This is a genomic window from Polaribacter sp. SA4-10 (assembly GCF_002163835.1).
Lineage (GTDB): Bacteria > Bacteroidota > Bacteroidia > Flavobacteriales > Flavobacteriaceae > Polaribacter.
Genome location: NZ_CP019331.1, coordinates 922,747 through 980,417, shown reverse-complemented (window position 1 = coordinate 980,417; position 57,671 = coordinate 922,747). Strand labels below are relative to the sequence as shown.

47 protein-coding genes and 1 pseudogene (1 of these 48 running past the window's edge) are annotated in these 57,671 nt (G+C 29.8%); 19 read left to right on the top strand and 29 right to left on the bottom strand.

Annotated features, from left to right (window positions below; genetic code table 11):
- Positions 1 to 27 precede the first annotated feature (27 nt).
- The 4 genes from BTO04_RS04485 to BTO04_RS04470 all read right to left on the bottom strand — a co-directional run bounded on the left by BTO04_RS04485 (position 28) and on the right by BTO04_RS04470 (position 4,451).
- Complete coding sequence (locus BTO04_RS04485; protein WP_087563357.1) at positions 28 to 1,266, bottom strand: DUF1015 domain-containing protein; 1,239 nt, start codon at positions 1,264 to 1,266, stop codon at positions 28 to 30.
- A 3-nt stretch (positions 1,267 to 1,269) separates the two neighbouring features.
- The gene (locus tag BTO04_RS04480) at positions 1,270 to 2,220 is read right to left on the bottom strand and encodes a D-2-hydroxyacid dehydrogenase (protein ID WP_087563356.1); all 951 of its coding nucleotides are present in this window, start codon (positions 2,218 to 2,220) and stop codon (positions 1,270 to 1,272) included.
- A gap of 79 nt (positions 2,221 to 2,299) precedes the next feature.
- On the bottom strand, positions 2,300 to 3,367 hold the full coding sequence (gene serC / locus BTO04_RS04475) for a 3-phosphoserine/phosphohydroxythreonine transaminase (RefSeq protein WP_087563355.1): 1,068 nt from the start codon (positions 3,365 to 3,367) through the stop codon (positions 2,300 to 2,302).
- A 22-nt stretch (positions 3,368 to 3,389) separates the two neighbouring features.
- On the bottom strand, positions 3,390 to 4,451 hold the full coding sequence (locus BTO04_RS04470) for an acyl-CoA reductase (RefSeq protein WP_087563354.1): 1,062 nt from the start codon (positions 4,449 to 4,451) through the stop codon (positions 3,390 to 3,392).
- A 71-nt stretch (positions 4,452 to 4,522) separates the two neighbouring features.
- Between BTO04_RS04470 and BTO04_RS04465 the strand changes: the two genes are divergently transcribed.
- Both BTO04_RS04465 and ychF read left to right on the top strand, forming a co-directional pair.
- Complete coding sequence (locus BTO04_RS04465; protein WP_087565333.1) at positions 4,523 to 4,873, top strand: 4Fe-4S dicluster domain-containing protein; 351 nt, start codon at positions 4,523 to 4,525, stop codon at positions 4,871 to 4,873.
- A 112-nt stretch (positions 4,874 to 4,985) separates the two neighbouring features.
- Complete coding sequence (gene ychF, locus BTO04_RS04460; RefSeq protein ID WP_087563353.1) at positions 4,986 to 6,077, top strand: redox-regulated ATPase YchF; 1,092 nt, start codon at positions 4,986 to 4,988, stop codon at positions 6,075 to 6,077.
- A 168-nt stretch (positions 6,078 to 6,245) separates the two neighbouring features.
- Here the strand turns inward: ychF and BTO04_RS04455 are convergent, their stop codons facing one another.
- The 3 genes from BTO04_RS04455 to BTO04_RS04445 all read right to left on the bottom strand — a co-directional run bounded on the left by BTO04_RS04455 (position 6,246) and on the right by BTO04_RS04445 (position 8,813).
- Complete coding sequence (locus BTO04_RS04455) at positions 6,246 to 6,935, bottom strand: T9SS type A sorting domain-containing protein (RefSeq protein ID WP_087563352.1); 690 nt, start codon at positions 6,933 to 6,935, stop codon at positions 6,246 to 6,248.
- A gap of 283 nt (positions 6,936 to 7,218) precedes the next feature.
- A complete protein-coding gene (locus BTO04_RS04450) occupies positions 7,219 to 7,953 on the bottom strand; it encodes a T9SS type A sorting domain-containing protein (protein WP_087563351.1) in 735 nt (244 codons plus the stop codon).
- A 152-nt stretch (positions 7,954 to 8,105) separates the two neighbouring features.
- The gene (locus tag BTO04_RS04445; protein WP_157662430.1) at positions 8,106 to 8,813 is read right to left on the bottom strand and encodes a porin family protein; all 708 of its coding nucleotides are present in this window, start codon (positions 8,811 to 8,813) and stop codon (positions 8,106 to 8,108) included.
- A gap of 1,078 nt (positions 8,814 to 9,891) precedes the next feature.
- Between BTO04_RS04445 and BTO04_RS04435 the strand changes: the two are divergent.
- Together BTO04_RS04435 and BTO04_RS04430 are read left to right on the top strand one after the other, a co-directional pair.
- Positions 9,892 to 10,131 (top strand): annotated as a pseudogene (locus BTO04_RS04435) (DUF933 domain-containing protein); the annotation flags it as partial.
- Between the two features lie 145 nt (positions 10,132 to 10,276).
- Positions 10,277 to 11,464, top strand: a complete 1,188-nt coding sequence (locus BTO04_RS04430) for a hypothetical protein (protein WP_087563348.1) — start codon at positions 10,277 to 10,279, stop codon at positions 11,462 to 11,464.
- A gap of 210 nt (positions 11,465 to 11,674) precedes the next feature.
- Here BTO04_RS04430 and BTO04_RS04425 read toward each other — a convergent pair whose 3' ends face one another.
- The 11 genes from BTO04_RS04425 to BTO04_RS04375 all read right to left on the bottom strand — a co-directional run bounded on the left by BTO04_RS04425 (position 11,675) and on the right by BTO04_RS04375 (position 23,421).
- Positions 11,675 to 12,259 carry a Fic family protein gene (locus tag BTO04_RS04425; RefSeq protein WP_157662429.1) on the bottom strand — a complete coding sequence of 195 codons (585 nt, stop codon included), beginning with the start codon at positions 12,257 to 12,259 and terminating at the stop codon, positions 11,675 to 11,677.
- 502 nt (positions 12,260 to 12,761) lie between these two features.
- Positions 12,762 to 13,676, bottom strand: a complete 915-nt coding sequence (locus BTO04_RS04420; protein ID WP_087563346.1) for a spondin domain-containing protein — start codon at positions 13,674 to 13,676, stop codon at positions 12,762 to 12,764.
- A 672-nt stretch (positions 13,677 to 14,348) separates the two neighbouring features.
- On the bottom strand, positions 14,349 to 15,047 hold the full coding sequence (locus BTO04_RS04415; RefSeq protein ID WP_087563345.1) for a hypothetical protein: 699 nt from the start codon (positions 15,045 to 15,047) through the stop codon (positions 14,349 to 14,351).
- Between the two features lie 64 nt (positions 15,048 to 15,111).
- The gene (locus tag BTO04_RS04410; RefSeq protein ID WP_087563344.1) at positions 15,112 to 16,659 is read right to left on the bottom strand and encodes a DUF6798 domain-containing protein; all 1,548 of its coding nucleotides are present in this window, start codon (positions 16,657 to 16,659) and stop codon (positions 15,112 to 15,114) included.
- Positions 16,660 to 16,779: 120 nt separating this feature from the next.
- Entirely contained in the window at positions 16,780 to 17,733 is a 954-nt protein-coding gene (locus tag BTO04_RS04405; protein WP_087563343.1) for a hypothetical protein, read from the bottom strand.
- A gap of 9 nt (positions 17,734 to 17,742) precedes the next feature.
- Entirely contained in the window at positions 17,743 to 19,194 is a 1,452-nt protein-coding gene (locus BTO04_RS04400; protein WP_087563342.1) for an MBOAT family protein, read from the bottom strand.
- A 299-nt stretch (positions 19,195 to 19,493) separates the two neighbouring features.
- Positions 19,494 to 20,546 carry a M28 family metallopeptidase gene (locus BTO04_RS04395; RefSeq protein WP_087563341.1) on the bottom strand — a complete coding sequence of 351 codons (1,053 nt, stop codon included), beginning with the start codon at positions 20,544 to 20,546 and terminating at the stop codon, positions 19,494 to 19,496.
- A gap of 50 nt (positions 20,547 to 20,596) precedes the next feature.
- Positions 20,597 to 21,397, bottom strand: a complete 801-nt coding sequence (locus BTO04_RS04390) for an ABC transporter ATP-binding protein (protein ID WP_087563340.1) — start codon at positions 21,395 to 21,397, stop codon at positions 20,597 to 20,599.
- A complete protein-coding gene (locus BTO04_RS04385; RefSeq protein ID WP_087563339.1) occupies positions 21,397 to 22,425 on the bottom strand; it encodes an iron ABC transporter permease in 1,029 nt (342 codons plus the stop codon). The genes BTO04_RS04390 and BTO04_RS04385 overlap by 1 nt, the downstream gene beginning before the upstream one ends.
- Positions 22,426 to 22,458: 33 nt before the next feature.
- Entirely contained in the window at positions 22,459 to 22,842 is a 384-nt protein-coding gene (locus tag BTO04_RS04380) for a Dabb family protein (RefSeq protein WP_087563338.1), read from the bottom strand.
- Positions 22,843 to 22,845: 3 nt separating this feature from the next.
- Positions 22,846 to 23,421: a non-canonical purine NTP diphosphatase gene (locus tag BTO04_RS04375; RefSeq protein ID WP_087563337.1), complete on the bottom strand. Its 576-nt coding sequence runs from the start codon at positions 23,419 to 23,421 to the stop codon at positions 22,846 to 22,848.
- 644 nt (positions 23,422 to 24,065) lie between these two features.
- Here BTO04_RS04375 and BTO04_RS04370 point away from each other — a divergent pair.
- Positions 24,066 to 25,199 (top strand): AraC family transcriptional regulator, encoded by a 1,134-nt coding sequence (locus BTO04_RS04370; RefSeq protein WP_232455949.1) that lies wholly within the window; start codon positions 24,066 to 24,068, stop codon positions 25,197 to 25,199.
- 11 nt (positions 25,200 to 25,210) lie between these two features.
- On the opposite strand, the gene rlmH is transcribed toward BTO04_RS04370, so the two are convergent.
- Positions 25,211 to 25,684: a 23S rRNA (pseudouridine(1915)-N(3))-methyltransferase RlmH gene (gene rlmH, locus BTO04_RS04365; protein ID WP_087563335.1), complete on the bottom strand. Its 474-nt coding sequence runs from the start codon at positions 25,682 to 25,684 to the stop codon at positions 25,211 to 25,213.
- Between the two features lie 62 nt (positions 25,685 to 25,746).
- Between rlmH and nadC the strand changes: the two genes are divergently transcribed.
- The 7 genes from nadC (at position 25,747) to BTO04_RS04330 (ending at position 36,291) form a co-directional block, all read left to right on the top strand.
- Positions 25,747 to 26,604, top strand: coding sequence for a carboxylating nicotinate-nucleotide diphosphorylase (nadC, locus tag BTO04_RS04360; protein ID WP_087563334.1), 858 nt, complete (start codon positions 25,747 to 25,749; stop codon positions 26,602 to 26,604).
- Positions 26,605 to 26,738: 134 nt separating this feature from the next.
- Entirely contained in the window at positions 26,739 to 28,760 is a 2,022-nt protein-coding gene (locus BTO04_RS04355) for a M3 family metallopeptidase (RefSeq protein WP_232455975.1), read from the top strand.
- Positions 28,761 to 29,330, top strand: a complete 570-nt coding sequence (locus tag BTO04_RS04350) for a pentapeptide repeat-containing protein (RefSeq protein WP_087563332.1) — start codon at positions 28,761 to 28,763, stop codon at positions 29,328 to 29,330.
- A 3-nt stretch (positions 29,331 to 29,333) separates the two neighbouring features.
- Positions 29,334 to 30,281 carry a YihY/virulence factor BrkB family protein gene (locus BTO04_RS04345; RefSeq protein ID WP_087563331.1) on the top strand — a complete coding sequence of 316 codons (948 nt, stop codon included), beginning with the start codon at positions 29,334 to 29,336 and terminating at the stop codon, positions 30,279 to 30,281.
- A gap of 112 nt (positions 30,282 to 30,393) precedes the next feature.
- Positions 30,394 to 32,055, top strand: a complete 1,662-nt coding sequence (gene hisS, locus BTO04_RS04340) for a histidine--tRNA ligase (protein ID WP_087563330.1) — start codon at positions 30,394 to 30,396, stop codon at positions 32,053 to 32,055.
- 88 nt (positions 32,056 to 32,143) lie between these two features.
- Positions 32,144 to 32,833 carry a GTP cyclohydrolase I FolE gene (gene folE / locus BTO04_RS04335; RefSeq protein WP_087563329.1) on the top strand — a complete coding sequence of 230 codons (690 nt, stop codon included), beginning with the start codon at positions 32,144 to 32,146 and terminating at the stop codon, positions 32,831 to 32,833.
- Positions 32,834 to 33,189: 356 nt separating this feature from the next.
- Positions 33,190 to 36,291 (top strand): T9SS type A sorting domain-containing protein, encoded by a 3,102-nt coding sequence (locus BTO04_RS04330; protein WP_087563328.1) that lies wholly within the window; start codon positions 33,190 to 33,192, stop codon positions 36,289 to 36,291.
- Positions 36,292 to 36,711: 420 nt separating this feature from the next.
- Here the strand turns inward: BTO04_RS04330 and secA are convergent, their stop codons facing one another.
- From secA to BTO04_RS04310, 4 genes are all read right to left on the bottom strand, one after another.
- A complete protein-coding gene (gene secA / locus BTO04_RS04325; RefSeq protein ID WP_087565332.1) occupies positions 36,712 to 40,053 on the bottom strand; it encodes a preprotein translocase subunit SecA in 3,342 nt (1,113 codons plus the stop codon).
- Positions 40,054 to 40,204: 151 nt separating this feature from the next.
- Positions 40,205 to 40,426: a DUF2795 domain-containing protein gene (locus tag BTO04_RS04320; RefSeq protein WP_077809574.1), complete on the bottom strand. Its 222-nt coding sequence runs from the start codon at positions 40,424 to 40,426 to the stop codon at positions 40,205 to 40,207.
- 171 nt (positions 40,427 to 40,597) lie between these two features.
- Positions 40,598 to 41,170 (bottom strand): cob(I)yrinic acid a,c-diamide adenosyltransferase, encoded by a 573-nt coding sequence (locus BTO04_RS04315; protein WP_087563327.1) that lies wholly within the window; start codon positions 41,168 to 41,170, stop codon positions 40,598 to 40,600.
- A gap of 101 nt (positions 41,171 to 41,271) precedes the next feature.
- Complete coding sequence (locus BTO04_RS04310; RefSeq protein ID WP_087563326.1) at positions 41,272 to 42,048, bottom strand: O-methyltransferase; 777 nt, start codon at positions 42,046 to 42,048, stop codon at positions 41,272 to 41,274.
- A gap of 88 nt (positions 42,049 to 42,136) precedes the next feature.
- Between BTO04_RS04310 and BTO04_RS04305 the strand changes: the two genes are divergently transcribed.
- Genes BTO04_RS04305 through BTO04_RS04295 form a run of 3 tightly spaced genes read left to right on the top strand, consistent with a single transcriptional unit; the run spans position 42,137 to position 46,011 of the window.
- Positions 42,137 to 42,949 carry a polysaccharide biosynthesis/export family protein gene (locus BTO04_RS04305; RefSeq protein ID WP_087563325.1) on the top strand — a complete coding sequence of 271 codons (813 nt, stop codon included), beginning with the start codon at positions 42,137 to 42,139 and terminating at the stop codon, positions 42,947 to 42,949.
- A 3-nt stretch (positions 42,950 to 42,952) separates the two neighbouring features.
- A complete protein-coding gene (locus BTO04_RS04300) occupies positions 42,953 to 45,421 on the top strand; it encodes a tyrosine-protein kinase family protein (protein WP_087563324.1) in 2,469 nt (822 codons plus the stop codon).
- Entirely contained in the window at positions 45,421 to 46,011 is a 591-nt protein-coding gene (locus BTO04_RS04295; protein WP_087563323.1) for a sugar transferase, read from the top strand. Before BTO04_RS04300 ends, BTO04_RS04295 begins: the two co-directional genes overlap by 1 nt.
- Before the next feature lie 35 nt (positions 46,012 to 46,046).
- Here BTO04_RS04295 and hutI read toward each other — a convergent pair whose 3' ends face one another.
- Complete coding sequence (gene hutI, locus BTO04_RS04290; protein ID WP_087563322.1) at positions 46,047 to 47,285, bottom strand: imidazolonepropionase; 1,239 nt, start codon at positions 47,283 to 47,285, stop codon at positions 46,047 to 46,049.
- Positions 47,286 to 47,331: 46 nt separating this feature from the next.
- Here hutI and BTO04_RS04285 point away from each other — a divergent pair, with 46 nt between their 5' ends.
- Positions 47,332 to 47,841: a DinB family protein gene (locus BTO04_RS04285; protein ID WP_087563321.1), complete on the top strand. Its 510-nt coding sequence runs from the start codon at positions 47,332 to 47,334 to the stop codon at positions 47,839 to 47,841.
- Between the two features lie 36 nt (positions 47,842 to 47,877).
- Here BTO04_RS04285 and BTO04_RS04280 read toward each other — a convergent pair whose 3' ends face one another.
- Together BTO04_RS04280 and fumC are read right to left on the bottom strand one after the other, a co-directional pair.
- The gene (locus BTO04_RS04280) at positions 47,878 to 48,351 is read right to left on the bottom strand and encodes a nucleoside deaminase (RefSeq protein ID WP_087563320.1); all 474 of its coding nucleotides are present in this window, start codon (positions 48,349 to 48,351) and stop codon (positions 47,878 to 47,880) included.
- Positions 48,352 to 48,422: 71 nt separating this feature from the next.
- A complete protein-coding gene (gene fumC, locus BTO04_RS04275; protein ID WP_087563319.1) occupies positions 48,423 to 49,820 on the bottom strand; it encodes a class II fumarate hydratase in 1,398 nt (465 codons plus the stop codon).
- Positions 49,821 to 49,980: 160 nt separating this feature from the next.
- Between fumC and BTO04_RS15310 the strand changes: the two genes are divergently transcribed.
- A complete protein-coding gene (locus BTO04_RS15310) occupies positions 49,981 to 50,154 on the top strand; it encodes a hypothetical protein (protein WP_198342112.1) in 174 nt (57 codons plus the stop codon).
- A 245-nt stretch (positions 50,155 to 50,399) separates the two neighbouring features.
- Here the strand turns inward: BTO04_RS15310 and BTO04_RS04270 are convergent, their stop codons facing one another.
- The 3 genes from BTO04_RS04270 to prfB form a co-directional block, all read right to left on the bottom strand.
- Positions 50,400 to 52,859 carry an outer membrane beta-barrel family protein gene (locus tag BTO04_RS04270; RefSeq protein ID WP_087563318.1) on the bottom strand — a complete coding sequence of 820 codons (2,460 nt, stop codon included), beginning with the start codon at positions 52,857 to 52,859 and terminating at the stop codon, positions 50,400 to 50,402.
- Between the two features lie 83 nt (positions 52,860 to 52,942).
- Entirely contained in the window at positions 52,943 to 53,284 is a 342-nt protein-coding gene (arsC, locus tag BTO04_RS04265) for an arsenate reductase (glutaredoxin) (protein WP_087563317.1), read from the bottom strand.
- 115 nt (positions 53,285 to 53,399) lie between these two features.
- On the bottom strand, positions 53,400 to 54,497 hold the full coding sequence (gene prfB, locus BTO04_RS04260) for a peptide chain release factor 2 (RefSeq protein WP_087563316.1): 1,098 nt from the start codon (positions 54,495 to 54,497) through the stop codon (positions 53,400 to 53,402).
- A gap of 87 nt (positions 54,498 to 54,584) precedes the next feature.
- On the opposite strand from prfB, the gene BTO04_RS04255 reads away from it, so the two are divergent.
- Complete coding sequence (locus BTO04_RS04255) at positions 54,585 to 57,005, top strand: zinc-dependent metalloprotease (RefSeq protein WP_087563315.1); 2,421 nt, start codon at positions 54,585 to 54,587, stop codon at positions 57,003 to 57,005.
- A gap of 47 nt (positions 57,006 to 57,052) precedes the next feature.
- A protein-coding gene (locus BTO04_RS04250) for a low specificity L-threonine aldolase (RefSeq protein ID WP_087563314.1) crosses the window boundary here: on the top strand, positions 57,053 to 57,671 show its 5' portion. It continues 401 nt past the right edge of the window; only the first 619 of its 1,020 coding nucleotides appear in the window; the start codon lies at positions 57,053 to 57,055; its stop codon lies off the right edge, out of view.

Sequence of the window (57,671 nt, the reverse complement as noted above, 5' to 3'; positions counted from 1 at the left end):
CGAATAAGTTCTGAATTAAACGCTGCGTTAAAATTCATAAATAGTCAAAGCACTTCTTAGTTTTGGTTCGATATACGTTGTTTTTGGAGGCATTAATAGACCTGCGTCTACAATTTCTTTTAGCTCTTTTATGCTTGCTGGTAACATTCCGAAAGAGACTTTAAAGGCGCCAGAATCTACTTTTGTTTTCAGTTCTAAACTATCAGATTTATTTTGAGAATACACAATTTTAGAATCATTTCTTATATCATTGATACCTAATATGGGTTTCAATACGGTTGTATAAAGAATCTGAGCATCTAGTTTACTCAAAGCATCGGTAAAATTATAGAGAGATTTACGCAAGTACAACCCGTAAAATGCCCCGTCTAAATACATACTAAAATGATGCTTTTCTTGAGGCTTGTACAATTCTTGGTTCCAACGTTCGATTCTAAAAAAAGTATCTAATTCTATTAAAAACTCATCCGGAGTAAATCCATTTAAATCTTTTATAAAGCGATTAAATTCATGGATACTCAATTGGCTTTCCGGTAATAAATAACTCATGAAAAAGTTATAATCTTCGGTTCCTGTATGCTTGGGGTTTTCTTTAGCCAATCTTTCTGCCAATAAGCAAGAAGAGGTAGATCTGTGGTGCCCATCTGCAATATATAAGGTGTTTATTTCTTTAAATTCAGTAGTTATTTGCTCAATATCGCTGGGATCGTTTACAAGCCAGAGGGCATGTGAAATTTTATCTGTCGTAGAAAACTCATATTCTGCCCTTTCTTGTGTATATTTTTCAACAATAGCAGTAACCACATCATTGTCAGGATAGGTTAATAGCACAGGTTCTGCGTTAAAACCAGTATTTTTTAAATAGTTTTCAAATAATAACTCTCTTTTTCTAAGAGTCCCTTCGTGTTTTTTAATAATATTATTATGATAATCAGCAACAGAAGTTGCAGCAATTATTCCACAGAAAGATTTTGTTGGCGTTATTTTCTGATAAATATAAAAAGCGGGTGTCTCGTCTTGCGCAAATATTTCGTTTTCTTTAAACTCTAAATAGCGGTTATGCACCAATTTAAACCGCAATTCACCACTTAAATCTTGTTTATGGTATTTATAACCTGGATTAATTACATGTAAAAAGGTATACGGATTAAAAGCCAATTTAGAGTCCAGCATTTCAGGAGTATAAACCTCATATGATTTAGACGAAACCATAGCCACTTTATCTCTTGTTGCTCTAACTGCTTTAAAAGGTTTTATACTTGCCATAAACTATCTTAAAAGCTGAATGATTTGTTGTGCTAACTCTACTCCAATTCGTTCCTGTGCTTCTATTGTACTTGCTCCGATGTGCGGTGTTAAAGAGATTTCTGGATTCATTAAAAGTTGAACAGCAGGTGTAGGTTCTGTTTCAAAAACATCTAAACCAGCAAATTGCACTTTACCACTTTGTATTGCTTTTACTAAATCTACTTCATGTAAAATACCACCTCTAGCTGTATTTACAAGTCCAACACCATCTTTCATTTTTTCGATTTCCTTTGCTGTTATAAGGTAGTCGTCTTGTTCTGAGACATGTAAAGTAATAAAATCTGCTTCTTTTAACAATTCTTCTTTTGGAATAGTATCAATATGTATTGTTACTTTCTGTCCGTTAAAAAAATCTATAGAAATAGGAGCACTTTTAATAACTGCGTCTGTTGCAATTACATTCATTCCTATTCCTAAACCAATTTTTGCAACTTCTTGGCCAACTCTTCCAAAACCAATAATTCCTAAAGTTTTACCACGTAATTCAATTCCAGATGAATAGGCTTTTTTCAATTCTTTAAAACGAGAATCTCCTTCTAAAGGCATTTCTCTGTTAGAAGAATGTAAAAAACGAGCCATTCCAAAAAGATGTGCAAAAACTAATTCTGCAACAGAATTAGAAGAAGCTGCAGGCGTATTTATTACATGTAAACCATTGTCTATTGCGTAATCTACATCAATATTATCCATGTCAACTCCGCCACAACCAATTAATTTTATACTTGGGCAAGCTTCAATTAATTCTTGTCTAACTTGTGTATTACTTCTTACTAAAAGGGCATCTATAGAATTTGTATTAATATAATTTTCTAATTGATTTTGTGCAACCATTGTAGTTATTACTTCAAATCCTCCTTTTTCTAAAGCATCAATTCCGCTTTGAGAAATTCCATCGTTTGCTAATATTTTCATTCTTATTTTTATTCAAAAATTTAATAATTGAAAGTTTAAATTTTAAACTTTCATATTTTTTCTTCACTTTACTAAAGAATTAAGCTTGCGCTCTTTCTAATGCTTTCATTACATCAACTAATGTTTGAACGCTATATAAAGGCAAAGCATTGTACATACTAGCTCTATAACCACCAACACTTCTGTGGCCGTTTATACCGCTAATTCCAGCTTCAGTCCACATTTTATCAAACGTATCTTTTAAACTTTTATCTGTTAAAACAAAAGTAGCATTCATTGTACTTCTGTCTTCTCTTGCAACAATTCCTTTAAAAAGCGGATTTCTATCAATTTCAGTATATAAAAGTGCCGCTTTTTTGTTGTTTACTTCTTCAATAAACGGAATTCCACCTAAATCTTTTAACCATTGCAATGTTAACATAGAAACATAAACAGCAAAAACAGAAGGTGTATTATACATACTGTCTTTATCTATATGAATTTGATAATCTAACATAGAAGGGATGTGTCTTTCAACTTTTCCTAAAATATCTTCTTTTATAATTACTAAAGTTGCGCCTGCAGGACCCATATTTTTTTGAGCACCAGCATAAATTAAATCGAATTTAGAAAAATCTAATTGACGAGAAAAAATATCTGAACTCATATCACAAACTAAAGAAACATTCGTTTCCGGAAATTCTTTCATTTGTGTTCCTGCAACGGTATTATTACTTGTACAGTGAAAATAATCTGCGTCTGTAGGAATTTCATATCCTTTAGGAATATAATTGTATTTTTTGTCTTTAGAAGAAGCAACTTCTACTAATTTACCAAAATGTTTTGCTTCTATAATGGCTTTATCAGCCCAAGTTCCTGTATTTAAATACGCTGCTTTTTTATTTAATAAATTATAAGCAACCATTAAGAACTCTAAACTTGCACCCCCTTGTAAAAACAGTGCTTTGTACCCTTTATTCTCTAGACCAAGTAATTCTAAAGCTAAATTCCTCGCTTTTTCCATAACAGCTACAAAAGAGTTACTTCTGTGAGAAATTTCTATTAAAGATAAATCATCATTATTAAAATTGATGATTGCGGCTGAAGCTTGTTGCAATACTTCTTGTGGTAAAATACAAGGACCTGCGCTAAAGTTGTGCTTTTTCATTATAAATGTTGTTACCTGTTGTTTAAATTTTTGATAAAAAATCTAATGTGTTAATTCCGTCTGCATAATCTGCCAATTCAGGGTTTTGTGTTTCTCCAAAAGCGATTTCATTTTCTATAAATCCTTTAGAAACGATACATTGAATTTTTTCTTTTTCTAGATGTAATTTTATTTTTAAATCTATTTCATTCTCATAATATTCATAAAAAACGGTAGCAATAGGAGAGGAGTAACTTGCATCTTCTTTTATCATTAAAAATCCGTTTTCTAATAAATCAAATTCGCTCATTAAATATACCGCCTTGTTATAATCGTAGTTATTTGCATATTTGGCATTGTTAATGATTTCTTTTTTGATGTACATTCCTGTAAAGAAAGCATCAAAATTATACCCTTTTGGTACGTATAATTTAGAAACACTTCTACAACCTAAACCAAAATATTGAAAAACATCATCAGCTAATTTTTCTAAATCCGCTTCAGACTCTTTTCCTGTTAAAACAGCAACAGAATTTCTGCTTTTTCTAATAATATTTGGCTTATTTTTAAAATAATATTCAAAATAACGCGCTGTATTATTACTTCCGGTAGCAATAACGGCATCAAAGTCTTCTAACTTTTCTTCCGTAAAAGTGATTTTTTCTTTAAAACTAGGATAAACGTATTCTAAATACTTACCTAAAAAAGGTAAAATATGTTTGTCATTAGAAGATTGTTTCACTACTACAGAATGACCAGAAATAAGTACCGATAAAAAATCATGAAAACCAACTAAAGGAATATTTCCTGCCATAACAATAGCCACCTTTTTAGGTTTTATTGATGTGAGATCTTCATTTTTAATCAAGTTATCTAAATTGTTAGTTGTTAGTGATTTAGACCAGCTTTCTAGCGAGAAAAAAATGTTCTCTTTTGTAAACCAAGAGTTGTTTTCTTGGGCAACTTTTAATTGATGTTTAAATCCATCAAAAAATAAATCATTGAATTCTGCAGTCTCTTTTTTTTCAATTTTATCTGCTGAAAACTGACTTAAAAAATGGCCTAATTTTACAAAAGCAGCAATTCTATTTTGAATACTATTCATTTATTTTGGTTGTCTATAATTTTGGCTTTATTTTTGCAATTGCAAATGTACAAAAAACAGTAAAGAAAATTATGGCAATTATAATAACAGATGAATGTATAAATTGTGGAGCTTGTGAACCTGAGTGTCCAAATACAGCAATTTATGAAGGCGCAGATGATTGGAAATATTCACAAGGTACAGATTTAAAAGGAAATGTAGTTTTACCAAATGGTAAAGCTGTAGATTCTAATGAGGATCAAGAACCCGTTTCAGATGAAATTTATTTCATTGTTGCAGATAAGTGTACAGAATGTAAAGGTTTTCATGACGAGCCTCAATGTGCAGCAGTTTGTCCTGTAGATTGTTGTGTGCCAGATGATGATAATGTAGAAACAGAAGAAGAGTTGTTAGAAAAACAACGTTTTATGCATAACGAATAATAAAAAATAGTATCCTATTTAAAAATCCTGCTTTTAGCGGGATTTTTTGTTTTTATAACAGATTGATTTTTGAAGTAAATCAGTTATATTTGCACTCGCAAAATTTATTTACATGAAAGCTGGAATTGTAGGATTACCAAACGTAGGAAAATCAACTTTATTTAACTGTTTATCAAATGCAAAAGCGCAAAGTGCAAACTTTCCTTTTTGTACAATAGAACCTAATTTAGGCGTTGTAAATGTGCCGGATAAGAGAATTGAGAAATTAGAAGAATTGGTAAACCCAGAAAGAGTTTTACCTGCAACTGTAGAGATTGTAGATATTGCTGGTCTTGTTAAAGGAGCAAGTAAAGGAGAAGGTTTAGGAAATCAGTTTTTAGCAAATATTAGAGAAACAGATGCACTTTTACATGTAATTCGTTGTTTTGATAATGATAACATTATTCATGTAGATGAGTCTGTAGATCCTGTTAGAGATAAAGAAACGATTGATATTGAATTGCAATTAAAAGATTTAGAAACTGTTGAAAAACGTTTAGAGCGCGTAAAAAGAACTGCAAAAACAGGGAATAAAGAAGCGCAAGCAGAATTGGTTGTTTTATTAAGAATTGAAGAAACGTTACTTAAAGGAGTTTCTGTAAGAACACTCGACTTTTCTGAAAAAGAAATGGAGTTTGTACAAGTATTACAATTTATCACATTAAAACCTGTATTATATGTTTGTAATGTTGATGAAGATGCTGCCGTTTCTGGAAATGATTATGTAGAAAGAATAAGAGAAGCTGTAAAAGATGAAAACGCAGAAGTTATTGTGTTAGCAGTGGGTACAGAAGCAGATATTACAGAATTAGAAGATTATGAAGAAAGACAAATGTTTTTGGCAGATATTGGCTTAGAAGAAGCTGGTGTTGCTAGATTAGTACGTTCTGCATATAAATTATTAAACTTACAAACGTATTTTACAGCAGGTGTAAAAGAAGTGAGAGCTTGGACAATTCCTGTTGGATCTACTGCGCCACAGGCTGCTGGTGTAATTCATACCGATTTTGAAAAAGGTTTTATTAGAGCAGAAACGATTGCTTACGAAGATTACGTTGCTTTTGGTTCTGAAGCGAAAGTAAAAGAAGCTGGTAAAATGAGAGTAGAGGGTAAGGAATATATTGTTAAAGATGGTGATGTAATGCACTTTCGTTTTAACGTGTAAAAGCAATTATAAAAAGTTAAATGCTGACATAAGCTCAGAATAAAAAAATCTCAATGTAAATTCATTGAGATTTTTTGTTTAATATCGTTTTATATTTAAAAATTAATTTTTTCGCTAACGTTTTAGCTAAGCTCCGTTTCAATGCAGTTTAGGTGGTGTTAGCAAACATTATTTTTTTAATATCGTTGTGTTTACTACGTCATTATTTTGGTTAAAAACCCTCACTAGATATACGCCAGATTGATATTCACTAATATTTAATGCATATGTTTTAGAATTTAAATCCTTTTTAAATAGTAGCCTACCTGTCATACTAAATAGTTCTATTTTTAAAAGTTGACCTTTCTCTAAGCTTATATTTACTAAATCATTTGATGGATTTGGATATACACTTGCAATGGTAGGTTCTATATCATCGGTACCTAGGGTATTTGTTACATCTACACCTGTATTACCATGAACAAACTCCCATCTTCCTGTAAAAACATCTGGAATAACTTCTGTTATTTTCCAATACAATTGGTCTTCTATCAAACATGAAATTTCAGCAGCGTCATTTGATAAAAGTGCAGTAACATTCATGATGTCTGTAATTGGAATGTTGTGAGAAAATTGATAAAAGTTTTCATCTACTAAAGTGTTTTCAGCAACAATGTTACCTTGTGAATCTTTAATCTCCCAAGCAATAACATTGTATTCACTAGGTGAAGTCAAGTAACCTCCAGGATGATATATATTGACCATATTCGTGTCAGAACCTACATTAACTATTAAGTTCATCGTGTCGCAACTAACTTGTGCCTGTGTTGTTTGAGTTAGCCCTAAAAGAATAACTAGTGCAAATAGAATTTTTTTCATAAGGGGTAAATTTAGTTTATATTAAGTATAAAATTATATTAATTTAATTTTAATTGCATTGTAGCAACAATAAAATCTTCCGCTTTCAAATCGCTTACATGTTTTTGGGGAAACTCAAATGCCTTTTTTTATGTTTACTAATGAGTTTTTATAAGATTAGTTTTGTGATTTAAATACTAAATTTAGTAAATAAATTACAGATAAAAAGTCCACAAGGACTTTTGTAAGTAGGCTAGAAACTAGCAGTTAATTTTATACGGTATTCGTAAATGTTTTAGTTAGTTTAACTCTTTATAAATTTTAATGCATTAGCATTTTCTAATTTTAAGAAATAGACCCCACTAGTTAAGTTTTCAATATTAATATTTTCATTATCAGTTATAATTCCACTACTTACTTCTTTTCCTAACATATTATAAATTTTATAGTATTGAGGTTTAATTAAGTTGTAAATTTTAATAAAACTTTCTGCAGGATTAGGGAATATAAATGTTGTTGCGTCTTCATTATATTCATTAATACTTAAAGAAGTTTCTGAAATTGCGACAGTAAAAGAAAAATCGTGATCTGGATATTCAGTATTAGTGTTTTGCCAAATTGAACCACCAGAATACTCATCGTTTATGCCCCCATAAACAGAGACATTATCAACAGGAAATTCAAATGTATACTGTGAATTTTTGGATAGGGCTAAATTTCCAGTCAAAGTAATTCTAATAGGATCACCTATTTGAGAAATCGTTATTTCTTCGTATTGTTGCGTATGTATAGGTGTACCACTTACGCCATTACCTGAATATATGTTAAGTGTTCCAGCAGAAACAACTCCTGCTTCAGCAGAAAATAATTCTACGTATTCCAGATATCCATCGCATTCAGCAGTAAATCCCTGGCCCCAAAGAAAGACATTACCAAACTCTATGGTAAAAATTAGAGGGGAACTTGGAACATGATTTATACTGCATTGTGAATAGGATATTGATGATATTAATATAAATAGGATGTAAATTTTTTTCATACTTGTAATTTTTTTATTTTATTTCTATTTTGATTGATAATCTTTGCTAACGTATTAGTGCATGGTTAGTGTCGAATTTCGAAGTACTAACTTTCGGTTTAGCACTTGGTTTGTTAATTGAAAAAATTTTGGTATTTAGCATATAACCGCCATTAACTATACACCTTGTTATGTGCTGGTTTTCTGTTTTTTCCAAATCTATAACCAAGAGAAATACCTAAAACTCGATTTTTAATCTTAGTACCGCCATCTGTATGCGGTGAAATATTTGCTAAACCTAAAGTATAGGTTAAGCCAATCTGAATTGGATTTAGCTCTACCCCTGCTCCCATAGTTAAACCAAAATCCATTCTTTTTAAATCAGACTCATCTTCATTAGATCCCCATTCAATATCTTCTTCTGACGATTCAGTCTCATCGTCATAGCTACTTTCATACTTTGATTTACCGCTTAGTCCAACACCTAAATATGGCCCAAAAAGACCATAGATTTTTCCACTACCCATATCAAACGAAGCTTTAGCTGTTAGAGGAATATCTGGATATAGAAGGTTTAATTGTGATTCCTCCTTATAGGTTTCACCCGCAAATGTTTCTTCATAACTAGACTTAAGTCCTTTGGTTGATAATAACAAACCTGTTTCAAACGAAAACATTTCTGTTAATGGAAATTCTACAGTTGCACCTATATGAAAACCAGGTTTCATTTTAAAATCATCACTATAGGTTTCTTCGTTGTCTTTTGCGAGCATGTTTGATAAATTAAAACCTGCCTTTATTCCAAATTTTTGAGCATAAAGCGCATCTGTGGTCATCGTAATTGCAATAACTACTAAAAAAAGTTTAACTAAATTTCTCATATTTTTTTTATTTAAATTGTTCCTACTCATAAGGTTTTTCAGAATACACCCAGTTTTTTGAGTGGTTTCTAGATTCCACTTTCTCATTTCAATAACACTTTTTTTACTTTGGGATGTCAGTCCTTTGACTTTCACAGAAAGTCTTTGTTTGTAAACTTGCCCATAACCTGTTTATATGCAGATTTTCTGTCTGCTTACCTTTGTTTTTTACAGTATAAGCGGAAGTTTTATCCGTTTATGCACTGCCGTTTTTTCTATCAATTTTAAAAAATAAAGCATCAAAAGATGCTTTATTTTTTAAAACCTGTTGCTATAAATTTTGCTATAGCATTCCTTTTTTTTGTGGGGTACAATTTATTTTCAACAAACTCTTTCTTAAAAAGGTAGTTAAAATGAATAGCGCTACTTTTTTAAAAGCAGCACATTTTGTGGGGGGGAGGTTACTTTGTTTGCATGTGTTACCCGGTAACTTTCTGGCTAAAACATAAGCATCTACTGTAGTACCTTTAAAAAAAACTGAAGTTCTTTTCTAGGTGTTTTTTTTCTAATAAAATAGTTGGATATAGCAATTTATCTTCATTCAATTTAATAGCGTTAGCAATCTAAAACTTTTTATTGAATAACACAAATTACCAAAAAAAACGATTTGGTAAATCGTATTTTTTTGCTTTTTTGTTGTTCTTGTCTTCAAGGAGTTTAAATTTACGAGGACGCACAAGAATAATGCTGCAGTAAACGGTAATTTAGAGTGTGGACTTTCTTTAGTTGGCTATAACTAGCAATGAATTATACATGTTGTGAGCACACTTTTTTTATTTTTTTTAAAAAAAGTTCAATTTTTATTTGGAACAATCGTTCTGTTATTCTTATTTATAATTATCTTAAAATAGGTCAAGAGAGTGGTGAATGAAATACAACACTAGATTTAAAGTCCCTTGCAACTCTTTTTTACACATTATACAATGGTATTCGAGTTGTTTCCAAAACGCGTCCGAATAAAAAAGAAACATCTGATTCTATAAATATTGCCCTGTCATTGTTGGATTGACCAAAAGTGTGCTAACATGCTTGTATTTTTAATGTGGATGAAAGTGCTGCAGTTTCTGGAAATGATTATGTAGCAAGAATAAGAGAAGTTGTAAAAGATAAAAATGCAGAAGTTATTGTGTTAGTAGATGTTACAGAATTAGACGATTATGAAGAAAGACAAATGTTTTTGGCAGATATTGGTATAGAAGAAGCTGGTAAAATGAGAGTAGAGGGTAAGGAATATATTGTTAAAGATGGTGATGTAATGCACTTTCGTTTTAACGTGTAATTCTCTTTGAAAATAAATCATAAAAATCCCGATGAGAAATCATCGGGATTTTTTATTTATAAAAAAGTATCTTTAGGCGGTGAAAAGTGAAAAATGAAGCTTTAAATTTTAATATCTATTATAAAATTCAATAACACTACTAATTATGAAAAATTGTATACTTTTTATAGCATTTATTCTTCTAATAACTTCTTGTAGTAGTATCAAAAATACACAAGAGGATATTAGTAACGGAAATTACGACAGTGCAATTAATACTGCCGTTGACAACCTAAAAAGAAATAAAACTAAAAAAAAGAATCAGCCTTATATTTTACTTTTAGAGGAGGCTTTTACAAAAGCAACTGCGAAAGATTTAGCACGTATCAATTTTTTAAAAAAAGAGAACAACCCTGAAAAAATAGAAACTATTTTTGTTTTATATGAGAATTTGAAAAGAAGGCAAGAAATCTTAAAACCTTTGTTGCCATTATTTATTTTAGCAGAAAAAAGAAATGCTGTGTTTCAGTTTACTAATTATGACGATGAAATTATAGCAAATAAAAACCAACTGTCAGTATATTTATATTCAAAAGCAAAAAAACTTTTCAATGCAAATAATAAATTTGATTACAGAGCTGCTTATAACGATTTAGAGTATATAGAAAAGGTAAACCCTAACTTTAAAGATGTTCGTAATTTAATAGCTATTGCGCATGAAAGAGGAGTAGACTTTGTGTTGGTTTCTATGAAAAACCAAACGCAACAAGTACTTCCTAAAAGATTAGAAGAGGATGTATTAAACTTTAACACCTATGGATTAAATGAATTATGGACGGTTTATCATGGTGCGAAAGATGTAAAAATAACGTATGATTTTGGTTTGGAATTAAACTTGAGAAAAATTGAGGTTTCGCCAGAACAAGTTAGAGAAAAGGAATTTATCAAAGAAAAAGAGGTGAAAGATGGCTTTGAATATCTTTTAGATAAAAATGGAGATCAAGTTTTAGATGAGGAAGGAAATAAAATTAAGGTAGATAAGCTTGTAAGTGTCCGTTGTGAATTATACCAGTTTACACAATTTAAATCAGCAGAAGTAACAGGACAAGTAAAGTATATGAACTTAAGTTCAAAGCAAACGATACAAACATATCCAATAGTAAGTGCATTTGCGTTTCAGCACGCGTATGCAAACTTTAAAGGCGATAAAAGAGCCTTAGAATCGGCTTATATTGATTTAATTAGATTGCGTGTGGTTTCTTTTCCTACCAACGAACAAATGATCTATGACGCAGGCCAAGGTTTAAAACAAAAACTAAAAGCGATTATTACTCGAAATTCATTTCGAAATTAAAGGATAAAAAAAAATCCCAATGAGAAATCATTGGGATTTTTTGTTTAACAACATTTTGTATTTAAAAATTGATTTTTCGCTAACGGTTTCGGCTATGAGTAGTTGCGTGGGCAAGCACTAAGTTAGCAGAAATGGAACGAACCAGAGAAAATTCCGAAGGAACTTCCAAGTAGGCGTGAACCCGGCAATTAATTATACATGTTGCTGTAGTTAGTTGCTTTCCGTTTTTATTTTATCAAGAATATAATTTATGCTAAGCATAACGCGATTTAATTCTTGTTGAAAGAACTTATTGGTTTCTATATGCCAAACTTCTTGATTTGTTTCAATAGCTTTAAAGCTACCACTTAATGATTTTATATAATCCTTCTTTTCTATTTCATCTTTAATAAAAATTGGAGGATACAGATTATACATTAGTATCCAATTTTTTGCAATCCTTGTTATTCGTCCATTACCATCAACAAAAGGATGTATTCTTATCATTTCATGATGTAAATATATTGCCTTAATTAACGGGTTTTTTATTTGTTCTATATTATAGAATAAGTTTCCTATCAAATCAGGAACTCTTTCTGGTTCAGGACATAAATGACCTCCAACTTGCACTAAGCGATCTCTATATCTATTGGGATGGAGCTGATGAGCTTCTGGCGAAATAATTCTGAATATCTGAAATAACTGAATTTGGGACTCAAAAGGTCTTTCGTTTTTTATTTCGTTAACTATATAAAGAATAACCTTATTCAAATTTCGTTGATAGATTTTTATATCTTCTTCGGTTTCAGCTTCCATTTGAGCATTCTTTATACTCAGTAACTCCGTTAAGTTATTGGTGCTATTAATAAAAGAATCTAATAGGTTTTTAGAGGATGTCTTTTTGCAAAAAGTTATCGATCTAAAAATTGATTTAGACTTCTCCTCAATTTCATATATTAAGTTTGAATCAATTTGTATGAGATTTGGATTTAAAAGTATCATAGTTTTTTTCTCAAATATAATTCAATAACACTCAAAACTATACACTAAATGACTTTATGCTATTTTTACGTGCATACATAAACTTTTTATAGAACAATTGTTTGAGACAACAAGTATTTTGAGGAAGTGAAATTTGTAAAGTTTTATAAGTGAAATCTTATTTCCAATTGTTCAATTTTCATTAATTGGCTAACGATTACTTTAAGGAAATTTGCGGTTTTGAAACCGTTATTTTCTGATGTTTAAATTTAAGTTTTAGAAACATGCTATTTTACTGAATTAAGCAATTTTTTATACCCATTGTTGAAAATAGTTATTATTCAACCACAAATTTCCTTACTAAGTTGTTATTCTTATCATCCGTTAACTTTAGTATATATATTCCTGTTGGTAAGAAGTGGATGCCTAAATCTAAGGTGTTTTTATTTTCTATTTGATTAAATGTTTTTGTTTTCGAGCCAGTTACATTAAATATTTCAACCTTATTAAGAGAACTATTTTCAAGATTCTTAATATGAATATTTCCATCCGATACCGGATTCGGAAATATTTTAACCTGGTCAAAAGGAAGTTCATTTATAATTGAAAGTGTTTTCAATGTAATTGTTAAAGTACCCATTTTATTTCCATTTATTGGAAATCCACCGATCATTGAAATTACTTCAAAAGGATCTGTAACAATATTGCTAGAACTGTAATCAGTACCACTATCCGTTCCAGCATCGTAAGCAAATACATCTAGAATAACGGAAGTTTTAAAATTACCTCCAGTATCCAATAAATTGTAACTATTAATTGCAATAATCCAATCTGGACTTGGTGCGATCATAGATACTAAGGTTAATAATGGAAATTCTTCTGTAACTACTAGATCTGAAATTAAGATATTACCTGTTGCGGTTGCTAAATTAGAACCATTTACATATTGATCTGCTTCACCATTTGTTATTTCTGTAGAAACCTCAGTGTTGAAAACAGTATTATTTCCAGTTTCAGCAATGTTCTTAATGCCGATACTGGCTAAATCACCAATTTGCAAAAAGGTATTGGTTGTTTTATGAGTAGCTCCCACTAACTTAGACCAATGACTTCCACTTGGTACACTGGTATGATCAGCTTCATTCCAAATACTTGTAAAAGTGATATCATAAGTAGCAGAAGATTGACCAAAAGATTGGACCCTCAAAAAAATAGATAATAAAATAATAATGAAAATAGTAGGCTTATTCATATGAAAGCTTTTTTTAAGAAATGTTAAATTAAAAAACAAATTTCATTTATTTCTTAATGGCTTGTCCTGAAATACGGTTACAGGTTAAAATTGATTTACGCTGTTAATTTATATACCCTATTTGGGGTATTTTAGTCTAAAAAAAAATAGAACCTTACTTCATTGTATCAATTAATTGCATTTTTTGCAGCTCTCTTTTCATGTGCTACGTTCATAAAGGTTTGGTCTAGATTAAATGCCTTTTTTTTAATATTCCGTTAACGCTTTCTATCATTACATTTTAGCACGCATATGCAAACTTTAAAGGTGATAAAAGAGCCTTAGAATTGGCTGACATAGATTTAATTAGATTGCGTGTGGTTTCTTCCTACCAATAAACAAATGATCTATGATGCAGGGCAGGTTTTTAAACAAAAACTAAAAGTGATTATTACTCGAAATTCATTTAGAAATTAAAGGCTAAAAAAATCCCAATGAGAAATCATTGGGTTTTGTTGTTTGATAACGTTTTGTATTTAAAAATTGATTTTTTCGCTAACGGTTTGTATTTGATATGTTGCGTTGGTTTAGCACTAAACTTTGTAGTACGGATCAAACTGAAAATCCGCTAGAATTTTTAGAAGTAGGCGAGAACAAGCTATTATTTATAGCCATTGTTGGCAGTATTTTTTATTATGATATTATTGACTCAACTAATCCAACTTTTGATATTTCACCTGTTTTCAAAAATTGATGTAATGCGGAAATACAGTAATCAGAATTAATATAATATCGTTTCATTTCTGAGGTATAGTTGATACTGTCAATAAAATATGACTTTTTACTAGTTTTACTCACATATATTTCTCCTTTTAATTTATCATTGAAACGAACTTTAAAAGTTTCCCGTATAGGGGCAAAAAAAGCTTTTTTACTTTTTACTTTTTTAATTTCATAATTATTACTTAATTGATTATTAGTGATTTGCTGTTTATTTATTAAGTAATTTTCAATTAAAAATTCATTTATGTCTGCGACGCTATTAATTTCAAACCCATATTTAGATTCATTAATCAAAAAAACATAAGTGTCTTTACTATCCATTTTTAAGGCAAATATATTTTCGTCTAAAAAACCATGTTTGAATAAATAACTCTCACCATCTATATCAATTAGTAAATTATTTTCTCCTATATATTCCCAATTTTCTCTTTTAACTTTTCCGTTTCTTGAGATTAAAACTTGGTTTTTATCACGAAAAATAAAAACATTTTTAGTGTCATTAGATTCATCAATTAAAACCCAATTTTGATTTTTTAATAAAGTTAAATCATCAAATTTTTTTGAAAATTGCTGAATTTTTGGAATGACATTTGAAAAGTATGCTTTCAATTTTATTTATTTTTAGTTCTTAAATTACTGCTAACGCTTCGGCTAAACTGCGTTTTAATGCAGTTTAGGTTTTGTTAGCCAACGTTCTAATTTTATATAACGTAAACTTGTCGGATTTGAATAGTACTGGAAAACTTAAGTTTGTTGCGCTAGAGGTCAAAAAATAATTGGCATTTGGATATTTTTTGGCAATGATTAAGATATCCTTCTTGGTCAATTTGTAATAGTTATCATAGATTTCTGATTGATACTTAAAGTCTTCATTTTGATTGAGGAGCTTTAGTCGACAATACCATTCAACTATATCTGCTTCGTTTTGTGGTGAGTGCTTCCATGTAACAAATGCAGATCGTTCAAAATTGATATAGAAGAAGCTCATATTAGGTGGGACAATAAAAGTCTTGGTATTATCGGTGTTGTTTTTCACCCAATTTTCCATTGCAACATCGTCACTGGTATGCGTCTTAAACTTTATATTGTTACTTGTGAAGTTTGCAGTAAAACCTTTTGCCTTTGCAGCTACAAATAGAAGCATAATCACACAAGCTGTATAGCTTAATATATTTTGAACTTTTCGAGGAGATTTCTTTATTTTTTCATTGAGAAAATAGCTGACATTTAATAGTGTTATTAAAGGTAGTGTGGTATCGCTAAATCTAAAGAAGTAATATTTCAAGTTGTGATTGGCGTCCGAAATCCAAAAGACAATTATTCCAATCAAACTAATAATTACTGAAAAAAGAGCATAATAGGAAATCAACTTGATTTTTTGATTCCGCAATTTTATTGTAAATCCGATGTTTATTGCTGTAAAAACCATCATTTTGATCCAAAGTTCAAATGGAAAAAAATTAGGCAAAGTGTGATGTGGCACTCTCAGGTTTACGTATATATCCCATCCAATATTTGATGCAGAGCTTTCTGAGAAAAACAATTGATGCACAATACCATAAATACCTATGCTTCCAGTGATAATAAAAATTGGAAATGCTTTTACAGCATCTAAATAAAACTTTTTTGCATCCCGTTGATAAAAAAAGAAGATTGGAATAAGGCAAAATATGCTATAAATACCGATCAATAGATGAAAGGACAGCATCAAACCTGCAAACAGAAATCCCAATTTCATCCTTTTTTCAAGGAACATGGCTAGTGCCAATATTGAAAATGCGTATGAAAATACTTTGGTTTCTAAACCTCCTACCATCCATTCTTCAGCGCCATTTCCATTTGGGAAAAAGGTAAATAAAAGAACAAGTGCTAAATAAGTTATAGCGTTATAAGATTTCCCATAAACTAGCCTTATTAAAAGGAGAAGTGATAAGGAAATTAAGACATATGAGATGAGTCTTCCAGCTATGATTGTTGGGATAGTTCCAAAGGTTTCTGCAAAGAAACCAATAATATAGCTGAATAAATAACGGTATGTGATGTTAAGATTTAGGTACCAATCATTTGGTATCCAATTATCATTAAAAGTGGCTCTTGCATATGGAATTACATCCATTTCATTATAAGAAATACTAAAACCAAAAAAGAAAATTACAATAATTAGAAATAAACCTACGATTTCGAGTGTTTTATGTTGGAGTTTGGTGTTAAACAATTTCATGATATGTAAATGATGGCTAACGGTTAGTATATGAAAAGTAGGCGATTTCGAAGCACAAAGCTTTCGGTTAAGCACAAAGTTTGATGCGAGCCAAAAGCCTTGAATTTATTACTCTTTCGCCTATTTTTTATATACATTGTTGTGCGTTCGTGCTTTATTTTCATTTAATAATTCAATTAGTTTTTTATTAAATATGTTAACACCATTTTGATTTAAGTGACTAGAATCGTAAAAATATAATGAGTCATTTAAGGTTAATATTTCATTGAAATTGTAATATTCTGAATACCTTCTCATTATGCTGTCAAAATAATGATTATTACTATAACTGATATAATTAGCACTTGGAATTGGGGCATATACTAGAATTAATTCAATATTTTTATTTTTAACCATTTGTACTATTTCAGAAAAAGATTCAAGTTGATAATCTCTCAATGAAATTTCTTTTTTTTCGAATTCAGTAGGTTGATAAAAACCTATTTCTTTTTCCACATAACCACCAGAGATATATTTGTCATTCCCTTTAATGATAGGTTCAGAAAACGATTTATTTAATCCAAGTAAATCACGAGTTAAACCGTAAATTAGCGTATTATATGTTTTTATATTGTTGATTTTTAATGCCATATTCAAAGAATGTGAATCATTTTTGTCATTAGCAATTATATCAAGAGATGATTCAACACCGTCTATAGTAAACGTTTCTGGATAAACTTCATAAATCACTATTTCTGGATTTAAACTTTCCAAATACCTTTTAAGTAAAACTTTTGTTTGAGAAGGTGTTTGAGCACTCGAACCTAAATTAAATGATTTATATCCATTATCTAAGAATATTCTTGTATCAAAACCCCTATATGCATGAGATGACCCTAAAAATAGAATATCTACATCTCCGTGATTTTTAATCTCAGAAAGCCTTGAGTACATATGCCCATATGAGCCAATTTTATAATTAATATTTTGTTTAGATATTGAAGGTGCGTAACTCCCCCAAACAAACAAGAATGTCAAATAAAATAATGATGTAAAAAGAAGAAATAAAATCGTATTGGAAATGAATTTTTTCATTGCTAATGCTTAAAATTGAAAATAGATAAAAGGTGATTCGACTGAGGGCATAAACATTCCTATTGCAAAAATGAGTAATGAATAAAATGTCCATCTTAATGGTCTATACCATTTTTGCCCAATGTCCGAAATGGCATATTGACCTTCACGACCTTGCCATTCAATTAAAACAAAAATTCCAATAATTAATATTGTTGTAAATGCACTTCTCCTTCCTGCAAACTTTGGGATTTCAAAAAGTGAGCTTGATAAAATCTCCGAAATATAGTTGAATGCATGACCGATGTTCTCTGCCCTGAAGAATATCCAAGCAAAAACTGTTAAACCAAACGTCAGCAACATAAAAGAAAGTTCTTTTATATTAGGAAAAAACTTTCCTTGAGCAACTGTTTCAAGATTATTACGATTATTGTTGGTCAATAAAAGTGGTAAGAAGTAAATGGCATTCAATGCTCCCCAAACAATAAATGTCCAATTCGCACCATGCCAAAATCCACTGACTATAAAAATGATAAAAGTATTTCTAACTTTTATCCAAGTACCACCGCGACTTCCGCCCAATGGAATATATAAATAGTCCCGAAACCAAGTTGACAATGAAATATGCCAACGTCTCCAAAATTCTGCAATGTCTCTTGAAAAGTAAGGGAATGCAAAGTTTTGTTTTAAATTAAATCCGAAAAGTCTTGATGTACCAATTGCAATATCCGAATACCCTGAGAAGTCTCCATATATTTGAAATGTAAAGAAAACAGCACCAAGTACTAATGTACTTCCTGAGAAATCAGCTGAATTATTGAATATCTCATTAGCATATTGAGCACAGTTATCAGCGATAACAATTTTTTTAAATAGTCCCCATAGAATCTGACGCATTCCATCTACAGCTTTAGAGTAATCAAATTCTCTTTTTCTATAAAACTGAGGTAAAAGATTTGACGCTCTCTCAATTGGTCCTGCAACTAGTTGAGGAAAGAAACTAACAAATGCTGAAAATGCTATAAAGTCTTTTGTAGGTTCAAGTTTTCGCTTGTAAACATCGATTGTATAGCTTAACGTTTGAAAAGTATAAAAACTAATACCAACAGGTAAGATTATATTTAATCCTTGTGGATTTATTGAAGATCCAAAAAATGAAAATGCTGTCACAAAGTTATCGAGAAAGAAATTATAGTATTTAAAAAATCCTAAAAATCCAAGATTTACCAAAATACTTATCCAAAGCAATATCTTTCTTTTTGATATATTATCTTCTTTTGATAATCTAATTCCAATTGAATAATCAATCAAAGTGCTGAATAAAATTAGCGATAAAAATCTCCAATCCCACCAACCATAAAATAAATAACTAGCTGCAACTATTAGAAAGTTTTGCAGTTTCAAGTTGTTGTTTGTTGCAAACCAATAAAGTATAAATACTATGGGTAGGAATATAGCAAAGTCAATTGAGTTAAAAAGCATAAATTCTGTCTATTCTTTGTAGTTTGATAACTAGTTTTGTTGTTTTTAGGGGGGATAGGCACAACGTTAACGCTGATATAACTTAGTTTTAATTTCTTATATCAGAAGTGGACAAAGTTAGTTTTTTTTTAGTCAAAAAATCAATAGGTTAAAAGACTTATTTCATAATAAATTAAAAGTAATTTTTTTAATGCGATTCTACAGATGACTATTCTCTTGCTTTGGTCTATTTATTAAAAAAATAAACATAAAGAAACCGAGCTTTTAGCTCGGTTTCTTTACATCAATAAAAAGAAAAATTATTTACTTTCTTCTTTTTTAACTTCTGCTTTATCAGCAAAAATTCTTGCTTCTCTATTTGCAACTTCCCAAGCCGTATGAAAAACCAAACGCGTTCTGTTTTCTAACAATTCGTAATTAATTTTGTCTGGTGTATCTGTTGGTTTGTGGTAATCTGCATGTGTACCATTAAAGTAAAAAATAATTGGCACATTGTGTTTTGCAAAGTTATAATGGTCTGATCTGTAGTAAAAACGATTAGGATCATTTTCATCATTATATTTATAATCTAACGTTATATTAGTGTACTTCGTGTTCATTTCTTCAGACAAGTTATGTAACTCTGTACTTAATTTATCGGAACCAATTAAATACACATAATTAGGGTTTTCTTTATGTCTGTCATCAATTCTACCAACCATGTCTATATTTAGATCACAAACAGTATTTGCAAGAGGAAATAATGGGTTTTCTGTATAGTATTTAGAACCTAATAATCCTTTTTCTTCACCAGTAACATGTAAGATTAAAATAGAACGTTTTGGTCCTTTTCCTGCTTTAGAAGCTTCTTTAAAAGCTTGTGCAATTTCTAAGAGAGCAACGGTTCCAGAACCATCATCATCTGCACCATTATATATTTCACCATCTTTAATTCCTTCATGATCTAAATGCGCAGAAATAACTACAATTTCATCTGGTTTTTCAGTTCCTTTTATAAAAGCAACCACATTTTCAGAAGCTTTTAATTCTCCTCTTCTTGCATTTTTGTTTAGCCATTCTGCAGGAACTTCCTGAAAATAATCATCGCCACCTATTGCAGAAGCAATTCCTTCACGTACATAAAAGTTTTTTAAATATGCTACTGCTTTTTTCTGACCAGGTTCGCCGGTATTTCTTCCTTCAAATTCATCTGAAGCATAAATAAATAAGTGTTTACTTAAATCTTTTGCAGTAATTGTAGCAGCATATTTTGCAGCTTGATCTATGTTTGCATCCGTATTTTTAGAAGCATCTTTACTAGTGCTACATGCCAAAAATGCAAATGTACTAGCAATAAAAAATATTTTTTTCATCGATTAAAAGAGTGTTTAGTTTGTTTATAAAAGTTAGTATTGCTTCAAAGTTATATTTTGTTAATGACAAATTGCTGTAATGTTCTGTTAAAATTAATAAGTCCTTTAGGAAACAAGTTCTCAAAAGCATTTTTAGAGATTAACTCCGCAGGCGTTCCTGCATAAAAATGAGCTTCTGTTAGAATTATAATTTCATCTGAAAGTTGAATGGATAAATTAACTTCATGAGAAGAAATGATAATTGTTTTTGAAGTGGTTGCTACCAATCTTTTTAACAGCGAAAATATTTTGATTGTATGATGCATGTCTAAATGTGCCGTGGGCTCATCTAAAATAATAATAGCGGTGTCTTGCGCCAAAGCTCTAGCAATGAGAACTCTTTGTAATTGCCCATCACTTAATTCATAAAAACGATTGTTTTTAAGATGCTCAATTTCAGTTTGTTCAATAGCTGTATTTACCTTTTGTATATCTTCATTAGAAAGTGTGTCAATCCAATTTGTGTAAGGTTGTCTGCCAAGTGCAATGAGTTCAAAAACGGTTAATTGGCTTTCTGGTAAACGTTCTGTTAAAACGAAGCTTAATTGTGTAGAAAGTTCTTTTTCTGAATATTGATTAAGATTTTTATCCTTCAAAAAAACACGACCAGAAATAGGTGCTTGTACGTTAGAAATCGTTCTTAATAAAGTTGATTTTCCGATTCCGTTTTTCCCTAAAATAGTAATTAATTTCCCTTTTTCTATTTCTAAATTAATATTTGAAACAACAATTTTTGGGTTCTTTTTATGCTGATACCCTATAGATAGGTTTTCAGTATTTAGAATGATGTTTTTTTCTTTTAATGTATTCATTAGACAAAAATTCTCTTTTTTCTAATTAATAGCCAAATTACAATTGGTGCACCAAAAATAGAGGTAATTGCGTTTATTGGTAATGTAAATTCGCTTGTTGGTAATTGTGCAATAATATCGCAAATTAATAGTACAATGGCTCCAATAATTGCAACAGCAGGTAATAATATTTTATGATTTGAGCTCGAGAAAATCAATCTAGAAATATGAGGAATTGCCAAGCCTATAAAAGCAATTGGACCAGAAAATGCCGTGATTACTCCCGTTAATAAACTTGTAATTAGTAAAATAATATACCTACTTTTTTTGATGTTAATTCCTAAGCTTTTTGCGTAATTTTCACCTAGTAAATAACTGTTTAAAGGTTTTATAATAGAAATGGTTCCTAAAATGCCAACACAATAAATAAGTATAAACACCCAAAGTTCTTTCCAAGAAAGATTCCCTAAGCTACCAAAACTCCAAAATAAATATTGCTGAATTTGATCTGCTTCACTAAAATAAGCTAAAACACTTATAACTGCAGCTGTAAGACTACCAAACATTAATCCAATAATAAGAATAGACATGGTATTTCTAACTTTATTAGCCGCTATAATTACCGCCGATAATACTAAAAAAGCACCTAAACTTGCAGCAATTGGTAAAGACCAATTTGAAAATGAATTGGTAAGAAAGAAGCCTCCAAAAACGGATGACCCTAAAATTAATAGTGCAACGCCTAAACTTGCGCCAGAAGAAATACCTAAAACAAAAGGTCCTGCTAAAGGGTTTCTAAATAAAGTTTGCATTAATAAACCACAAATAGACAAGCCAGAACCTACTAAAACAGCGGTAATTGCTTTAGGTAGTCTAAACTGTAGAATAATGGTTTGCCAACTTTCTTTGGTTACATTGCCACCAAAAATACTATTAAAGATATCTTTAAACGGAATGGAAACAGAGCCAAAACTGATGTTCAAAAAGAACAAGATTATCAGTAAAACTGATAATATAATAAACTGTTTTTTGTAATTTTTTTGATTCATCTATTTATTAACGACAATTGTAGTTGTTTAAAATTATTTTGCCCAATAATCTAAAACCAAAACATCTTCTAAATGTGGTTTTAAAACTTCTACAAAAGCTAAATGATCTGGATGAGGTAGGTAGGTGTTTCTATCTTCTTCACTCTTAAAAGTAACCATAAAACAATGTGTAAAATCTTTATTTAAATCTTCTGTACTATTGTTTAGTCCCCATTCAAAACCTTTTATTTCTTTAATTTTAGTAGGTAAATTTACAAATGCAGCTTCTACTTTTTTAACATCTACATGAGAGGAGGCTTCTTTAAATTTAAATAAAACAATATGTCTTAATTGTTTTGTATTGGTAGTTACTTCTGGTTTTGTTGTACAACTACTAATTAGAATTGCTGCAAGTATTATTAAGGTGTTTATTTTCATGTTTTATGTTTTTGATAAAAAGGCAACCAATTTTTTAATGGCAATCCCTCTATGAGAAATAATATTTTTCTCTTCTGAAGTCATTTCTGCAAAAGATTTAGAAAAGTCTGCTGGTTTAAAAATAGGATCATAGCCAAAACCTTTTTCTCCTTGTTTTTTTGTTAAAATTTCACCTTTACAAATGCCTTCAAAAAGATGTTTTTTTCCATCTAAATTTAATACAACTGCAGTTCTAAATTGTGCTTTTCTGTTTTCTTTGTCTTCTAAATCTACTAATAGTTTTTGCATATTATTTTCAGAGTTTGAAGGTTCACCAGCAAAACGAGCAGAATATACTCCGGGTTTTCCACCTAAACTTTCAACTTCTAACCCCGTATCATCAGCAAAACAGTTATAACCAAATTTATTGGTAATGTAGTCTGCTTTTAAATGTGCATTTCCTTCTAAAGTGGTTTCAGTTTCATCAATTTCATCAAAACAATTAATGTCTTTTAAACTCAATAATTCAATTGAGTCTGGTAACATTTTTTGAACTTCGGAAAGTTTGTTGAGGTTATTGGTTGCAAAAACTAATTTCATTTGTTTAATTTAAGCAAATGTAAGGAAATTAACAGTAAAATTTTGTAGCCTGTTGTTTTGAATTCCTAATTATTTATAGAGAAGATTTAGTTTTAATACTACTTAATTTAAGAATTGTAAAGGATAGTTTTTACCTGTTTAGAGTAGTAGCGTAAAATTATATTACACTTTCTTTAATTTGTGATAAGTAGAAAAAAAATCTGCCAGAAAATGTTTAAATAAGATTGTTTAATTTATATTAAAAACTTTCCCCCAAAAGTATTATTATAAAATAATTGTAAGATCCTCTTCTAAAAACATTTTATACTGGCAGTTAATTTTTTGTAGTAAATGCAGTTATTTTTTTGCATGAACTTGTTACTGACTGCAAACATAAAACAAAAAACATGTTTAATCTTTCTTAATAAATTGAAAAGTTTAATTTTTAAGGGAATCAATAAGTGTTTTAACGAATCAGTAAGGTGGATTTATTAGAAATTGAATAAAATTGAATGAAATTGAATAAAATTGAATAAAATTGAATTTAATATAAAAAGAATTATCAAAGTTGCTTACTTTTGTACAATAAAATATGTGGCAATAGTTTGATAGAATCTCTTTTATTTTTTTTTACTGGTATTATAGGTATTGTTACCTTTTCCTTAATGATAAGATCTTACAGGTCCAATCCTTTCTATAATTTTTTTTTAGTTTTAGTTATAGGTTTAGTTTCTTTTCGTTTTCTAGTGCATGGAAGTTATGATTTAAGTTTACAAGTACTTTTAAAACCTGATAGAGGTGTACATTCGATATTGTATTTAATTATTGTTCCTTGTTATTATTTATATTATAAATATCTAACACTTCAAAAAAAAGCATATAGCTATAAAGATTTAAAACACCTTATTTTTATTCTATTTCTCTATTTTATTAATTCAAATGAAACTTTAGAAAATAGTTTTATCTTTTATTTTGGCCCTATAACCAATTTCTTTTTGATAGGAATATTTATGCTATTCTATTTAATAGTGGCCTTTGCTTTATTAAGTAAGAGTATATGGTTTAGAAAAAATAAGGTTTTTAATAGCAAACATTTTAATTTAGTTAAAAATTGGACAATGTATTTGTTTACAATTAACACGCTTAGTAGTGTTATGGTACTAGTCTCTTTATATACAGAATCTAATAATGGTGTTAGTCTTTCAGGAAAATCGATGGCTATTTTTTCATTACTTTTTTGGTTGTTTATTTTTTTTAAAATTTTAACATCTCCAGAAATATTATTTGGTCTTCCAATACTAAATAAAACCTTAATTAGATTTAATGATCCTTTATCTGAAGAAGAGGAGGAACAGGAAGAAGAGGAAGTTGTTATAGAAATTGATGATAATTGGGTATTTGAAACAGATATTCCACAAAATAGTCAAGATAAAAAATTACAAGAAAAGGTTAGAAGTAATATTGTTAGTTATATCAATGAAGTTGAAAAATTAACTGCAGAAAAATTGATTTTTCGTAATCAAAAAACCTCACAAAGTGATATCGCCGTGAAACTAGGTGTTCCTGCAAGTCACATTGTATATTTATTTAAATATCATTCTAAATTATCTTTTTCTGAATATAGGATGAATAGTAGAATACAAGATGCAATTTCGCTCATAAAAACAGGTTTTTTACAAACAGAAACTTTTGAGTCTGTAGCGTATACAACAGGTTTTTCTTCTTATAATCCTTTTTTTATTGCTTTTAAAAAGATAACTACATATTCACCTCTTGACTATGTGAAAGCTAAAAAATAATTAACCCTTTTTTATTCATGATGATAGGGTTCATTCTTTAAAATTGTATAACCCCTATAGAGTTGTTCTACAATAAAAAGACGAATCATTTGATGTGAAAATGTCATTTTAGATAGTGATATTTTTCCAATAGATTTTTTATAAACCGCATCAGAAAAACCATAAGGTCCGCCAATTACTAAGACTAATTGTTTTATACCAGAGTTCATTTTCTTTTGTAAATACTTAGAAAATTCAATTGAAGTAAAGTGTTTCCCTTTATCATCTAACAAAACTAAATGATCTGTGTTTTGTAGTTTACTTAAAATTAATTCTCCTTCTTTTTCCTTTTGTTGAACTTCACTTAAATTCTTTACATTTTTAATGTCAGGAATAATTTCCAGTTCAAACTTTATATAATATTTTAATCGGTTTTGATATTCATCAATTAACTGAATTAAATTTTTATTATCAGTTTTACCAATGGCAAGAAGTTTAATTTTCATGCTGCAAAATTATGAATTATGAGTTACGAATTACTATTTTTACATCAGAATAAAGAAAACTTATGATATCTAAAGCGCAATTTGAAAAAGAACTTGAGTTAATTATTAAAAATGCCATAAGAGAAGACATTGGAGAAGGGGATCATACATCACTTTCTTGTATTCCTACAGCTGCAAAAGGACAAGCAAAACTATTAGTAAAAGAGGATGGAATTATTGCTGGAGTGGCATTTGCAAAAATGGTTTTTAACCATGTAGATGCAGATTTAGAAGTAGAAACGTTTATAAATGATGGAGATAAAGTGAAATACGGAGATATTGTTTTTCATGTTTCAGGGAAATCTCAATCTATTTTAATGGCAGAGCGTTTGGTTTTAAATGCGATGCAGAGAATGAGCGCAATTGCTACAAAAACTGCTTTTTTTGCTGATTTATTAAAAGGTACAAAAACCAAAGTTTTAGATACTAGAAAAACAACTCCAGGAATTAGAGCTATAGAAAAATGGGCTGTAAAAATTGGTGGTGGAGAAAATCATCGTTTTGCATTGTATGATATGGTAATGATTAAAGACAATCATATCGATTTTGCTGGCGGAATTACAGCAGCAATTACAAAAACAAAGAAATATTTAGCTGAGAAAAATCTTGATATAAAGATTATTGTTGAAGCTAGAAGTTTAGAAGAAATTAAAGAAATTCTTTCTAATGAAGGAGTTTATAGAATTCTAATAGACAATTTTAATTATGAAGATACTAGAAAAGCAGTTGCTTTAATTGGTGATACTTGTTTAACAGAATCTTCTGGCGGAATTAACGAAGATACAATTAGAAAATACGCAGAATGTGGTGTCGATTTTATTTCATCTGGCGCATTAACACACTCCGTTTATAATTTAGATTTGAGCTTAAAAGCTTTTTAAAAATAAGTAAAAAAGTTGCACAGTTTGAGTTTATCACTTTAAAATAAATAAAAATGAAAAAATATATAATGATAGTAGCCTGCTTAGTACTCGTAATTTCTTGCGATACTAAAGAAGTGAAAAAAGAAAATAATATGGAGTTATCTAGCAATCCTTTATTAATTAAAAATACGTTGGAATATGGTACTCCAGATTTCAATAAAATAAAAACGTCTCATTTTTTACCGGCTATTTTAGAAGGAATGAAATTACAGAATGAAGCAATTGAAAAAATTACTATAAATAAAGAAACGCCAACATTTAAAAATACCATTTTAGCTCTAGAAGAGAGTAGCAAGGTATTAGATAATGTAACTGCTGTTTTTTATGGGCTTGCAAGTGCACATACAAATGATACCATAAAGGAGAATCAAACAGAATTAGCACCAAAATTCTCTAAACACAGTGATGAAGTTTTATTAAATACAAAGTTATTTAGGAAAATTAAAACGGTTTATGATAATTTGTCTGCTGCTGATTTAGATGCAGAATCGGATCACTTAGTAAAAGAATATTTTAAAAACTTCTCTAAAGCAGGTGCAAATTTATCTGAAGATAAAAAGGGGAAATTAAAAGAAATAAACTCTGAAATAGCCAGTTTGTCAAATGATTTTGGGAAGAAGTTGTTAGACGCAAGTAAAAAGGGCGGAATTGTAGTTTCTGAGAAGGCACAATTAAAAGGTTTTTCTGAAGAAAAAATAAAGTCTTTAGAAAAAGAGGGTAAGTATGAAATTCAGTTAATAAATACCACGCAACAGCCTTCATTACAAATTTTAGAAAATAGAGAAATTAGAGAGCAATTATTTGAGAAATCTATACATAGAGCCGATGTTGGAGAATACAACACAAGTGATTTAGTAAAAAAAATGGTTTTGTTACGCGCTGAAAAAGCACAAATTTTAGGCTTTGATAATTATGCAAGTTGGAGTTTGCAAGGAACAATGGCTGCAACACCAGGTAAAGTTTTTAATATGTTTGAAAACTTAATTCCTGGTTCTTTAGAGAAAGCAATATCTGAAATAAAAGAAATTCAGGAAGAAATTAATAAGGAAGGAAATGACTTTAAATTAACGCCATACGATTGGAATCGTTATGCAGAAAAAGTTCGTAAATCTAAATACAATTTAGATGAAGAAGAGGTGAAACAGTATTTCGAAGTAACGAATGTTTTAGAAAAAGGCGTTTTTTATGCAGCAACAAAGTTGTATGGAATCACTTTTAAAAAACGCACAGATATTCCAACATATCATCCAGATGTAGTTGTTTATGAGTTGTTTGAAGAAGATGGGAGTAAATTAGGATTGTACTTTGGTGATTTCTTTGCAAGAGACAGTAAACGTGGTGGCGCGTGGATGAGTAGTTTTGTGAAACAATCTAAATTACGTAATCAAAAACCTGTAATTTATAATGTTTGTAACTCGCCAAAACCGGCACAAGGAGAACCTGCATTAATTAGTTTTGATGGTGTAGAAACCATGTTTCATGAATTTGGACATGCATTGCATGGTTTTTTCGGAAATCAAAAGTATGCTTCAATATCAGGAACAAGTACAGCAAGAGATTTTGTAGAATTTCCATCTCAATTTAATGAGAATTGGTCTACACATCCAGAAATCTTAAAAAACTACGCATTACATTATAAAACAGGAGAAGTTATTCCTGCAGAATTATTGAAAAAAATTAAAGATGCAGGTACTTTTAATCAAGGGTATTCTATGATTGAAAACTTATGTTCTTCTAGTTTAGATATGAAATGGCACACAATTTCTGCTGATGAAAAAATTGAAGATGTAGCTAAGTTTGAATCAAGAGCTTTAAAAAGTATGAAATTAAATGTTGATGAAGTTCCACCAAGATATCGTTCAACTTATTTTGCACATATTTTTAGTGGTGGTTATGCTGCAGGTTATTATTCGTATTTATGGACAGAAATGTTGAGTCATGATGCATATGATTGGTTTAGAGACAATGGGTTATTAACACGTAAAAACGGACAGAAATTCCGTGAGCAAGTTTTATCAAAAGGAAATACAATGGATTATGCAGAAATGTATAAAACCTTTGCTGGGAGAAATCCAGAAGCAGCTCCAATGTTAAAAGCTAGAGGATTAAAATAAATGGAGACCTATTTTGATAGTGAAGAATATTCAAAAATTGATTTCAGTAAAACGAAAATCAAGAAAGGAGAATATGATAATTGTATATTTATAAATTGTAATTTTGAAGCAATTCACGCATCAAATTTTCAGTTTGTAGAATGTGAATTTATTGAATGTAATTTTAGTAATACTATTGTAAATGATACTGCTTTTAAAGACGTAAACTTTATCAACTGTAAAATGATTGGAGTGAAGTTTAATGAATGTGATCCTTTTTTATTACAATTTTCATTTATAGAGTGTCAATTAAATTTCTCGTCTTTTTATCAATTGAAAATTCCGAATACAAAATTTAATAATTGCAATTTGCAAGAAGTAGATTTTACAGAAACGATTTTGACCAATTCAGTTTTAGATAATTGCGATTTAAAATTGGCGATTTTCGATAGAACAAATCTTGAAAAAGTAGATTTTAGGTCAGCGTTTAATTTTTCAATATACCCTGATGAAAATCAAATAAAAGGTGCGAAATTTACCAAAGAAAATAGTGTAGGACTGTTACAGAAATACAATATTGTTATTGAATAATTTATGACAAAACCAATAGAAGATAAACTAGAAAAAATACCAATTATTAATGTTTTGGTAAGATTTTTGAAGAAAATTAAAATTCCGGGTTTAGAGGGAATGTCTTTATATGACGTTCTAGAAATGTATGTTATTGGTATTGTTAGAGGCGCTTTAACAACAAGAGCAGGTGGGATTGCCTTTAGTTTTTTTATGGCTGTTTTTCCCTTTTTACTTTTCATTTTAACCCTAATTCCATATATCCCAATAGAAGGTTTTCAAGAGGGGTTATTTTCTTTTATAAAAGAAGTTTTACCACCACAAACCTTTGAAGCTGTTAATGTTGTGTTAGAAGATATTATTAATAATCAATACGGTGGATTGCTGTCTTTTGGTTTTTTAGTCTCCATTTTTTTAATGACAAACGGTGTAAATGCAATCTTTGGTAGTTTTGAATATTCGTACCATGTAAAAGAGTTTAGAAACGTTTTTAGAGCGTATTTTATTTCGCTTGGGGTTTCTTTATTAATGTCATTATTTTTAATAATTGCAGTCACTTTAATTATTTTATATCAAGTAGCATTATCTAAAATTGATGAAAAAGGGTGGTTTAATACAGACGATTTAAATTTATTTTTATTAGGACGTAGCTTTATCTTTTTAGTAATGATTTTTACAATTGTTTCTTTGCTTTTTAGATTTGGTACAAAACAAGGAAAAAATATTAAATTCTTTTCTGCAGGTGCCATTTTAACAACTGTAGTTTCATTATTTACCTTTTATTTATTCGGAATTTACGTTGTAAAATTTGCTCAATACAATCAATTATATGGTTCTATTGGTACGTTACTTATCTTAATGCTATTTGCTTGGTTAAATGCAATAATTCTATTATTGGGTTTTGAGTTGAATGCTTCTTTGTATAGTTTAAAACGCCAAAATAAAACCTTTAGAACAGCTAAAAAATTATAACTTTTTCACGATATTTGCGTGCGCAATTTCCAATTGCGAGTTTTAAATTTTAAGTTTTAAGTTTTTAGTGATGCAACTAAAAATTAAAAACTCATAACTCATAATTAAAAATATGAAACCAAGTATCCCAAAAGGAACAAGAGATTTTTCGCCAACAGAAGTAGCAAATCGTACCTATATTATGAACACGATTAAAACTGCCTTTGAAACTTTCGGATTTCAACCAATAGAAACGCCAAGTTTTGAAAATTCATCAACCTTAATGGGGAAATATGGTGAAGAAGGAGATCGACTTATTTTTAAGATTTTAGATTCTGGAGAATTTTTGAGAAGTTTTAATGATAATTTGCTAAAATCCATTAAAACGGCAGTTTTTAATTTAAGAGAAGAAATAAATAAAGAAAAAGACAAATTTGATGTAAATATTTTCGAAGAAAAATTTATTAGAGAATTTCCAAATGCATTAAGAGTTATTAAAGATATAAAATTTGATGAAAGTAGAATAGATTTAGTTAAATTAACAGAAGATATTTGGTTTAGAATTTCCGAAATAATTTTAAAAGTTCCACATTTAAATGATAAAATATCAGGAGAAGATAAAAATAAGTTGAATGAATTAACAAATATTGTCTTTGCAGATTTTTATTATCAATTAGGAAATAAATATGTGGGTAATTATGTAAGTGAAAAAGCATTGAGATATGACCTTACAGTTCCTTTTGCAAGATACGTTGTACAACATCAAAACGAAATCACATTTCCTTTTAAAAGATATCAAGTGCAGCCTGTTTGGAGAGCAGATAAGCCACAAAAAGGACGTTTTAGAGAGTTTTTTCAATGTGATGCAGATGTTGTTGGAAGTAAATCTTTATGGCAAGAAGTAGAGTTTGTTCAGTTATATGATGCTGTTTTTACCAAGTTAGGTTTGGAAGGAACAACAATCAAAATCAATAATAGAAAAATATTATCTGGAATTGCAGAAGTTATTGGTGCACAAGACAAATTAATCGATTTTACGGTTGCTTTAGATAAGTTAGATAAAATTGGTAAAGAAGGAGTTGTAAAAGAAATGATTTCTAAAGGAATTACTGAAGAAGCCATTGAAAAAGTTCAACCTTTATTCGATTTCTCTGGTTCAAACTTAGAGAAGTTAGCTTCTTTAGAAAGCATGTTATCAACCTCTGAAGAAGGAATAAGTGGCGTAGAAGAGTTGCGTTTTGTAATTAATGCTATTGAAGAATTAGGTTTAGAAACAGCAGCTTTAGTAGTAGATGTAACTTTAGCAAGAGGATTAAACTATTATACAGGTGCAATTTTTGAAGTTGCTGCTCCAGAAGGTGTAAAAATGGGTTCTATTGGTGGTGGTGGAAGATATGATGACTTAACAGGAATATTTGGTTTAAAAGATGTTTCTGGAGTTGGAATCTCTTTTGGATTAGACAGAATTTACTTAGTTCTTGAAGAGTTAGGTTTATTTAAAGCTGTTGACAGCCCAAAACCGAAAGTTATTTTCTTAAACTTTGATGCAACTACTGATGTTATTAAAATGAAAGCGATAAAAAGTTTGAGAGAAAATAACATAAAATCTGAATTTTATCCTGATTTAGGTGAAAGTAATAAGCAACAAAAACGACAATGGAAATATGTTTCTTCTAGAGAAATAAAATTTGTAGTTTCTGAAGTAGAAAACGATGTTTTTACGTTAAAAGACATGAACTCTGGCGAGCAAGCTAATTGTTCATTAATAGAATTAATAAATAAGTTAAAGTCATAATAAATTATAGTTTGATAAGTTTAATTTATTAATAAACTAAAATAATACGTTGCAAACACGTAAATTTGCACTTTAATTATTGAATGAAATGTTTGAATTGAGCAGCAAAATGAATGACGAAAGAAGTGAAGAAATAGGAGAGGACCACGTTGGTACATCAGCCAAAACTCCGTTAAGAGCAGATGCTTTTGATATTTCTGACGAAGAAAAAATTAATAGAATCCAAGAAAGTGTTAAAGATATTTTAACCACTTTAGGAATGGATTTAACAGATGATAGTTTACAAGGAACTCCTAAAAGAGTTGCTAAATCTTTTGTAAATGAGCTATTTATGGGGTTAAATCCTAAAAATATGCCAAAAGCATCTACGTTTGACAATAATTATAATTACGGTGAAATGTTGGTAGAGAAGAATATTGTTGTGTATTCTACTTGTGAACATCATTTATTACCAATTATTGGTAGAGCACATGTTGCTTATATTTCTGACGGAAAAGTAATTGGACTTTCTAAAATGAATAGAATCGTGGAATATTTTGCAAAAAGACCACAGGTTCAAGAACGTTTAACGATGCAGGTTGTACAAGCAATGCAAGAAGCTTTAGGAACGCAAGATGTTGCTTGTGTTATAGATGCAAAACATTTATGTGTTAATTCTAGAGGAATTAAAGACATAGAAAGTTCTACGGTTACTGCTGAGTTTGGTGGTAAGTTTAAAGAAAAAGATAGAAAACGTGAGTTTCTAGATTATCTAAAAATGGAAACTAATTTCGATTAGAGCATCTAGTTCTTTTCTTTTACAAAACAAAAAACTCCGTTTAAAATTAATTTTAAATGGAGTTTTTTGTTTTGTATGCTATAAAATGTTCTCTTCTTTTTAATTAAAATAATTATTCCCACAAGATTTCCACAACATTTCCATAACAACTCTACAGCATTTCATACTATTTATTCGATTTCGTTTTTTTTTTTAAAACTTAAAGCCCTTGCCTTTAATTGTTTTAATAGTTTTCTGTGCAATTTATGTTTTTGTATGGTTTTTATATGATTCATGCTTCTTTAATTAATATTAAAATTATCATTTTTCCAGTTAACAATCACAATCAACACGATTATTAACTAAACGATAAAAAAATGAAAAAAAGTATACTATTTTTAATTGCCTTATTATTTTTTGCAAATGGGCAATCACAGAATATTGCTCTTAAGGGAACAATAAAATCTTCTACTCAAAATAAATCTACAAGTATCTTAACAGCCCCAGTAGCAGATGCACCAACACCACCAGTGCGTGAGGTATTAGATGTGATTTCAATTTTTAGTGATACCTATAATAATATATCTGGTGCTAATTATAATCCAGATTGGCAACAAAGTGGTTTTAGTTCTGCAAGTTCAATATTCGAACCAACAAGTTCTGGAGATGTGGTGCTAGCATATCCAAACTTTAATTATCAAGGAATAGAATTTAATGAAGCTCAGGATATTACCTCCATGGAATTTTTGCATATGGATATTTGGACTGTTGATGGTGTAACACCTAGAATATTTGTTATAAGTTCAGGTACAGAAATTCCTCATGCAATTTCAAATGGAGATGGTGAATGGCAAAGTATTGACATTCCTATTGCAGGTATTACAGGAGATCTTACAAATGCTATTCAATTTAAGTTTGATGGAGGAAATGGTTCATCAAGTGCTATTTATGTAGATAATCTTTATTTTTATAAGAGTCCAACAGCTTCAGGAACAGATGCAACCTTAAAAGAATTAGAAGTAGATGGGTCTTCAATTACAGGCTTTACACCTAATAAAGGATCCTACTCCATAGAATTACCAGGAGGAACAGCAACAGTACCTCAAATTACATTGGCCTCCACTTCAGATACTTTAGCTTCTGCATCTATAACGCAAGCTACTTCAATACCTGGTGATGCTACTATTTTGGTAACTGCACAAGATGGTACAACTACTAAAAGCTATACAGTCTCTTTTTATATTGGTGCGCCAAATATAGATGCACCAACACCACCAGTGCGTAAGACTTTAGATGTGATTTCAATTTTTAGTGATACCTATAATAATATATCTGGTGCTAATTATAATCCAGATTGGCAACAAAGTGGTTTTGGTGCTGCAAGTTCAACATTCGAAGCTGTAGGTTCTGGAAATGTAGTATTAGCATATCCAAACTTTAATTATCAAGGAATAGAATTTAATTCTGCACAAGATATTACAGCTATGGAATTTTTACATTTAGATATTTGGACTATTAATGGTGTAATTCCAAAGATATCTGTTATAAGCTCAGGTGCAGAAATTCCTCATACAATTACAAATGGAGATGGTAAATGGCAAAGTATAGAAATTCCTGTTGCCGGCATAACAGGTGATACTACAAAAGCAATTCAATTAAAATTTATAGGAGGTAATGGTTCTTCAACTGCTATTTATATAGATAATCTATATTTTTATAAAAACCCAACAGCTTCAGGTGAAGATGCAACCTTAAGTACTTTAGAAGTCGATGGATCTTCAATTGCAGGTTTTACACCAAATTCTGAATCTTATTTAGTACCCTTAGCAGGAGGAACAACGATAGTACCACAAATTACATTGGCTTCAACAGCAGATGCTTTAGCTTCAGCGACGATAACGCAAGCTACTTCAATACCTGGTGATGCTACTGTTTTAGTAACTGCACAAGATGGTACAACAACTAAAACGTATAAAGTCTCTTTTTATATTGGTTCACCAAATGTAAACGCACCAACACCACCGGGACGCAAAGCCTTAGATGTAATTTCAATTTTTAGTGATACCTATAATAATATATCAAATGCAAATTATAATCCAGATTGGCAACAAAGTGGTTTTGGCGTTGCAAGTTCAACATTTGAACCTGCAGGTTCTGGAAATGTAGTATTAGCATATTCAAACTTTAGTTACCAAGGTATAGAACTTAAAGGAGCTCAAGATATTACTGCGATGGAGTTTTTACATTTAGATATTTGGACTGTTGATGGTGTAAAATCAACGATATCTGTTATCAGTTCGGGATCAGAAATTCCTCATACAATTGCAAACGGGGATGGTGCATGGCAAAGTATCGATATTCCGGTAAACGGAATTACAGGAGATATTACAAGAGCTATTCAGTTTAAGTTTACTGGTGGTAATGGTTCATCAAACGCTATTTATGTAGATAATCTTTATTTTTATAAAAGCCCAACAGCTGAAGGATCAGATGCAACTTTAAGTTCTTTAAAAGTCGATGGGACTTCAATTGCAGGTTTTACACCAAATTCTGAATCTTATTTAGTGTCATTGCCTGGAGGAACAACTATAGTACCTCAAATCACATTGGCTACAACTTCAGATACTTTAGCTTCTGCATCTATAACGCAAGCTACTTCAATACCTGGTGATGCCACTGTATTAGTAACCGCACAAGACGGTACAACGACTAAAACGTATTCGGTATCGTTTTATATAGGGGCACCTAATATAGATGCACCAGAACCACCAGTGCGCGAGGCGATAGATGTAATTTCAATATATAGTGATTCATATAACAATATTATAGGTGCTAGTTACACACCAGATTGGCAACAAAGTGGTTTTAGTTCTGCAAGTTCAATATTCGAACCTGCAAATACTGGAAATACCGTACTAGCGTATCCAAACTTCAATTATCAAGGAATTGAATTTAATGGAGTTCTAGATCTTACTTCTATGGAATTTTTACATTTAGATATTTGGACTGTTAATGGTGTAGTCCCTAATATAACAGTCTTAAGTTCGGGTACCGAAATTCCACATGCGATTACAAATGGAGATGGAGCGTGGCAAGGTATAGATATTGCTGTTGCAGGTATAACAGAAGATATTACAAAAGCGATTCATTTGAAGTTTACTGGTGGTAATGGTTTTTCAACGGCTATTTATGTAGATAATATATACTTCTGGAAACAACCATCACTTGGCACTAATGATTTTGAAATTTCAAACTTTAAAGCATTTCCGAATCCTTCTAAAAATAGTTGGACAATTAAAACGGATAATTTAAAGATATCAGCTATTAAAGTGTTTGATATACAAGGTAAAAAAGTGATGTCATTATCACCAAATACAAGTGAAACAGTAATTGACGGTTCTAGTCTAAAAGCGGGATTGTATTTTGCTCAAATAAAAACAGTATCAGGTGTTAAGAGTATAAAGCTGATTAAAAAGTAGGTTATGTACTCAAGTTTTTTAAACTTATAAATAGTTCTACTATAACAAATTTAATATTTACTTTTGAGCTGTTAGGTGCTATTAAAACAGGAGTTATTGCTTATTTATGGAAATAATCTCCTTTTGGAGAGGTTCAAATGGATAATGTTGGAGGAAAAAAATCACTAAAATACTTAGTGGTTTAAAATTTATGGAATTCAATAATAATGCTGAAAAGATAAATATAGAAGAATTATCAAGCTGATTGTATTTTATAAAATTTTCTTCTCATAAAGGAAAAATTACAACCAAGTTTATAAAAGAATAATTCTATAAATAAAATGTAAAAAACCGTTTAGAAATTTTCTAAACGGTTTTATTATTTATAGATAGTTTGCCTGAATTTCTATTTTAAGAAATTTGTATCGATAACCTTTAGGACTAATTATTTTTCACCAAAACAAATTCTCCTTTTTCAATTAAAGGAATCGCTTGTTTAAACTTCACTTCTTTTTCTTCACCACTCATTACATTTTTAATTGTAACACGTTCATTTCTACCAATTTTTGGTTGATCGCGCACAATTGTTTCAACAGGTTCTTGTTGTTGTCTAGAGCTTTTAATTGCTTGTTCTGTAGAGTTTTGAACATCTGCTTTACTCGCATTCAAGCTTTCTCTTTTTTGTTGACGAGCTTCAGAAATTTGAGAGCTATCTTGTGTTGGTAATTCTCCTTTAAATAAGAAGGATAATACTTCTTTATTTATTTCATCAACCGTAATTTTAAATAATTCAAAAGCTTCAAACTTGTAAATTAACAAAGGATCTTTTTGTTCATAAGAAGCATTTTGTACAGAATGTTTTAACTCATCCATTTTACGTAAATGGTCTTTCCAGTTTTCATCAATAATTGCTAGCGTGATGTTTTTTTCAAAATCTGTAACTAAACTTTTCCCGTTACTTTCATAAGCCTCTTTTAAGTTGGTAACAACTTGTAAAGATTTAACTCCGTCTGTAAAAGGAACAATAATTCTTTCATATCTATCACCTTCATTTTCAAAAACATCTTTAATTACTGGAAATGCTAAAACTGCATTTCTTTCAATCTTGTTTTTGTAATGTTCAGAAACAATATCGTATAATTTATCTGTTAATTCTTTTTCTGATAATTTCTCAAATTCATCCTCAGAAAATGGAGAACTTGTAGAAGAAAAACGAATTAATTCGAATTCAAAATTCTGAAAATCTTTTGCAGCTTTGCTACTGTTGATGATAGATTCACAAGTGTCATAAATCATATTTGCAATATCAACTTGCAAACGTTTACCATCTAAAGCATTACGTCTTCTTTTATAAACAAACTCACGTTGAGAGTTCATAATATCATCATATTCTAATAGACGCTTTCTAATACCAAAGTTATTTTCTTCAACTTTCTTTTGCGCTCTTTCAATAGACTTGGTAATCATAGAATGCTGAATTACTTCACCATCTTTTAACCCCATTCTATCCATCATTTTAGCAATTCTATCAGAACCAAATAAACGCATTAAATTGTCATCTAATGCTACATAAAATTGAGTTGAACCAACATCACCCTGTCTACCAGCTCTACCACGTAACTGTCTGTCTACACGTCTAGAATCATGACGTTCTGTACCCACAATTGCTAAACCACCAGCTTTTTTTACTTCGTCTGTTAATTTAATATCTGTTCCACGACCCGCCATGTTTGTTGCAATTGTTACAACACCAGGTTTACCAGCTTCTGCAACAACATCTGCTTCACGTTTGTGTAGTTTTGCATTTAAAATATTATGAGGAATTTTACGCATTTGTAACATTCTTCCTAATAATTCTGAGATTTCTACAGAAGTTGTACCTACTAAAACAGGACGATTTTCTGCAACTAATATTACAATATCATCAATAACTGCATTGTATTTTTCACGTGCAGTTTTATAAACTAAATCTTGCTTATCATCTCTTTGAATTGGTTTGTTTGTAGGAATTTCTACAACATCTAATTTATAGATTTCCCATAATTCACCAGCTTCTGTAACCGCAGTTCCTGTCATTCCAGAAAGTTTACGATACATTCTAAAGTAATTTTGTAATGTTACCGTTGCAAAAGTTTGAGTAGCATCTTCAATTTTTACATCTTCTTTTGCTTCAATTGCTTGGTGTAAACCATCTGAATAACGACGACCGTCCATAATACGACCCGTTTGTTCATCTACAATCATTACTTTATTCTCCATCACTACATATTCAACATCTTTTTCAAAAACAGTATATGCTTTTAAAAGTTGATTCATTGTATGAATACGTTCACTTTTTATGCTAAAATCTTTGTATAAGTCTTCTTTTAGAGCTGTTTTTTCTTCTGCAGTAGTTTCTGCATTCTCAATTTCACCAACTTTTACACCAATATCTGGTAAAACAAAGAAGTTCTCGTTTTCTGTTTTTTCTGATAATAACGCAATTCCTTTATCTGTTAAATCTATTTGATTGTTTTTTTCTTCAATAACAAACCATAAATCTTCATCTATTTCTGGCATTAGTTTGTTATTATCTTGCATGTAAAAGTTTTCTGTCTTTTGAAGAATTTGTTTAATTCCTTCTTGAGATAAAAACTTAATTAATGCTTTATTTTTTGGTAAACCTCTGTAAACTCTTAATAATAAGAAGCCACCATCTTTGGTGTTTTCATCTGCAATTAATTTTTTGGCTTCAGCTAAAACACTAACTAAATGCTTGCTTTGTAAAGAAACTAAGTCAGAAACTAAAGGTTTTAGTTCGTTAAATTCATGTCTGTCTCCTTGAGGAACAGGGCCAGAAATAATTAAAGGTGTTCTTGCATCATCAATTAAAACTGAATCTACCTCATCTATAATTGCATAATTTGGTGGTCTTTGCACTAAATCATCTTTAGAACTTGCCATATTATCACGCAAATAATCAAAACCAAATTCATTATTTGTTCCGTATGTTATATCTGCATTATATGCTTTTCTTCTTTCGTCAGAATTTGGTTGATGATAATCGATACAGTCTGTTGTAAAACCATGAAACTCAAAAATTGGTCCCATCCACGCTTTATCACGTTTTGCTAAATAATCATTTACAGTTACTAAATGAACTCCATTTCCTGTTAAAGCATTCAAATAAACAGGTAAAGTAGAAACCAACGTTTTTCCTTCACCAGTCATCATTTCTGCAATTTTTCCTTGATGTAAAACAGAACCACCAATTAATTGAACATCATAATGAACCATATCCCAAGTAACAGGTTTTCCTGATGCATCCCAAGAGTTTTGCCAAATTGCTTTATCGTCTTCTAAAATTACGTTCTCTCTAATTCCAGATAATTCTCTATCGTAAGTAGAAGCGGTAACTTCTATTTCTTTATTTTCAACAAAACGTTTTGCCGTTTCTTTAACCACACCAAAAGCTTCTGGCATAATTTCACTTAAGGTTTCTTCAGATACTTTGTATGCTTCATCTTTTAAAGAATCTATTTCTGTGTAAATATCTTCTTGTCTATCTATGTTAGCTGTTTTTGCCTCTTCTTCTAAAGCTATAATTTTATCATTAAATTCTTTAGTAGCTTCTTTTATTTTGTTTTTAAATTCTTGCGTTTTTGCACGTAATTCATCGTGCGATAACTTAGCAAGTGCTGCTTCAAATTTCTTTACATCCTCAACAATTGGTTGTAAAATTTTTAAATCTTTCTGCTGTTTATCACCTACAAAAAGTTTAATTACTGAATTTAAGATACTCATAGATTTATATTTTTTTTCAGTTTTAAAAATAACTGTATTATTCAACTGTAAATCAGTCTTTTAAAAAAGATTGATATTTCTTATTTAATGAATAGAAAAAAAACAAAAAAAAAGCCTCTTTAGAGACTTTTTATATTTTTAATATTACTTTTTAGTATTCATCTTCGTTCCAAAGATAATCATCTTCAGTCGGGTAATCAGGCCAAATTTCAATAATAGAGTCATATGCGTCTCCTTCATCTTCAATATCTTGTAGGTTTTCTACTACTTCTAAAGGAGATCCAGTTCTAATAGCATAATCTATTAACTCGTCTTTGGTTGCTGGCCAAGGTGCATCTGCTAAATAAGATGCTAATTCTAATGTCCAATACATTTCTTAATTGTTTAATTTTGTGCAAAAATAATTTTTTTGCTGAATTATGCAAGTCTTTTTTAAGAAATTTATTGTAAAGTATTTTTATTATTTTATAACATATTAAATATCAGTGATTTAAATTGAAAATAAAATTTAAAAATTCTTCAAATCGATAAAAAAAAGAACGTATTAATTTTTAGTAGGAATCCACTTGATTTCTTCTATTGATAAGTCTTTAGACAATTTTCGTGCCAACACAAAAAGGTAGTCAGAAAGTCTGTTTAAGTATTTTAAGATATCATTATTTATAGTTTCTAGATCATTTAATTCTACAGATAAGCGTTCTGCACGTCTGCAAACACATCTTGTAATGTGACAAAATGACACTGCTTGATGACCTCCTGGAAGTATAAAGTGAGTCATTTGTGGAAGTTCTTGCTCCATGTTATCAATTTCATTTTCTAAAAAAAGAATAGAACTTTCATTAATTTTAGGAATATTTAAACGCTCTTTTCCACTTTTTAGAGTTTCTTTATCAGGAGGTGTTGCTAACATTGCACCTAAAGTGAATAATTCATTTTGAATTTTCAACAAAGATTCTTTAATAATTGGACTTATCTCCTGATCTTTAATTAAACCGATGTAAGAATTTAACTCATCTACAGTTCCATAACTTTCTATGCGTAAATTGTATTTAGGAACTCTTGTGCCTCCAAATAAAGCGGTTGTACCTTCATCTCCAGTTTTTGTATATATTTTCATTTTTTTCTTATTGTAAAGAAACAAAGTTACAAAGTTTCAAAGTTGTAGCGTTTACCTTTTATATCATTTAACATTTAAATAATAAACACTTACACCTTTTATCAAACTCTTATTTTAAAATGTTCTTTTGCTTGTTCTTTTCTGAAGAAAACAATTCCCCAATGAAAAATATCTATAGTTACAGTAACTTTTGGATGTGCTTTAATTTCTTTCCAAGCTTCTTTCATTTCTGAGTTCCAATAAATATCATCAAAAATCCAAATAGCATCATTATTTATTGTTTCTAAACAACTATTAAAGTATTCTAATGTTGATTTTTTATTGTGATTTCCATCAAAATAAATAAAGTCAAACTGTTCATTTTTTACAGATTGTGGTACTGTGTTTTTAAATTCTCCAGATATTACTTGAATATTTTTAAAATTGTTTTTTTTAAATAAATTTTGTGCAACGTTACTTGTTTCTGGACAACCTTCTAATGTTACTATTTTGCAATTAGGATTACCTAATTTTATAGCAGAAGTAGATAAACCCAAAGAAGTACCAATTTCTAAAGCATTTTTAGGTTGAAAATAGTCAACTAATCGAATTAATAATTTTGCTTTTTTATTTGATATTCCAGCAACTTTAGCAATTTTTGATATCTGGCGCTCATCATTTTTAAAAATTTTAGAACCAGAACCAAAATCAGTGACTTTAACAGTTTCTTTATTATCTAATAATTGTTGCTTTATTTCCTTAAATTTCCCCCATAAACTGCTAGTTGTTTTTTTGTATAAACATTTAGTTATCAGTTTGTAAGAAAATGGAGAATGGACTCCATGCTGATTTGTAGATTTAAGTAAAAAGGTAAGGTACTCTATTGTTATATTTAGCATTTGAAAAAAATGAAAAACGAAATTAAAATAAAATTATAGCATTACGTTGATAAAAAGTATATTTGTGTCTATTCTTGATTATTTTATAATGAAATACTACTATTTATTATTTTTAGTTTCCTTTTTTTTAGGTTCTTGTGTTCCAAGTAAGGATTTAATTTATCTTCAGGGAAATCCAGTTCAAAAAACTGAAATTCAACGTATAAACAATATACCCTATAAGTTACAGGTTGATGATATGATTAATATCGCTATAAAATCTAACGATGATGATTTGGTAAAAATATTTAAGAAAGTAGAAAGTGTAGGTACTGGTGGGAGTAATAGTGGATCAGGAAATTCTGGACAAAGTTTTAATGGAGGTGGAAGTTATTTTTTAGATTATAGTATAGATAGTTATGGAAATATTAGAATACCTAATTTAGGTGAGATTAATGTTCTTGGTTATACAACAGTTGAGGTTAGAAAAAAAATTGAAAAAGAACTAAGAAAATATATAAAAAAACAAGAAGATATTTTTGTATCTGTTAAGTTATCAGGAATTAGATATACAATAATAGGTGAAATAAATAATCCAGGACCAAGAATAATTTATCAAAATAGAGTATCTATTATAGAGGCAATTGCTAATTCAGGTGATATTACAATTGTAGGAAATAGAAAAAAAGTTGAAGTTATAAGAAATTCTATAACAGGGACAGAAAAGTTTGTAATTGATTTAACAGATATAAATGCATTCAACTCAAATGTATTTTATATAAAACCTAACGATTATATAAATGTTATTCCTCTAAAACAAAAGGCATGGGGTACAGGAACTACTGGCTTACAAACGCTAACAACAATAGTTTCTATTTTTACTTTGATAACCTCAACTTTTATCTTAGCAAGAAACTTCTAAATTATGGATATAAAAAATAAACTTAATAGCAGTAAAATTCAAGATAATGTTGATGTTAAGTGGTATGTTTTTAAAGTTTTATCATACTGGAAACTTTTTTTTGTAACTATTATTCTTGGGCTAATTGTTGCAAAATTCATGAATGGTTATAAACCTAAGGTTTATAGTTTAAATACAACACTATCTGTAAAAGAAGAGAATAATCCTTTATTTTCAACGGGTACAAATATTGCTTTTAATTGGGGAGGTTCTAGTGATGAAGTTGAAACAATTAAAGTCATTCTAACATCTAGATCTCATAACGAAAAAGTTGTAAAAAAATTAAACTTTTTTATAGATTATCTTAAAGAAGGGAGATATAGGTTAGAAGACGTTTATGGTTATACACCATTTGTAATTAATCTAAAAACTGATAAATCTCAATTATATGGAAAGCTTATAGAATTTGAAATTACAGGAGAAAATACATTTAAATTATCATTTGATTTTAATGGGTTAAACGCAAATACATTAATAAATTATGATAATAATTCTACAAGTTTATATACTTCATCAACAGCAGTTTTTTCAAAAGAATTTAAAGTTAATGAAGAAATTAATACGCCTTTTTTAAACTTTTCAGTTGATAAAGTTGGTGATTTTATAATTGGAGAAAAGTACTTAATTAAATTTGGTAGTTTTGATGGAACTGTAGGAAGAAACAGATCTATAAGTGTTGCAAGTATTACAAATGCAGCATCAATGCTTAGATTAACGAAACAGGGTACAAATAAAAATAGGATTGTAGATTATTTAAATGCTACTGTCCAAATACTTGATGAAGTTAAGCAAGAGCAAAAAATATTATACGCTAAAAAAACAAAAGAATATATAGATAAGTTGTTCGCAAGAGAACAAGATAGTTTAAATAGTATAGAGAAAGAATTAGGAATTTATAAACAAGAAAATAATATTTTTGATTTATCTACAGAAGGAAATGCTATTTATGATGAGACTATAGGTTTAGAAAAAGAAAAAAAAGAGATTTTAAGTTTTAATGATTATTTAAATAATTTAAGAAATTATATTTTAACTCATAATGAGTTTATAGAGAATAACATACCTATTCCTGCTTTGGTTATTGTTCAAGATGTTAAAATAGCTGAAGAAATTACTGTTCTAATCCAAAAATCTACACTTAGAGAAAGGTTAAGAAATATAATAACTGACAATCATCCAGATATAATAAGATTAAGTAATGAAATAAATCTAGCAAAAAATTCTTTACTTGAAAATATATCAACATTAAAGGTTGTAAATAAAAATAGATTAAATAAGCTGAGTTCGAGATTGTCTACCTATAAAAGTAAGCTTAAAAAACTTCCAAAAAGAGAACAAGGTTTATTAAAGTATCAAAGAAATTATGAGATTTCTGAAACGAACTATAGTTATTTAAAACAGAAAAGTTATGAAGCGGGTACTGCTATAGCAGCAAATGTTTCTGATGTTAAAATAATTGATACAGCTAAAGATTTAGGGAATAAGCCAATTTATCCTAAACCCAATTTTAATTATTTATTGGGATTAATGCTAGGTGTTATTTTTCCGCTATTTTATATAATTATAAGAGAAGTTTTAGATAATAAAATACATACCGCAGAAGAGATTCAAAATAATTATGCAATTCCTGTATTGGGTGTTGTTGGTAGAAATCTATCTAAAAATAATTTAGCAGTTTTTGAAAGACCAAAATCTTCTGTAGCAGAATCCTTTAGAGCAATAAGGTCTAATATTCAATTTTTATTTAAAAATGCTCAGGAAGAAGGGTCCAAAACATTAATATTAACATCTTCTGTAAGTGGTGAAGGAAAAACCATGATTTCTATAAATATGGCAACTGTTTTTGCCTTAAGTGGAAAGAAGACGGTTTTAGTTGGGTTAGATTTAAGAAAGCCAAAAATTTATGCCGATTTTGATTTAACTAATGATGTTGGAGTTGTTAATTACTTAATTAATCAAAAAACATTAGAAGAAATTATTATACCAACTAAGGTTCCTAACTTAGACTTAATCCTTTCTGGTCCAATACCACCAAATCCATCAGAACTATTATTAAATAAGAATGCTGATAATATGATTAAGCAGCTTCAAAAAGACTACGATTATGTAATTATTGATACACCTCCTGTTGGGTTAGTATCTGACGCTTTAGAGTTGTTTAAGTACTCTGATGCAATTGTATATGTTATTCGTCAGAATTATTCTGAAAAAGGAATGATGAAAATGATTGATGATAAATATAGAAATAAAGAAGTTACTAATATAAGTTATGTATTAAATGACTTTTCTATTAAAAATAAATACGGCTATGGTTATGGCTATGGATACGGCTATGGTTACGGCTATGGAAAATATAGTTATGGGTATCATGAAAGTGAAGAGTCTCAGAGCATATTTACTAAGTTTATAAACTTTTTTAAGCTAAAAAAATAATGCTTTCTCATAAGCAAAAACTAATTAAGAGATTCAGCGATTTTTTTTTATCACTTATTGGGATTGTATTTTTTATAATTCCAATTTTTATTTTGTTTATTATTTCTACAATTATTAATAAAGAACTTGGAGTTTTCTTTCAAAAAAGAGTAGGGCAGAACGGAAAACTATTTACCATTTACAAGATTAAGTCAATGAAGTCTGGTGAAGAGCCTTTAATTACTTCTTTTGGCGCATTTATAAGAAAAACAAAATTAGACGAACTTCCACAAATTTTTAATGTACTTTTTGGTCAGATGAGTATTGTTGGTCCAAGACCTGATGTTTTAGGTTATGCAGATAAATTAAAAGGAAGTAACAAAATAATTCTTTCTGTTAAGCCTGGTTTAACCTCAATGGCTACTTTAAAATTTGTAAATGAAGAAGAATTACTAAAGAAGCAAAAAAAACCAATAGTCTACAATAATGAGGTTTTATGGCCTCAAAAAGTACAATTAAATATAGATTATGTTAAAAATTGGAGCTTAATGAATGATTTTAAAATTATTTTTAAAACGATTTTACTTATTTTTAGGATTAATAAAATCTGAGGTTGAGTACTATAAAAATTAAAATAACAAAAAATTTAGTCAATAGTTTTTCCGTTTATAAAAACACGTTCTATTAAATTAGTTCCAAAACTATAAGGTATAAAACCATAGCTAGGAATTTCTTTCGTTATTATAAAATTTGCTAATTTTCCTTTACAAATACTACCAACATTGTTTTCTAAGTTCATTGCAAAAGCGCCGTTTATTGTTGCTGCGTTTATTGCTTCTTCGGGCGTCATTTTCATTTTTATACAAGCAGTAGATACTACAAAATTCATATTTCCAGATGGCGTAGAACCAGGGTTGTAATCTGTAGCTAAAGCTAAAGGTAAACCATTATCAATAATTTTTCTTGCAGGCGTATAAGGAATGCTTAAAAAATAAGAGCAAGAAGGTAAAGCAACCGGAATTGTACTAGAATTTTTTAAAATCTCTAAATCTTTATCTGATAATACTTCTAAATGATCAACTGATAAAGCATTGTGTTTTACACTAATTTCAATTCCGTCTATCGAATTAAATTGATTTACATGTACTTTTGGAATGAATCCATATTTTTTTGCTGCTGATAAAATGCGATCAGTATCTTCAACAGAGAAATAACCAACTTCACAAAAAATATCTATAAAATCAGCTAGATTTTCTTTTGCAATTTGTGGTAACATTTTATCAATAATTAAATTGATATAACCTTCTTTATTACTCTTATATTCTTGAGGAATTGCATGAGCACCCAAAAATGTAGCTTTGATTGGAATGCTATAATTCTCTTTCAGTTTTTTTATAACTCGCAGCATTTTTAGTTCTGCTTCTAACGTTAACCCATATCCAGATTTTATTTCAATTGCACCAGTTCCTAAAGCAATAACTTCTTCAAGTCTTTTAGCAGATTGCTTGTATAATTTTTTCTCAGAAGTTTCTTGTAATTTCTTTGCAGAGTTTAAAATACCACCACCGTTTTTAGCGATTTCTTCATAAGATAATCCGTTAATTCTATCAACAAATTCTTGTTCTCTATTTCCTGCATAAACAATATGTGTATGACTGTCACACCAAGTTGGTAAAATCATTTTATCAGTTACATCAATTGTTTCATCAACAGAAGTTTTTGGTAAATTATCCATAGAACCAAAATCAGAAATTATAGTATCTTTAATTAATAAAAAAGCATTTTTAATAGTTGGTAGCATGCTCATTTCTGTTCCAGCTACTTTTTTTACAGAAATATCTCTAACTTGAATTAATTCTTTTATATTGATGAATAACTTGGTCATAAAAAATGATTAAATTTGGTTCACAAATTTACAATAAAACTGCAACATGATTACAACAAATGAATATGCATCCTATTATGCACCTTATATTAAAACATTGTTAGAAAATGATAAATCAATTATAGAAAACTTAGTTGACGTTCAAGAGAAATTCATGTCAATTTTAGAGAATTTACCTAAAGAAAAACAAGCATATGCGTATGCTGAAGGAAAATGGACAATTAAAGAATTAATACAGCATTTAATTGATACAGAACGTGTTTTTAGCTATAGAGCAATGTGTTTTGCTAGAAATGATAAAACAGCGCTACCGGGTTTTGATCATGATTTATTTACTGATAATTGTAACGCTAATAAAAGAAATTATAAAGATTTATTAGATGAAATGATCGTGGTTAGAAAAAGTACAATTCAACTATTTAAAAGTTTCTCAGATGAAGATTTGTTAAGAATAGGAGTAGGTTCTGGAAAAAACATGTCTGTAAGAGCAGTTGGAATTATTATTTCTGGACATCAAAATCATCATTTAGATATAATTAAAGAACACTATTTATAAAACAAAAAAATCCGAAGTTTAAACTTCGGATTTTTTTTAGTATGCTGTTTTATCTTCTTTTTCAGACCATTTCTGAAAAGGTTCTAAAGCAATTTCTCTTCCAACTTGTTGAAAAGGAATACTTCTTTTTTCATATGGTAATGGAATTTCTTTATAGATAAATTCATCATCAAAACCAATATTTGCAGCATCAATTTGATTACTTCCATAAAACACCTTATCTGGTCTAGCCCAATAAATGGCACCTAAACACATAGGGCAAGGTTCACAAGAAGTGTAAATAATACAACCATCTAATTGAAAAGAACCAATATTTTTACAAGCATCTCTAATTGCAGTAACTTCTGCATGCGCAGTTGGATCATTCGTTGAAGTAACTTTGTTATTTCCGATACCAATAACTTTTCCCGCTTTTACAACAACACACCCAAAGGGGCCTCCTTCATTATTATTCATTCCTTTTAAAGCAGCTTTTACTGCTTCACTCATAAAATCTTCGTGATTTGTCATTTTTTATTAATTTTTTTAGATAAAAAAGCTGCAAAATAAATTGCAGCTTTTAAAATTTAGTTGGAATTTTTTTATTTCAAACCTCCAGTCATTTCTTCAGGTTTTACCCATTCGTCATATTGTTCTGGTGTTACATACCCCAAACGAACTGCTTCTTCTTTTAAGGTTGTTCCGTTTTCATGCGCTGTATTTGCTATTTCTGCAGCTTTGTAATATCCAATTTTTGTATTTAAAGCAGTTACTAGCATTAAAGAATTATTTACCAATTCTGTAATTCTTGTATGATTTGGTTCAATCCCTGCAGCACAATTTACATCAAAAGAAATACATGCATCTCCAATTAATTGAGCAGAATGTAAAACGTTTGCAGCCATCATTGGTTTAAAAACATTTAATTCATAATGTCCTTGCATTCCACCCACGGTCACTGCAACATCATTTCCCATTACTTGTGCACAAACCATTGTAATTGCTTCTGCTTGCGTAGGATTTACTTTTCCAGGCATAATAGAACTTCCTGGTTCGTTTGCTGGAATAATAATTTCTCCAATTCCAGAACGAGGACCAGAAGCCAACATTCTAATATCGTTTGCAATTTTGTTTAAAGAAACTGCAACTTGTTTTAATGCTCCATGCGTTTCTACTAAAGCATCATGTGCAGCTAAAGCTTCAAATTTATTTTCTGCTGTAATAAATGGCATTTCAGTAAATTGAGCAATATATTTTGCTACTAAAACATCATAACCAGCGGGTGTATTTAATCCTGTTCCTACTGCTGTTCCTCCTAAAGCTAATTGAGACAAATGTTCTAAAGTGTTTCTTAACGCTTTTAAACCGAAGTTTAATTGCGCTACATAACCAGAAAATTCCTGACCTAAAGTTAATGGAGTTGCATCCATTAAATGGGTTCTTCCAATTTTTACAACATCTTTAAAAGCGTCAACTTTTGTTTGTAAAGTATCTCTTAATTGTTCTATACCTGGAATTGTAGTTTCTATAATTTTCTTATAAATAGCAATATGCATTCCTGTTGGAAATGTATCGTTAGATGATTGAGATTTGTTGACATCATCATTTGGTTGAATGGTTTTTTCTCCTTCACCAATTATTTTACCAGCAATTTCATGAGCTCTGTTTGCAATAACTTCATTCACATTCATGTTAGATTGTGTACCAGAACCTGTTTGCCAAATTACCAAAGGAAATTGATCATCTAATTTTCCTTCTAAAATTTCATTACAAACTTGCGCAATTAAATCACGTTTTTCATTTGTTAAAACACCTAATTCTGCATTTGTAAATGCAGCTGCTTTTTTTAGATACGCAAAACCATAGACTATTTCTAATGGCATTGAAGCGGATGCACCAATTTTAAAATTGTTTCTTGAACGTTCTGTTTGAGCACCCCAATATTTATCAGCAGGAACATTTACTTGTCCCATAGTGTCTTTTTCTATTCTGTATTTCATGATTTAAATGTAAATTTATGATGCGGCAAAATTACAAAAAACTATGATCACAGATAGTTGATAATTATCATTTTTAAAGAACAAAAAAAAATATTTTTTTGATGCCTATTTTTTGAAAATATATCTTATTTTTGCAGTAATAAATTTTCAAAAAAAGCAAATGTTAGATTTTTCACAATTTTCAGGATTAGTTTTATTCATGTTTATTTTTACAACAGGTTTTTGGTTGTTAATATTCTTATTAACGTTTGTTGTTCCTTATTGGATTGGTGGAACTATTTGGGAAAATATGAAATTAAAAAAAGAAGCAAAAAGAGCTGCGGAAGGTAAGTAAGCTTTTAATTATATTTATATAAAAAAACTCGTTCAAGAAATTGAACGAGTTTTTTTATTGATTTTAGTGTGTGGGTCTAGTATTGATACTTAAACCTTTTTGTAGCTTATTTAATATTCTTAATCAAGAGTGTACGAAGTAATCTATTGATTAAGAATAAATTGTAGTATCACATAAAAAAGAGGTGATTTGTAATGATGGCAATTAAAAAATAGTACATCAAGCCTTTTCAAATGCCAAAAATATTAACCTTCAAATTCTTCTCCACCACCATTTTGTCTTCCGCCTTTTTGTCGTTGATTTTTTTGTTGATTAAATCTGTACGTAAAGTTTAAAGATACTTGACGCATTCTCCATTGAAAAGTTTGATCCGAAATATTTGTTGGCGCATCTCTATTTGGTGTATAGTTTACAGCGTTTCTTTTTCTTGAATTAAAAACATCGCTTATATTTAAAACCAACGTTCCTTTCTCTTTTAAAACATCTTTACTGAAGGCTAAGTTTGCTGAGAAAATTCCATCACTTACATTTTGTGCACTTTCGCTTGGCCCTCTATAAGACAATCTTGTTTGCCATTCTATTTTATAAGGTAAGGTTACTCTTGCGTTAAAACGTGCTCTCCAACTTGTGTTACTATTACTCAAGTCTTCTGTAATTGTATTGGTAGTATTTGATGTTGGATCTAGGAAATCGTAGGTGTAAACTCCTTCTGTTTTAGAGTTAAATAAATTAAAACTTCCGTCGAATTTTACTGTTCTAGTTGCATTATAATTGGCTGTGAACTCAAATCCATATCTATCTTCTGAGGCTAAATTGATTGGTTCTCTTATTAATACAGATTCGTCATTACCATTAATTTCTCTAATTTCTTGCCTTGTAACTCTACTAATATTATTTTTAGAATGTTGATAATAAATAGAGGAGTTTAAAGTTAATTTACCAATTCTGTTTAAGTATCCTAAATCGAAAGAATTTGTAAAAGTGGGTATTAAAGCGGGGTTTCCTTTAAAAATAATATTCTGGCTGTTTCTTGATTCAAACGGATTTAAATACCAAAACCTTGGTCTTCTTAAACGTCTACTGTACCCCAGAGTAAAGCTTTGTTTTTCTGTTGCTTCATAACCAAAATTTACTGTTGGGAATAGCTCTGTGTAACTAAAGTCGTTATTTTCATTAGTGTTTAATAACCTTACTTTTACATCTGTAGTTTCTAAACGAAGTCCTAACAGGAAAGAAAATTTATCAAACTTGTTTCCGTATTGCGAGTAAAATGCATGAATATCTTGACCAAATTCTAAGCTATTTGATGGGTCAAAATCTGGATCTGAAACAGGAGTTACTAAAAAATCTGAAGTTAAATCTTGAAAATCTCCTCGGTAACCTAATTCAAATTGAGCATTTTCACCAATTGGCAAAACATAATCTGCTTGTAATAAAGTGTTTTTAGAAGCTTCGTTTGTAATGTTAGTTTCATCTGTAAAACCTGTTTCTAAATTGATAGCTTCCTCGTTTTCTTTACTGTCACTGTATTGAAAGTCTAGATTTAGTTTATGGCCATTTTTATTAAAGTTGTTTGTGTAATTTAAAGAATATTGTACTGTTTCATCATCAGAGTCTTCATCCTGAGTTCTTAGATTGCTATCTGTTAAAAGACTATTTTTATCAAATTCTTGAATATTGTTTTCGGAGAAATTTCCACCTTTCGTATTTGTATAAAAAACGGTTCCTGTTAAAGAACTTTTTTTAGTTAGAAAATATTCTAAACCAATACTTGAGTTAAAACTATTTCTTTTTCTCTGCCATTCTCTATCTTCTATTCGAGAACTTGTAATAACGCCATTGGTAAGGTTTCTTAAATCTGTAAAAGAGTTTCCTGGTCCGTTTCTGTAGTTATATCCGAAGTTAGAGAAAAAGTTTGTCTTTAATCCTCTTTGATTTAAATTGGTGGCTAGTTGAAATTGATCTGGATTTCCAACAGTGGCATTTATAGAACCATTAAAGCCCAAAGCTTTTCCTTTTCTTAGAATAATATTTAAAATTCCTGCAGTTCCTTCTGCATCATATCTTGCAGATGGTGAGGTAATTACTTCCACTCTTTCTATAGCGTCTGCTGGTAATTGTCTTAGTGCTTCCGCACCACTTAAACCCACTAAAGCAGAAGGTTTACCATCAATTAAAATACGTACATTTTCATTACCTCTTAAGCTTACATTTCCTTCTACATCTACGCTTACAGAAGGTACATTGTCTAAAACATCTGAAGCAGTTCCTCCTTTTACAGTCATGTCTTTTCCAACATTATAAATACGTTTGTCTAAACGAATATCTACTGTAGATTTCTCTGCAACTATAACTATTTCATCTAAACTACTTGCGTCTTCTTGCAGTTTTATAAGTCCAAAATTTTTATTTACTGATAACTCTTGTATAGGGAATTTTTGAGTTTTAAAAGAAATAAACTCAACGCTAATTTCGTATTTTCCTACTGGAGTTTCTATTTTAAAAGTACCTGTTTCATTTGTAATACCTCCAGAAATTTTCTGAGTTTTCATATCTTTTAAAATAACTGTAGCGTATTCTAAAGGTTGATTTGTTTTAGAATCAACTATTTTTCCAGTAATTGTTATTGAAGACTGGTTTGGTCTTTGTGCAAATAAAATTGTGGTTACAAAAAGAGATAAAATAAGTAAAGTAATATTTTTCATTGTCTTTGAATAGGTGTTCTTTTAAGACAACAAATCTCTTTAAAAGTTTAACTAATAAACGTTAATATTTTGTTAAACAAATACTAAATAATTGTTGAGATATTTTCTAATGGACGACCAATAACAGCTTTGGTTTTATTAATAACTATTGGGCGTTCAATTAGTTTAGGGTTTTCTATCATTGCTTTAATTATTTCTTTATCTGATAGTTCTTTTCCTTTGTAGTTTTCTTTCCATATTTTTTCAGTTTTTCTAACTAATTGAATAGGAGAGATGTTTAATAAATTAATAATTTCTGTCAATTCTTTTTCTGAAGGAACGTCATCTAAATATTTTATAATTTCAAATTCTTTCCCTGAGTTTTCTAATAACTCTACTCCTTGTCTCGATTTTGAACAACGTGGATTGTGGTATATTTTTATCATTTTTTTTGAAGTTTTTAAGTTTTCTATTAGTTAGTAAATAGGTTTAGTCCTGATTGAAACCGTTCTTAACCTTTTGGTTTTATAAAAAGAAATAGTGTAAAGCAGTAATTAGCTTCTAATCATTACTTTTCTGTCCGTTTAACATTAAATATGCTTTTAAAAACGGATTTATATTTCCATCCATAACGGCATCTACATTTCCTGTTTCATGTGCAGTTCTAACGTCTTTTACTAATTTATAAGGATGCATTACGTAATTACGTATCTGACTTCCCCATTCATTTTTCATTTTATTAGCTTCAATATCATCTCTTGCAGCTTGTTGTTTTTTAAGTTCAATTTCATACAATTGAGATTTTAACATTTTCATTGCCGTTGCTCTATTATCATGCTGAGAGCGAGAATTAGAGCAAGAAATCTGAATACCTGTTGGTTTATGTGTTAGCTGAACTTTCGTTTCTACTTTATTTACATTCTGGCCTCCAGCACCACTAGATCTTGCAGTAACAATCTCAATATCTGCAGGGTTTATTTCTATTTCTATAGAATCATCTACCACAGGAAAAACATAAACAGCACCAAAAGTTGTATGACGTTTTCCATTAGAATCAAAAGGTGAAATACGTACCAATCTATGAACACCATTTTCTCCTTTTAACCAACCAAAAGCATAATCGCCTTCAATTTCTATCGTAATTGTTTTAATTCCTGCAACATCCCCCGCTTGATAGTTAAGTGTTTTTAGTTTAAAACCATGCTTTTCTGCCCACATAGAGTACATTCTAGATAGCATTTCTACCCAATCACAACTTTCTGTTCCTCCGGCTCCTGCATTAATTTGTATGGTTGCAGATAAAGAATCTCCTTCTTCAGACAACATATTTTTAAACTCAATGTCTTCTAAAAAAGTACTTGTTTTTTCAAACTGCTCAACAACTTCATTCTCTTCAACCTCGCCTTCTTTATAGAATTCATAAAGTACATTTAGATCTTCATTTAAAGAGATGGATTTTTGATAATCTTCTACCCATTTTTTCTTGAAACGAAGCTCTTTCATGAAAATTTCTGCTTCTTTTGGATTGTTCCAAAAATCTGGATTTACAGTTTTTTCCTCTTCATTGGCAATTTCAATGCGTTTTTTATCAATCTCTAAATAAGATTTCAATTTCTCAATTCTTGTCGCTATATCTTTAAGTTGTTCTTGTGTAATCATAGGCTTTACAAAAATAAATGAAATTTTAGGATTTCTTCTTTTAAAAGCTGATAGTTATTTTATAGATTTATAGAAAATATTTTTAAAATGAAGAAACTACTACTTATTCTATTTTTGAGTTCTATTTCAGCGAATGGTTTTTCTCAGTTTTTTACAGAAAAATCAGGAAATAAACTCCAAAAGGGAATTACAAAACAGGAAGGTTATTTTACATTTTATTATGATGAAAATAAAGATAAGATCTTTCTTCAGATTGATGAGTTAGATTCAGAATTTCTATATGTGCATTCACTTTCTGAAGGAATTGGTTCAAATGACATTGGTTTAGATAGAGGTCAATTAGGAGATGGAGTAGTTGTATATTTCAAGAAAGCTGGAAATAAAATTATGTTGATTCAGCCAAATCAAGATTATAGAGCAATAACAAATAATAAAGAAGAAAAAAAATCTGTAAAAGAAGCTTTTGCAAAATCAGTTTTACATGGTTTTGTTATTAAAGAACAGAAAAAGGGTGTCTTTTTAGTTGATGCAACTGATTTTTTTATGAGAGATGCGCATGGTGTTTCTAGAAGTTTAGCAAGAAACAATCAAGGAAGTTATAGTTTAGACAAAAGTAAAAGTGCTTTCAATTTAGAAAGAACAAGAGCATTTCCTAAAAATATTGAGTTTGATGTACTATTAACTTTTAAAGGTTCTCCAAAAGGATCTAATATTAGAAGTGTTACACCAGATGCGAGTTTAGTTTCTGTGAATCAACATCATTCTTTTGTAGAGTTACCAGATAATAAGTACAAAACTAGAAAATTTGATCCTCGTTCAGGAGGCTACCCAATGTCTTATTTAGACTATGCAACACCTGTTAATCAATCTATAACAAAACGTTTTATTTACAGACATCGTTTAGAAAAGAAAAATCCAAATGCAGCAATTTCTGAAGCGAAAGAACCAATTATTTACTATTTAGATAGAGGAACTCCAGAACCAGTTCGTTCTGCATTATTAGAAGGCGGAAGTTGGTGGAATCAAGCTTTTGAAGCAATTGGATACAAAGATGCCTTTCAAATGAAAATGTTGCCAGAAGGTGCAGATCCTTTAGATGTTAGATATAATATGGTACAATGGGTACATAGATCTACAAGAGGCTGGAGTTATGGTGGTAGTATTTCTGACCCAAGAACGGGTGAAATTATTAAAGGGCATGTTAGTTTAGGAAGTTTAAGAATTCGTCAAGATTTTTTAATCGCACAAGCGTTACAAGCGCCTTATAAAAACAATACAGTTGATGATGATTTTGCTTTGCAAATGGCAATTGCAAGAATTAGACAACTTTCTGCACATGAAATAGGACATACTTTAGGTTTTGCGCATAATTTTGCAGCAAGTACAAATAAGAGGTCTTCTGTAATGGATTATCCACATCCAAAGATTACTTTAAAAGAGGGAGAAATTGATTTTTCTAATGCTTATGATACTAAAATAGGAGTTTGGGATAAAGTAACAGTTGCTTATTTTTATCAAGATTTTATAGAAAATGAAGATGAAAAGTTAAACGAGATTTTAGAAAATGCAACTGAAAATGGATTAAAATATTTGTCTGATTCAGATGCAAGGTCTCAAGGAAGTGCAAGTATATCTGCACATTTATGGGATAATGGTGGTACTATTTATGATGAATTATACACGATTCTTAAAATTAGAAAAACGGCTATTAATAACTTTTCTACAGACAATATTAAAACAAATGAGCCTTATTCTGTTTTAGAAGATGTTTTTGTACCACTTTATTTTTTCCATAGATTTCAAACAGAAGCTACTGTAAAATTAATTGGAGGTTTAGATTATTCTTACGCAGTAAAAGGAGGAAAAGAAACAGTTGTAAGTCGTGTTTCTGGCATAACAGAAAGAATTGCATTACAAGCTGTTTTAAAAACAATTGCAGTAGATGAAATTGCAATTCCAAAAGAAAAGTTAGAATTATTTCCTCCAAGAGCAATGGGATTTGGCAGAAGTAGAGAATCTTTTAAAAGTAAGTTAGGAGTGGAGTTTGATGCTTTTTCAGCAGTAGAAACTGCATCTGAAATGACATTAGAATTATTATTGCATCCAGAAAGAACTTCAAGATTAGTAGCTCATAAAAGTTTAGAAAAAAGACAATTAGGTTTAGATGAGTTAATAGATGAATTGATTGCTAAAACGATTAAGAAAACGCATGAAGATACTTATTATCAAGAATTACAAAATGTTATAAATACAAAGGTTTTAGAGCAATTATTTTATTTGGCAGCTAATAAAAACCAATACAAACAAGTAAATGCAATTGTGTTTTTTAAGTTAGATCAAATAAAAACATTCATAAAAGACAAAAAAACGGAAGGAATTCAGAAAATGTATGATGCAAACATGATTAAAATGATAAATGGTTTTGTTAAAAATCCAACTTCATTTAAGAAAGTTAGTGCGCCAAAAATTCCAGACGGATCGCCAATTGGCACTGATTACAGATATTAATTAATAAAATATAAGGTGGCGAAAAATCGTTACCCACAAACATAGCTATGATAATAGACCTAATTTCAGATACAGTAACCAGACCAACCAAAGGTATGATGGATGCAATGATGAATGCAAAAGTTGGTGATGATGTTTTTAAAATGGACCCAACAGTTAACGAATTGCAAGAAAAAGCAGCCAGGTTATTTGGAATGGAAGATGCCTTGTTTTTTCCTTCTGGAACCATGGCGAATCAAACGGCGATAAAACTACATACACAACCTGGTGATAAGTTATTTTGTGATAAATGGGCGCACGTTTACAATTATGAAGGTGGAGGAGCCGCTTTTAATTCTGGTGTTACTTGTAGCTTAATTGATGGAAATAGAGGAATGTTTACTGCAGAACAATTAAAAAAATCTGTTGCAGGAAGATCAGACATTCATGTTCCTTATTCTCGTTTAGTTTGTATGGAAAATACAACAAATAAAGGAGGAGGAGCTTGTTGGGATTTTACGGAATTAGAAAAGATTAAAGAAGTTTGTAAAGAGAATCATTTAGCATATCATTTAGACGGGGCAAGATTATTTAATGCATTGGTTGCTAAAAATGAAACAGCTAAACAATACGGACAATTATTTGATACAATTTCAATTTGTTTATCAAAAGGTTTAGGAGCGCCAA

Excerpts from the sequence above, each read along its gene's own strand:
- serC (WP_087563355.1), bottom strand. The coding sequence starts at position 3,367 with ATGAAAAAGCACAACTTTAGCGCAGGTCCTTGTATTTTACCACAAGAA.
- nadC (WP_087563334.1), top strand. The coding sequence starts at position 25,747 with ATGATATCTAAAGCGCAATTTGAAAAAGAACTTGAGTTAATTATTAAA.
- BTO04_RS04375 (WP_087563337.1), bottom strand. The coding sequence starts at position 23,421 with ATGAAATTAGTTTTTGCAACCAATAACCTCAACAAACTTTCCGAAGTT.
- BTO04_RS04350 (WP_087563332.1), top strand. The coding sequence starts at position 28,761 with ATGGAGACCTATTTTGATAGTGAAGAATATTCAAAAATTGATTTCAGT.
- BTO04_RS04400 (WP_087563342.1), bottom strand. The coding sequence starts at position 19,194 with ATGCTTTTTAACTCAATTGACTTTGCTATATTCCTACCCATAGTATTT.
- BTO04_RS04300 (WP_087563324.1), top strand. The coding sequence starts at position 42,953 with ATGGATATAAAAAATAAACTTAATAGCAGTAAAATTCAAGATAATGTT.
- hisS (WP_087563330.1), top strand. The coding sequence starts at position 30,394 with ATGAAACCAAGTATCCCAAAAGGAACAAGAGATTTTTCGCCAACAGAA.
- BTO04_RS04480 (WP_087563356.1), bottom strand. The coding sequence starts at position 2,220 with ATGAAAATATTAGCAAACGATGGAATTTCTCAAAGCGGAATTGATGCT.
- BTO04_RS04320 (WP_077809574.1), bottom strand. The coding sequence starts at position 40,426 with ATGTATTGGACATTAGAATTAGCATCTTATTTAGCAGATGCACCTTGG.
- BTO04_RS04255 (WP_087563315.1), top strand. The coding sequence starts at position 54,585 with ATGAAGAAACTACTACTTATTCTATTTTTGAGTTCTATTTCAGCGAAT.
- BTO04_RS04280 (WP_087563320.1), bottom strand. The coding sequence starts at position 48,351 with ATGACAAATCACGAAGATTTTATGAGTGAAGCAGTAAAAGCTGCTTTA.
- BTO04_RS04445 (WP_157662430.1), bottom strand. The coding sequence starts at position 8,813 with ATGAGAAATTTAGTTAAACTTTTTTTAGTAGTTATTGCAATTACGATG.
- BTO04_RS04315 (WP_087563327.1), bottom strand. The coding sequence starts at position 41,170 with ATGAAAATATATACAAAAACTGGAGATGAAGGTACAACCGCTTTATTT.
- prfB (WP_087563316.1), bottom strand. The coding sequence starts at position 54,497 with ATGATTACACAAGAACAACTTAAAGATATAGCGACAAGAATTGAGAAA.
- BTO04_RS04470 (WP_087563354.1), bottom strand. The coding sequence starts at position 4,451 with ATGAATAGTATTCAAAATAGAATTGCTGCTTTTGTAAAATTAGGCCAT.
- hutI (WP_087563322.1), bottom strand. The coding sequence starts at position 47,285 with ATGACCAAGTTATTCATCAATATAAAAGAATTAATTCAAGTTAGAGAT.
- BTO04_RS04355 (WP_232455975.1), top strand. The coding sequence starts at position 26,739 with ATGGAGTTATCTAGCAATCCTTTATTAATTAAAAATACGTTGGAATAT.
- BTO04_RS04295 (WP_087563323.1), top strand. The coding sequence starts at position 45,421 with ATGCTTTCTCATAAGCAAAAACTAATTAAGAGATTCAGCGATTTTTTT.
- BTO04_RS15310 (WP_198342112.1), top strand. The coding sequence starts at position 49,981 with ATGTTAGATTTTTCACAATTTTCAGGATTAGTTTTATTCATGTTTATT.
- BTO04_RS04370 (WP_232455949.1), top strand. The coding sequence starts at position 24,066 with ATGATAAGATCTTACAGGTCCAATCCTTTCTATAATTTTTTTTTAGTT.
- BTO04_RS04410 (WP_087563344.1), bottom strand. The coding sequence starts at position 16,659 with ATGAAATTGTTTAACACCAAACTCCAACATAAAACACTCGAAATCGTA.
- BTO04_RS04310 (WP_087563326.1), bottom strand. The coding sequence starts at position 42,048 with ATGCTAAATATAACAATAGAGTACCTTACCTTTTTACTTAAATCTACA.
- BTO04_RS04485 (WP_087563357.1), bottom strand. The coding sequence starts at position 1,266 with ATGGCAAGTATAAAACCTTTTAAAGCAGTTAGAGCAACAAGAGATAAA.
- BTO04_RS04450 (WP_087563351.1), bottom strand. The coding sequence starts at position 7,953 with ATGAAAAAAATTTACATCCTATTTATATTAATATCATCAATATCCTAT.
- BTO04_RS04270 (WP_087563318.1), bottom strand. The coding sequence starts at position 52,859 with ATGAAAAATATTACTTTACTTATTTTATCTCTTTTTGTAACCACAATT.
- BTO04_RS04465 (WP_087565333.1), top strand. The coding sequence starts at position 4,523 with ATGGCAATTATAATAACAGATGAATGTATAAATTGTGGAGCTTGTGAA.
- BTO04_RS04305 (WP_087563325.1), top strand. The coding sequence starts at position 42,137 with ATGAAATACTACTATTTATTATTTTTAGTTTCCTTTTTTTTAGGTTCT.
- BTO04_RS04425 (WP_157662429.1), bottom strand. The coding sequence starts at position 12,259 with ATGGAAGCTGAAACCGAAGAAGATATAAAAATCTATCAACGAAATTTG.
- BTO04_RS04330 (WP_087563328.1), top strand. The coding sequence starts at position 33,190 with ATGAAAAAAAGTATACTATTTTTAATTGCCTTATTATTTTTTGCAAAT.
- BTO04_RS04405 (WP_087563343.1), bottom strand. The coding sequence starts at position 17,733 with ATGAAAAAATTCATTTCCAATACGATTTTATTTCTTCTTTTTACATCA.
- rlmH (WP_087563335.1), bottom strand. The coding sequence starts at position 25,684 with ATGAAAATTAAACTTCTTGCCATTGGTAAAACTGATAATAAAAATTTA.
- arsC (WP_087563317.1), bottom strand. The coding sequence starts at position 53,284 with ATGATAAAAATATACCACAATCCACGTTGTTCAAAATCGAGACAAGGA.
- BTO04_RS04380 (WP_087563338.1), bottom strand. The coding sequence starts at position 22,842 with ATGAAAATAAACACCTTAATAATACTTGCAGCAATTCTAATTAGTAGT.
- BTO04_RS04420 (WP_087563346.1), bottom strand. The coding sequence starts at position 13,676 with ATGAATAAGCCTACTATTTTCATTATTATTTTATTATCTATTTTTTTG.
- BTO04_RS04430 (WP_087563348.1), top strand. The coding sequence starts at position 10,277 with ATGAAAAATTGTATACTTTTTATAGCATTTATTCTTCTAATAACTTCT.
- fumC (WP_087563319.1), bottom strand. The coding sequence starts at position 49,820 with ATGAAATACAGAATAGAAAAAGACACTATGGGACAAGTAAATGTTCCT.
- secA (WP_087565332.1), bottom strand. The coding sequence starts at position 40,053 with ATGAGTATCTTAAATTCAGTAATTAAACTTTTTGTAGGTGATAAACAG.
- BTO04_RS04395 (WP_087563341.1), bottom strand. The coding sequence starts at position 20,546 with ATGAAAAAAATATTTTTTATTGCTAGTACATTTGCATTTTTGGCATGT.
- BTO04_RS04385 (WP_087563339.1), bottom strand. The coding sequence starts at position 22,425 with ATGAATCAAAAAAATTACAAAAAACAGTTTATTATATTATCAGTTTTA.
- ychF (WP_087563353.1), top strand. The coding sequence starts at position 4,986 with ATGAAAGCTGGAATTGTAGGATTACCAAACGTAGGAAAATCAACTTTA.
- BTO04_RS04345 (WP_087563331.1), top strand. The coding sequence starts at position 29,334 with ATGACAAAACCAATAGAAGATAAACTAGAAAAAATACCAATTATTAAT.
- BTO04_RS04455 (WP_087563352.1), bottom strand. The coding sequence starts at position 6,935 with ATGAAAAAAATTCTATTTGCACTAGTTATTCTTTTAGGGCTAACTCAA.
- BTO04_RS04390 (WP_087563340.1), bottom strand. The coding sequence starts at position 21,397 with ATGAATACATTAAAAGAAAAAAACATCATTCTAAATACTGAAAACCTA.
- BTO04_RS04285 (WP_087563321.1), top strand. The coding sequence starts at position 47,332 with ATGATTACAACAAATGAATATGCATCCTATTATGCACCTTATATTAAA.
- folE (WP_087563329.1), top strand. The coding sequence starts at position 32,144 with ATGTTTGAATTGAGCAGCAAAATGAATGACGAAAGAAGTGAAGAAATA.